Source organism: Leeuwenhoekiella nanhaiensis (genome assembly GCF_002744755.1).
GTDB classification, from domain to species: domain Bacteria; phylum Bacteroidota; class Bacteroidia; order Flavobacteriales; family Flavobacteriaceae; genus Leeuwenhoekiella; species Leeuwenhoekiella nanhaiensis.
In genome coordinates this window covers 1-57,671 of record NZ_KZ319291.1, presented here as the reverse complement: position 1 = coordinate 57,671, position 57,671 = coordinate 1, and the positions used below count along the sequence as shown (strand labels likewise).

Below are 57,671 nucleotides of genomic sequence, written 5' to 3'. Positions count from 1 at the left end.
GGAAACCAGCCAGACGCTGCTGAAATAAATGATGCTAAGCGAAATCAGTTGCGTAATCACAAAGGTTTTCACCATTCGTTTAGCAATGATCTCATAAGCGATTACCAGACTCGCCACACGCACCAAATCGCCTGCCAGTTGCCAGATAAAAATGGACTGCATCTCGAGAAATGATGCATCATAAATCAGTCTGATGATAAAACCTTTCAGCAAAAAGATTACAAGAAGCCCCAAAGCAAAAAAAGGCAAAATACTCCTGTAAAAGTCGGTCGTGACTTTGCGCAGGTTTGTTTGTGTTCCGGAAGTTGCAAGTTTGGGTAAAACATACAAGGTAAGGATACTCGTGGCAAACATCAGGTAATAATCAGAGAGCCGCAGCATCGCGTCCCAGTATCCCGCATTTTCGATTCCGTCTGTCTCGATGATGTATTGCCGTATCGCGATATACACCCAGGGCGCGGCAACCGCCGAAAACAAACTCATAAACGCATAAGAACCCAATTTCTTAAGAAGGGAAGCGTCTATTTTTAGAAGGAATAGCTCTTTCGCCTTCGCGAAATACTTCCTTAGAAAAACCAGTGTAATACCCAAAGCAAGCACGCCACTTAAAAGGAGAGCTAGCATCGCCCCAAAAAGCGAGAACCAGACAATTAAAAGCGCTGACAACAAAACGCCTGAAGCATTGATACTCATGTTTATAAAAATCACCTTACGGAAATCTCCCAGCCCGTTGAGGATGTTGAGCAACAGCGTTTGTAGGGTAAAGAGAGGTAATACGATTCCTGCAAGACGTATGATTAACGTGTAATCTGCCGTATTTTCAAAAATTAAAGTATTGAGATCCGGAGCAGCAATCACCACGATTAAACCTAAACCTAACGAAACTAAAAAAGGGAGTTTCAGTACGGTGGCGACGAGTTTATGAAGTGCTTCGGGTTGTTTTTTATACGTGGCGGTATATTTTATCACCCCATTGCTAACGCCCAACTGTCCTAGGCTTTGCAACGAACTCATAAAATTACGCAGATCGCCCAGCAAGGCCATCCCTGACGCACCCAGGTACACCGCAATGAGTTTAGACGTGATGAGACCGCAAACCACCCGTACCGCAATACCCACACTATTGAGCGAACCCACTTGTAATAGGATATTTTGGGCGAAAAGTTTGCGAACAAACCTAAGCATGATACGCGTTTAGAACGGTGATCACCCGGTTTACTTCTGCTTCAGTAAGCGCGGGGTTAAGCGGAATACTCACACAGCTTTTTGCAATTGCTTCGGTAACCGGAAAACTCAAATGATTAAACGATTTAAGCGCTTCCTGTTTATAAGGAGGCACTTCGTAATGAATGGCAGAACCTATTCCGTTTTGGTTTAGATACGCTAAAAAATGAGGGCGGTTGTTGACCAAAACCACAAAAACATAAAACACGTGACCTGATGAAAAGTCAAAAAAAGGCAACCTGATTTCGGGATTTTGAATCTCTTTGAGATACCGGGACGCAATCTGGCGGCGCCTGTTATTCTGCGCATCGAGATCGTTTAGTTTTTCATTTAAGAAACAGGCCTGCAGCGGATCAAGCCGCGAATTGAAACCAAGACTTGTGTAATGCTGAGCATCCTTACGGCCGTAATTACGTAAACTTTGAATGGTTTTCGCCAGTCGCTCATCTGAAGTAGTAACCGCCCCGGCATCACCCAGAGCTCCGAGATTTTTAGTGGGATAAAAGCTGAAAGCTGCGGCATCGCCAAAACTACCTGCTCTTTTACCGTTCACTACTGCCCCGTGTGCCTGACTGGCATCTTCAATAAGCAGTAATTGCTGTTTTTTGGCATAAGCCGAAAGGGCTTCTATGGGTCCTAACTGTCCGTACAGATGTGTTACCACAAGTGCCTTTACTGAAGTATCCGGCTCTCCAATTTTATCAAGATCTATATTGAAGAATTGGGTTTCGGCTTCCACAAAAACAGGCTTTAACCCGGCCTGAATGACCGCAAGCACCGTGGCGATATAACTGTTCGCGGCAAGCAGGACTCCGTCTCCCGAAGCCAGCTTACCTTTCACTTTATAAGCCTCAAAAATGAGCCGAAGCGCATCAAAACCGTTACCCGTACCCACACAAAAATCGGTACCGCAATACCGCGCAAAAGCAGTTTCAAAATCACTTACTGCCTCACCCAAAATATAGGTTCCGCTACCTAAAAAATCTTCAAACCGCTTTTTAAAACGCTGCTCGTAAGGTGCATTGATCTGCTTTAAATCTAAAAACGGAATGTTCATAAATCGAGCTTTAACGTGTGTTGCAAATAGACCTGAGCGCCCAGTTCTTCCTTCTGTTTGATGAGACCGAAATTGTAATCTTCATCACGGCCGCCCTGCACGGTCCCCATATCAAAAAAACGATATCCCGCATCTTTATAATCCTGAATCAGGTTCACAAACAGAAAATCCATCGCACGCAGTTTTTCACCTTCGGGCGTGGTGGCGCCGTACTGGGATTTTACCACGTCTTCCGTTAGAAACAAGGTAATCCCGGCAAGCAGGGTTTCGCCCTGATAACAATTGATCTGCTTGATGTTGTAGGGAAACTGCTTTTTAAGCAGCTCTATTTCGGCCAGGCTGTGAACGGGTTCGGTATCAAATTTTGTAGCCAACCGTGGTTTTAAAACAGTATTCCAAAATCCGGCAAAATCGCCTTCCACATAACGCAAACCCCGCTCTGAGGCCTGGCGCGCACGCCGTTCTTTAGTATTATGAATAAAATAAGGCCGGTTATAATCAATCCCAAAATTCAACTGACTCTTAACCACCTGCGCACCGGCTTCCAGCAATAGATGCTCGAGTTCATAAGCCGGTTGCTGCATATAAAACTGCGGAATCAATTTGATTTGAAACTGTTGAAATCCTTCCGTTTTCAAGTATTGCAGTAAAGCCTCGAAAACCTGTTTTACTTCCCCGAAAGCGATACCTTTTTCCAGAATTAGTGCACCATAAGTAAGCCCCTGATGACTGAAAAGCGTAGCTCCTTCGAGATTTGCCGGTAGCACCGCAATCACTTTTTCATCCTTAAAAAAAAGAAGGCTGTGATCTTCAAAACGCTTGCCGTGATAGGCAATAAAATCACGCGAAAATAAAAAGCTGGTGTTTTTAACCCCTTTGTTTTTAGAGCCCATCAATGAGGCTACAAAGCGATCCCAGCGGGATTTGTAATCGGGAGTATATTTAGTTACGCTTATCAAGTTTTAGACTTTGGTATGGGCAAAGTACAAAATTTAATGCGAGAAGTTTATTTCAAAAAAAACACCTCCCGAAGGAGGTGTTGGTGACCTGTATAACACCCTAAAATCATACAGATCGTAATTTTTCGTAAACCAATCAACTCACCGCATTTCTTCAGTAAAACGGTTATGTAAATGGAGTGTTTAACTGTATAGACTACAATTAATCAAAAAGGTTGCGTGAAATTTCTATTTTTTTGAAAAAAATTGAAATAACCAATAAGGGCAATTGTAAGGCGCGCTCTAGGAGATTAAAACTTTTAGCTAACTTTATAAAAAAATGACATGGGAACGCAGGAACTTAAAAAACGTATTAAGTCTTATGTAGAAAGAGGCGATGACAAAGTACTCGCAATCGTACATGGGGTTTTCGAAAATTATTATCAGGATGAAATTGTGGCTTATTTTCCCGATGGAAGCCCAATGTCTCGAAAAGAGTACAATCTGCAGCTTGAAAATGCAGAAGATCAATTGAGACGCGGAGAATTTACTTCTATTGAAGATGTAGAAAATCAAATCCCCGATTAATAATGTCCCTCCAAGTTGTTTGGCTTAGACAGGCCATTGACTCCCTAAAACACATTTTAGATTACCGTTATAAAGATATTCCGTCCGCGAGAGCGATTGTAAAACGAGACATCTTAAATGCCTCCAGGGCAATCACATTTCCTGAACAGTATCAGCAAGATGAAATCAATGCAGATTATAGAAAGATACTAGTTCGGGATTATAAGCTGCTATACAAAGAGAAAGATGGCGTGATTTACATCAGCAATATCATCTGCACTAAGGCTTCACGCCAATAAAAAAGCACCTCCTCACGGAAGTGCTTTTTACAATAAACAAAATCTCAGACGGTTAAACCGACTTGTTACGCTTACGTTCGTTTTCGGTTAATAATACCTTACGCAGACGTAAATGGTTTGGAGTAACCTCAACATATTCATCTTTTTGTATGTATTCTAAAGCCTCTTCTAAAGAGAATTTAATGGCCGGTACAATTTTGGCCTTATCATCTGCTCCGGAAGAACGTACGTTTGATAATTTTTTAGTCTTGGTAATATTAACGGTCATATCATCCTGACGGCTGTTTTCACCAATTACCTGACCTTCGTAGATATCCTCACCCGGATCAACGAAGAACTTACCACGATCCTGCAGTTTATCAATAGAATATGGGATAGCGGTACCTTTTTCCATAGAAACCAGCGAACCGTTGTTACGACCCGGAATGTCTCCCTTGAGCGGCTGATATTCTTTAAAACGGTGAGCCATAATCGCTTCACCGGCAGTTGCAGTAAGCAACTGGTTACGAAGACCGATAATCCCTCGTGAAGGAATTAAAAACTGGCAAACCATACGATCGCCCTTGGCTTCCATACTCAACATCTCCCCTTTACGGATAGACACCATTTCTACAGCCTTACCTGAAACTTCCTCCGGCAGGTCAATAGTCAATTCTTCAATAGGTTCGCATTTAACACCGTCAATTTCTTTGATGATTACCTGCGGCTGACCAATTTGCAGTTCGTACCCTTCACGACGCATCGTCTCGATCAATACCGAAAGGTGCAATACCCCACGGCCATATACCATAAACTTATCGGCACTATTGGTTTCTTCTACGCGAAGTGCCAGGTTTTTCTCTAGTTCTTTAAATAAACGGTCTTTGATGTGACGTGAAGTCACAAACTTTCCGTCTTTACCAAAGAATGGCGAATCGTTAATCGTAAACAACATACTCATCGTAGGCTCATCGATCGCGATGGTCTTCAGTCCTTCCGGATTCTCAAAATCGGCAACAGTGTCCCCAATTTCAAAACCTTCAATACCTACAAGAGCACAAATATCACCTGCCTGAACTTCAGCTACTTTCTTGCGCCCAAGTCCTTCAAAGGTGTGTAATTCTTTAATTTTTGCTTTTTTGATGCTTCCGTCACGCTTAACCAGCGATACGTTCATTCCTTCCTTCAAAGTACCGCGTTGTAAACGCCCAATAGCGATACGACCGGTAAATGAAGAGAAATCGAGAGAAGTAATCAGCATTTGTGTGCTACCTTCTTCAATTTTAGGAGAAGGAATATGATCCATCACCATATCGAGAAGGGGCTCAATATTTTCGGTCTCATTTTCCCAGTGGTCACTCATCCAGTTGTTCTTAGCCGAACCGTAAACCGTAGGGAAATCTAGCTGCCATTCTTCGGCACCCAACTCAAACATCAGGTCAAAAACCTTCTCGTGAACTTCTTCAGGAGTACAGTTTTCTTTGTCTACTTTATTAATAACCACGCACGGTTTAAGACCCAGGTCAATTGCCTTTTGCAGTACGAAACGCGTTTGTGGCATAGGCCCCTCAAAGGCATCAACCAGCAACAACACCCCGTCAGCCATATTGAGTACCCGCTCAACCTCCCCACCAAAATCGGCGTGACCCGGAGTATCAATAATGTTAATTTTGGTGTCTTTATAGATAACCGAAACGTTCTTAGAAGTAATAGTAATACCGCGTTCACGCTCCAGATCGTTGTTATCCAGAATCAAATCACCGGTGTTTTCGTTTTCACGAAACAACTGGCAGTGGTACATAATCTTGTCTACCAGGGTGGTTTTACCGTGGTCAACGTGCGCGATAATCGCAATGTTTTTAATATTCATAAGTAGCCCTTATTTTAGGGCGCAAAGATACGGTTAATTCACGGACTTTTAAGCACTTATTTCAATTATAATTTGGGCGGCTTGCTGCTTGTATAAAATCATGTAAAAAATTGAAAATCAGTCACAAGCAGCAACCGGGCTATACGCTCTATCTTTTTTGTTAGCAGCTTCACCTAATGCGCCAAATGGCGCAGGAAGTCTGTAGTAACAAAAAAGGATGCCGCTGCTATCCCTACCGCAAGCGGTTGCAGGTTATAGTTTTAAAGTTCAAGGGTTTCTTGTTTTCTGTTTTCTGTTTTCTGTTTTCTGTTGGTTAAAAGTTATTCGTTAATTGGAATTTATTTTACTTCGGTTTCTGTTTATTCCCACTTTGTAGTTTGTACCTGATAGTTGTCATCAACAATAGGTTCTCGACTGCGCTCGAACCGACAAACCGTTTTACTTTCTACTTTCTATTCTCCCTTTTTTACTTCTCACTTTTTCCTATGGAATCGTGGAATCGTTTAAGAAAAAACCATAAAAAATTACCTTTTTACAATCCTTGAATTCTCAACCTTAAATTTTAAATTCTGCCAACTGCCTACTGAGACTGCCAACTTAATAACCTCTTACCACTTACCTAGAAAACGCTGCACTCAAGACTCTGAATTCATCACTTTGTACTTCTCACTTCGTATTTCGTATTTTCTATACACTATATTTACCCCTTTAAACTAGAACAGCATGAAACTTTCCAATATTCCCCAGATTAAACATACAGATACCAATAACTTTTTCCTGCTTGCCGGGCCCTGTGCCATTGAAGGCGAGGAAATGGCGATGCGCATTGCCGAAAAAGTGGTAGGTATAACTGATAAATTGGGTATTCCCTACGTGTTTAAGGGAAGTTTTAAAAAGGCTAACCGCAGCCGCTTCGATAGTTTTACGGGTATTGGTGATGAAAAAGCGCTAAAGATTCTACGTAAGGTTTCAGAGACTTTTAAAGTCCCAACGGTGACTGACATTCACGTGAACGAAGACGCGGCAATGGCTGCCGAATATGTAGATGTATTGCAAATTCCGGCTTTTCTGGTACGTCAAACCGATCTGGTTGTCGCTGCTGCCGAAACCAGTAAAGTCGTGAACCTCAAAAAAGGGCAGTTTATGAGTCCGGAGGCGATGAAACACGCCGTTACTAAAGTGACCGACACCGGCAACGAAAACGTCTGGATCACCGATCGCGGAACGATGTTTGGCTATCAGGATCTTATCGTAGATTTTAGAGGCATCCCCACCATGAAGCAATACGCGCCAACGGTACTTGATGTCACGCATTCCTTACAACAGCCCAATCAAAGCAGCGGGGTAACCGGCGGCCGACCTGAACTTATAGGCACTATGGCAAAGGCCGGCATCGCGGCGGGTGTTGACGGCTTGTTTATCGAGACCCATTTCGACCCCGCAAATGCCAAAAGCGACGGAGCTAATATGCTTGACCTAAGCTTACTGGAAGGTTTACTTACCAAACTGGTAGCGATACGTAAGGTGGTTGCAGGGTAAAATTTAACAGACTAAGAATAGTTCAAATTAAAGGATTACCAAGACTCTTGTTTTAGCAATCCTTTAATTTTTAATGGCATATTTTGCTGCCTTCACACTCTGCTCTGCTCGTTCCGGCTTGTTTTAGTTTTCTTCCTAAGTAACGAAAACAGCTATGTGAAGAATTCTTATTATTTTTAGTCACAATCAAAAAACATTTAGAATGAACTATTTACGCATCTCCGCACTAGCCTTAACCACTTTGGCTGTACTTTCCTGTACAGACGAACCTGAGAAAACCCCATTAACAATTGGAAACCTCGAACTTTCTGAAGCTAAACCGATGCCAGGCGACAGTTTGAGCCTTTGGTATACACCTGAAAAAACGGAAGATTCTCTAGATATAGAAGCATTTTACGCCTACACCGTAAATACTAAAAGTTATCCTCAGGATATTGATCTGGTAAAAGACGGAGAACGTTATAAGGGTAGTATTGCAATTCCCGATTCGGCGCAGGGTCTTGTTTTTAATTTTAAAAATGGAAAGGACTACGACTCCAATGAAGATCAGGGATATACGCTAAGCCTATATAATGAGGCAGGTGTTCCCGTTGCCGGTTCTGAAGCCGGGATTGCTTTTTACAAACTCGCTCAGGGCAGCTATTACGGTATGAAAACAACGCCAGACTCTACTTTGGCTGCCATCAACCGCGCTCTTGAAAAGAATCCCGAGCTTAAAAATGATTGGTTCACGATACAGATGCAGGTAATGAATCAGGCAGATGCTAAAGCTGCAGGAGTGAAATTGGATGAAGAACTCGCCGCATACTCCCAAAAGCAGGAGCTTACAAAAGAAGAGTATCAAAAACTGATTACGATATATCAGATCAAAAGGGATCAGTCCAAAACCGATTCGATTCAGGCGATTTTCATGGAAAAATATCCCAAGAGTCAAATCGCTCAAAACGCTTATGTTTCTAAAATGCGTGGAGCTAAAAATCCTGAAGAAAAGCTTGCATTACTTGAAGAATTCAATGAAAAGGTAGGAACAGACGGTACTCAGAAAAATTTTCTATACCGCAGTTTAGCTGAATCATACCTCAATGCCGGGGATACCGAAAATTTCAAAAAATATATGGAGATGGCCGGTGACGATTCGTCTAAAGCCTCAACCCTGAATAATATTGCTTGGGGCTACGCCGAAAGCGGGGAAAACCTTGATCTGGCGGAAGAATTATCTAAAAAATCTCTTGCTATTATTGAGGCCGAAAAATCAAACAAGCCGGAGTATTATACAGCCCGCCAGTATGCGAATAATATGAAATCTACCCGGGCTATGTACTCAGACACCTATGCCCTGATTCTTTTTAAACAAGGTAAAGTACAGGAAGCCATCGCGGTTCAGGAAGATGCCGTTGCAGACCCCACCTCGCCAGACGTTTACGAGCGCTACATTCAATTTCTGGCAGCAGATGAGCAATATCAAAAGATTGTTGAAAAAGCCGCTGAGCTGGTTAAAGACGGTAAAGCTACCACCAAGACCAAAGAATATCTGGCTACTGCTTACGCCAATACAGAACAGGAAGAAAGCTTTGAAAGCTACCTAAGTTCTTTGGAGCAGGTCGCTCATGACAAGGCTTTGGCAGAGCTGAAAAAAGAAATGCTTGATGAAGAAGCGCCACAATTTAGTCTTAAAAACCTGGAAGGTGAAGAAATCGCTCTTGCCGATTTAAAAGGAAAAACGGTAGTTCTTGATTTCTGGGCAACCTGGTGCGGACCGTGTAAAGTTTCCTTCCCCGGAATGCAAAAAGCGGTTACCAAATACGCTGATAACGAAAACGTAGAATTCCTCTTTATAGACACCTGGGAAAGCACCAGCGGTGAAGCCCGTGAAAAAGGAGTAAGTGATTTCATCAAGCAAAACAACTACACTTTTAACGTGCTGATGGACACTCCTGAAGAAGAAGGCAGTCGCAAATACGACGTGGTTTCTGCTTATGAAGTAGACGGTATTCCTACCAAGTTTGTGGTAGGTCCTGACGGAAAAATCAAATTTAAAGCCGTGGGCTTTGATGGCAATACAGACGGTCTGGTTGAAGAACTCGATATGATGATCGCACTGGCTGCAGGGCAGTAGTTCGTAGACTTTAGAAAACTAAAAAATCCGTGTTTGAATATCAGACACGGATTTTTTTATAACTGAATCACTTCTTAATCAAGCATCCAGTGCAGCAAAGCTTCCTGATCAACAATAGACCAACTGTGCGGATTTCTGCTTCCGTCTGCCCTATATCCCTTACCCTCAGTCGTAATAAGTTCTACGTTTTCGTAGCCTTTAGCGGTCAAAAACTCAGATAGCCGCTCCAAATGAAAAGCATTCATTTGCTCGTAGTCAACTCCCATATTTTCCTTCCACCAAGTTTTATCGGGCTCTGTATAAAAACGAATTTTGGTATTTTCTAAAGCTTTCAAATTCTGAAAGTTTTCAGTTTCATAGACAAAAGCGCTATACGTTTCATAAGGAGCGATATCCTCATCAGGATTTCCCAATTGCGCATTAAAAAACTGAAGCATAAAGGCGCTCTCTCCGGCCGCAGCGGGTGAAAAATTACGCGCTACATTTTCTTTGGCAATACGATAAAGCGCCGCCAGATCTACTGGAGCATCCACAGCGAAAACGCCGGCCGGTTTAAATCCATAGGATGTATTTTCCGTCAGATAATTACTTATTACTAACGACAAAGCTCCGCCGCTAGACAAACCGCCGATATAAACCGCATCGTCAGGCAGGTTGTTTGAGGCGATTAGATTCTGAAGCACCTGTGCCAATTGCGCCTTTTCTTCCTCCTGTAAAAAAATCTTACGATTATAGTTTAGATAGGCCACTGCTACATTTTTAGACAAGGCTAAATCGGTTATGGGGTACTCGTTTTCAATACCCGCAGCGTTTTCTCCAAACCCACCAAACAAGATTAAAACGGCATCCGTTTGTTGAGGTTTATACAGTGTATAATCTGCAGTAGTTTGGGGCTCGGCTTCCTGGGCTCTACTTAAGGTTATCCCTAAAACCAGACACAGAATCAATAGACTTTTAAAATGCTTTTTCATTATTCGTTTATATATGATTACTCGTTTTTATCCGGAGATTTCAAGCTCCGTTTATAGGCCTCTAAATCCCATTCCATATCAAAATTAGAAAGGTAAGACTCCATAGAGTCAAGCCCTATTGAAGCTCTTCGCTCATCTACGTGATCAGGGTCAATCATCGGAGCGACAAAAGCTTCACCGGTTTCTGTGCGCCCCACCTGACTGCCGTAAATTTGAGGCCTGTCGTTCCGTATCTCAATGCGATCCTGTAAAAGAGCTAAAAAATGAGGCGGAGTGTTTCCTTCTGAAACTGCCTTTTGCAGTAAAGGAAGGTAGTTTTCCTGTATTTCAAGATCAGAATGCTGAATAACCAAAAACAAGGTCATATTACCTTCGTCGCCAAGCACATCAGAGCCTAGCCAACCGTGTTCATCCAGGATGCGTTTTACTTTGATCAAATTAATAGAGTCTACCCGGTCTACTTTTTTCCATTGAGCTTTTACTTCTTCTGACTGCCAACCGTGTTGATCCCCTAGTGCCCCAAGTGTTTTCCGTACGCTTTGATCACTTTGATGAACACTGTCTAAGACAGCTACCAGTGGTTTATCCCAGTATTGCTCTACCTCTTCCCTATTTTGCTTTACCCGTGTAAGAATATCATCCCAGCGGGTATCATTATGTAAACTAGTAAGATCTGTATCCTGAGAAATATGACTGTAGTTCGTATATCCCTCAGGTCGAGAAATGATAAATAAGTGCTTAAAAGCCTTATCGGCTTCATCTGCCAGCGCCCAGGAACAGGCTGCATTATAACGATCAGAAGTCTGGGTGTCATCCCCGGTTAGATTAAAAGCCTTTTCATAGGTTTTACCAGACTCCGAATATTTTTGCGACTGGTAAAGCCTGTTTGCTTCAAGAATTAAATCATCATAAGCTGCAGCCTCCTGAGCATAGGAAGCAAAAAAGCACAAAAAAACCGCTGCAATCTGTAGTGTAACTATTTTCATATTCCGAATTAGATAAGTGAATCTGGTACCATTCAATTCGGGAAGTTAGGACTTTTAAGCGCTAAAGGCTTACGGTATTCCTCATTTATAAGAAGAGATGCTTAATTCTTTATAAGAACTTTAAGTTGCTTTAGGAATTCAATCAATACCTCAGCATCAATATCTTCCAGTTTATGATATCTCAGGGACCGTAGCCGTTTCCGATTTTCACCTGCTATTAAATGCTTGTCGGGATCATTCAGGTCTGTTCCATAAACAAAGCTCAAATCCACAAAACGCTTCCTAAAATTCAAAAAACAGAACATTTTTCCATTCAGATAATAGAAGGGCAAATGCCACTTATACAGCAACTCCGCTTCGGGAGCTGTATGCTCAATAATCACCTGTAGCTCCAATAGAATACGTTTAAAAGGCTCGGGTTGAGAAAGAATATAAGTTTCTGCGGGATTCATTATAACCAGAATTAGTCTGCCAGGCTTAACATGATTAGAAAACCAGATATTGAAGCTTTAAATATATGCTAATGCAGCCGTTTTACTTTAGTTTCTATAAAAATCCAACTAATTTGCCTGCTGTTCTAACCTAAACCCTTCTTTTGATGCTGAAAAACTACCTCTATGCACTTGTATATTCCGCGATTTTTGGCACGCAATGGGCTTACGCTCAGCAAGAAGAAAAGCCGAAATTAGAACTGGGTGGTGCTTTGCGCTTTAACTACGTGTATTCCTCCTGGAAAGAAGAACAAAAAACCAAAGGCGGCGAGTTTGGCTACGATATGTTTCGCATCAATGCCCGAGCTTCTTTTAAAAACGTCTTTTTAAATGCCGAATACCGCCTGTACTCGGAAGCTTTTGGTGGCGGATTTCTAAAACAAGGCTGGGTGGGTTACCGTTTTAGTGAAAAAGATGAATTGCACGCCGGCCTGGTTTATGTTCCTTTTGGAATAAAGCAATACAATTCAAATAACTGGTTTTTCAACATTACTTATTATGCCGGTCTTGAGGATGACCACGATATGGGAATTAAATACCTGCATACCGGGGATCGCTGGGAATATGCCATAGCTTTTTTTAAAAATGCCGAAGAGCTCAATTTTGGAGGAGATGTTGAAAACAGCAGCAGCCGGTATTCCTATGATGTGGTGGGCCGCAATAAGGAAACCAATCAGTTTAATGTAAAACTGCTACGTAAACTGGGAAATACCGGTAATAATCAGTTGGGATTTTCGGCACAATACGGCCAGTTGTACAATATAGACACAGACCGTAACGGAGATCATTATGCCCTGGCCCTGCATCACGAGTTAGACTGGCGAGACTGGAATTTTAAAACCGAAATAATCACTGTTGCTCACAATCCTGTAAATGCAGCAGGTCAATCTAACGCGATTATACAAATGGGAGCATACGGCACGCCTTATGAAGTCGCCGCCCGCTTCAATATGTATACTTTCGCAGCCTCTAAAGTGGTGAATGTAAACTGGGGACCAGTGTCACAGCTGAAATTCTATAATGATTTTGGATATATGCAGAAAAAAGAACGCGGGTTTACCGACTCCTTTCAAAATGTTACCGGTATATTGTTGACCGCCGGACAGGTGTATACCTATGTTGATTATGCTGCGGGGTATAATCATTCCTGGCTGGGCGGGAATTTTGTAGACGATTTTTCAACAGGTAATCCTGATGCTAAATGGGAAGCCCGCTTTAATATTAATATTGGATATTATTTTTAAAAGATAACTATGGCTAAAAAAATTACGCGAAGCGACGAGAAAAAATCAATCTTTGGCCTTGAGGTCAACGGTCCGGTGTTTTTTACCTCTTCAATTATCATTATCATCAGTATCGCACTTACGCTCACCTTTAAGAAAAAAGCGGAAAAAATCTTTAGTGATATTCAACACGCCGTTGCTGAGAATGCTGACTGGTTTTTCATTCTTACCATTAACCTTTTTCTGCTGTTTTTAATTTATCTGGCAGTGGGGAAATTTGGTACTATGCGTATAGGCGGCCCTAAAGCAAAACCTGAATTTAAAACACTTTCCTGGTTTGCTATGCTTTTTAGTGCGGGTATGGGTATAGGCTTGCTGTTTTTTGGAGTAGCCGAACCTATAAATCACCTTACCAATCCGCCTACAGCAGAACCTAATACTATTGCCGCGGCACAGGAGGCTATGAACTTTACCTTTTTGCACTGGGGCTTTCACGCCTGGGGCGTTTATGCACTGGTAGGTTTGGCACTCTCCTATTTCACCTATTCCAGAGGTTTACCGCTCACCATACGATCAATATTTTATCCGTTTTTAGGCGAAAGAATCCATGGGAGAATAGGCGATGCTATTGATATTTTTGCGGTTTTGGCGACGCTTTTTGGCCTGGCTACCTCACTGGGTTTTGGCGTACAGCAGATCGCAAGTGGTCTGAACCACGTTTTTGGTCTTCCTGACGGAACCCTCACTCAGGTACTTCTCATTGCAGGGATTACGCTGGTAGCAACTACCTCAGTCGTTTTAGGAGTAGATAAAGGGGTACGTATTTTAAGTGAATGGAATATGCGCGTGGCAGTTTTATTATTGTTGCTTGCCTTGATTTTAGGTCCTACTCTATTTATATTCCGCTCGTTTATAGAAAACACCGGAAGCTACTTTTCAAACTTTTTAAGTATTGCTACCTGGAGTGAAACCTTTGACGGCACATCCTGGCAAAACGACTGGACGGTCTTTTACTGGGGCTGGTGGATAGGCTGGTCGCCATTTGTGGGGATGTTTATTGCCCGCATTTCAAAGGGAAGAACCATCAGAGAATTCATTCTAGGGGTATTACTCGTGCCTTCACTGGTAACCTTTTTCTGGATGTCTGCTTTTGGAAGTGTAGCCATACAACAGGCTTTAGGAGGTGACGGGAGCATCGTTGCCGCAGTAAACGATGATATTGCGACCGCCCTATTCGTATTTTTTGAAGATTACCCGCTTTCTATGGTTATCAATGTGGTAGCTGTCATTCTGATCGCAGGCTTTTTTATTACCTCTTCAGATTCAGGCTCCCTGGTGGTTGACAGTTTAACCTCCGGTGGAAAAATTGAAGCTCCTGTGGGACAACGTATTTTTTGGGCTGTAACTGAAGGTACAGTTGCCGCAGTACTGCTTATAGGTGGAGGACTCGAAGCCTTACAAACGGCTACCATAGTTACCGGGCTGCCCTTTGCCATAATCCTCATTATTATGTGTTATTCCCTCTATAATGGTCTGAGGGAAGATTTCCAAAAAATGCAAAAGAAAAAATCGCAGAAACAACGGGATGATTATGAAGATGTCGTAAAAGAAATTGTAGAACGCCGAAACAAAAAAGCCTGATTATGGAGTCAATAAAAAACATCATGGTTGCTTTAGACCTGTCTTCTATGGACAACCACCTGATCGAATACAGTTCGTTTCTTGCTGATAAATTGAATGTTGAACAGGTATATTTCATTCATAACATCAAGAAATACGAAATTTCTGAGCTCTTTGATGAAGAGTTAAAAAAGTTAAATCTTGATCAGATTATAGGTGACGAACTCAACGAAAAAGTAGAAAGCCGCTATACCGCATCGGCCCCTTGGGAGGTGCTTATTTCTGAGGATTCAAACACCGAGTCGCTTATACATTATACCGCAAACAAATATCAAATTGATCTGGTTCTTTTAGGGAATAAGTCGCCTAAAAAAGGAACCGGGGTTGTACCTTCAAAGTTGTTGCGCCTGCTTAAATGCAGCATTCTTTCAATACCCAAAACAGCCCAAAAGCAATTGGAAAAGATTTGGGTAGGAACCGATTTTTCTGCGCATTCGCGAAAATCCTTTGCATTGGCAGAGATGCTGAAAAACAAATTGCAGGTTCAGCTCAATGCCGTACACGTTTATCACGTTCCAATTCAGTTTTCACCTTACGTTACCCGTGAAGACGCCGCGCAAAAGATTGAAAAGCACCTGCAACAAAAGGCGATCAAGTTTGTCAAAAAATTGAATACTAACAACCCGGATGAGCTTCACCTGATTTACGCCAAAGAAAGCAGCGTTATTGAAAAGTTTACCCTGGAGATCGAAAAGCAAAAGCCCGATCTGATAATTTTATCTGACAAGGGTAGTAACAATATTTCGTCCTTGCTCATCGGCAGTCTCACTGAAGAACTTTTTGAAGAGCACCTGAGCAGACCCTTACTGGTTGTAAAGTAGAATTAAGCGACACTAGTTAGAAGGTGAAATTGGGACGGGTTTCCCCATTTCACCTTTTTTGTTTGTAACTGTTGCGTTTAAATTGTTGCCAAAGAAAGCAGATTAGGTCAGTTGATGTTTGAGTTTTAGAATCGCTTCCTGGCTCGCACCTCCTCACCTTTTGTGTGTAATTGGAATATTTCGTATTTCGTATTTCGTATTTCGTATTTCGTATTTCGTATTTCGTATTTCGTATTTCGTATTTCTAAATTGTATTTTTCATTTCACGTAACTTTAGACACCAATTAATACCAAAACCTTGAAGTCAGAACAAGCCAACCATATTGACAGCACCGCAGCCGGTAAACTCATCGCAAGGCGGAAAAAGCAATTGGATGCAAACGATCTGATTTCAAAAATTTGTAATGGCAACACCACAGCACTTAGCCGGGCCATTACACTGGTAGAAAGCACCGCAAGTACGCATCAGGAATTAGCACAGCAGATTTTGGAAGGCTGCCTCCCGCACGCCAACAAGTCGGTGCGCATTGGGATCACAGGAGTTCCGGGCGTAGGCAAAAGCACCTTTATTGAAGCCCTGGGCAATCACGTCATCAAAGCCGGAAAAAAACTCGCCGTACTGGCAATAGACCCTAGCAGCTCGGTCTCTCACGGCAGTATTCTGGGTGATAAAACGCGTATGGAGCAGCTCTCCACAAATCCACAAGCTTTTATAAGACCTTCGGCAGCCGGCGATTCTTTGGGTGGCGTAGCCCGAAAGACCCGCGAAGCTATTATGCTCTGTGAAGCCGCGGGCTATGACGTTATTTTTATAGAAACGGTGGGTGTGGGTCAGAGCGAAACCGCGGTACATGCGATGACCGATTTCTTTTTATTGCTGAAACTGGCCGGTGCCGGCGACGAACTGCAGGGCATAAAGCGCGGCATTATGGAAATGGCAGACTGCATTGTCATCAATAAAGCCGATGGCGAAAACATCAATGCCGCCAAACACGCCAAAAATGCTTTTGCCAAAGCCATGCACCTCTACCCTCCCAAAGCCAGCGGCTGGCAACCTAAAACCAAACTCTGCAGCGCGCTTAACAAAGAAGGTATTGACGAAATCTGGGAGCTTATTGAAAGCTATTTTGAACAGGTCAAAACCTCCGGATATTTTGAAGAAAACCGAAAAAACCAAAACACCTACTGGCTAAAAAGCAGCATCGAAAACGCGCTGAAAGATCGGTTTTATAATAGCGCCGAGATTCAGGAAGCCTTACAAAAACAACTTATTGCCATAAATTCGGGCGAAACCACGCCATTTCTGGCAGCACAGTTCTTGCTGGATTTAAATACTACAAAGGACTAAAGTTCTACTCCTCAAAAGCCGCAATCCCCGATGGTTTTACTGCCTTGATCAAACCTTCAGGCGTATAGTTTAAACTGTCTACACACAGTTCACGCAGCAAATCTTCTGAGTTAGGTGAATTGGCCGAATGCCTGTGGTATAAAATATAATCCTGTCCGTTTTTAGTGAACACCGTATGATGTCCGGGACTGTAGGTGATCGAGTCGGTTTCGGTAGAAAGGATAGGACTGTTGGAAGCTTCGGTAAAAGGCCCGTAGGGGTTGTCTCCGGTAGCATAACGCACCTTGTAGGTGTCTTCGATCACCTTTCCGTCTGAATACATCAAATAATAGGTACTGTCGCGCTTAATCATAATAGGCGCTTCAAAATAATTAGCCGGAGTTACATCTTTGATTTCGCCATCAAACGTGATCATATCCTCTTTCAGCTTTACCACAAAACAATGCCCGTTTACCCAGTTCAAACCCGAACCCCAGTACAAATAGGCCTGCCCGTCGTCATCAATAAAAGCTTCCGCATCTATCATATGATATTCCGGAAACAAATCACCTTTGATTAAAGGCGAATTATCTTCTTTTGCATTTTTCCAAGGGCCCAGCGGACTTTCGGCTACACCGGCCCAGACTTCGCTACCCACCGAAACATACATATAATACTTTCCGTTTTGAGCTTTGATAACCGAAGGTGCCCAAACCATTGACCCGTTAGAAGTTGGGCTGGTACAGGCTTCTTTAGTAGGCCAGTTGATGCTTTTCAATTCCCAGTTCTTAAAATCGGATGACTCTAAAACTGCAAGATCTTCTTTCCCCCAGGGATCTTTAGTCGCATAAATATAGAATTTACCATCTGCCTCTACGATTGAAGGATCTGCGTAAAAACCGTCAGTAATGGGATTGGTAATTAATTGGGTGTGGGTAGAATCTGCAACGGTTGCTGTTTCGTCAGTAGACTTATTCGTGTTTTTACAACTAAATGCGGTCACGGCTAAAAGAACCGTCAGGTATGAAAATCTCATTGATGTTATTTTAAAAATTCTAAAATACTTCAAATATGTACTACAAAAAAATTTAGGAGTTCAATTTTTTGTAGCGCTTCTCGTTTCTTTTGTATTTCAGAAATGCAATGACAATCCCCAGAATAAGTCCCAGAAGCCCGAATTGTATTAAATCATCAGGACCAAACATAGCGGTAGTCACATAACTCACCGCAACTTTATAGGTAATTGCAAAAAGTACGATCTGAATTACAATTCCCAGACCGTATTGAAATTTAGCGGTACGCTTCTGTTCCCAGCTTTTCAGGAACTTCCGGTCTTTCTCACTCAATCGCATAAAGGCTTATTTTGAAACGAAATGCATTTAGAGTACAAACTCCTTGCGATACCATTCTATTTGTTCCTTGAGGCCTTGCTCAAGCGTCGTTGAAGGATTGTAATTGAGCAGGCGGCGTGCCTTGTCAATATTGGCTTTGGTAAACATCTGGTCGCCCCCGCGTTTGGGTACGCTGATTTTTCGGATTTTAGTATCGAGTAGTTTTTCTACAATCGCGATGCCCTCTCCTGTGGTATGTTCCTGCTCTGTCCCCAGATTGATGACTTCGCCATTTATGGTTTCTTCCTTGCCAATCACGCTTACCACTCCGTCAATAATATCTTCAACAAAAGTAAAACTGCGTACGTGGTCTTCACTGCCTTCAAACAAGGGAAATTCCTGATGGAAAAACCCGCAACCTATCAACTTGGTGTATAATTTTTCCGGGCGTTCCCGGGGTCCGTAAACCGAAAACAGACGTAACGAGCAGGTTTTCATCTTTTTCTCCCGGGTTTTGGAAAGCACCAATTGCTCTGCAGCCAGTTTGGTCACCCCGTAAAACGATGCCGGCTCAGGTGCCTCATCTTCGGTCAGGGTGGCGTGGAGACCATAAATAGACGAAGTCGAAATATTGGTAAACAGCTTCAGGTTTTTGCAGGTTAGCGCAAAATCAATCAGGTTTTTAGTCGCGACCAGGTTGTTGAGCAAATAATCTTCAAAACTCGACGAAGACGCGATACCCGGCTGTGCCGCAAAGTGAAAAATATAATCAAAATCGGTATCCAAAATTTTAAAATCTTTCGGTTCCCTAAGGTCAACAATCTTAACCGGAATACCGGCGTCTTCCAGATATTTGGCGTTTCGGTCTTTAAGATCAGGACTGTAATAGGGCGAAAAATTATCAATCCCCACGACATCAAAATCCATTTCCTTAAGACGTTCGGCGCAATGCGAACCTATAAAACCGGCAGCTCCGGTAACTAATACTTTCATCTAATCAATCTATTTCGGTAGAAGTGCGCGGTTAACATGTCAATTCAGACATCTGCACTGCCTACAACTAAACTACTCTTCGTTTTTAAAAATTTTGGCATAGCCAAAACGATGCAGGGCCACCAGCGCTAGCGCAATCAGGATCCCGATCACAAAACCGGTAAGTACATCACCGGGATAATGCACGCCTACGTAAATGCGGCTGTAGCCCACCAATAAGGCCCAGACTAACAACAGCGGAAACACCCATTTGAAGCGGGACTTTAACAGCAAACCTACAAAAACAGCCAGCGCCATCGAACTCGCCGCGTGAGCCGAAAAATATCCGTAACTCCCGCAGCGTACCGCGATAAAGCGGGCCTGCTCCATAATACCTTCCTGACGGCATGGGCGCAACCGCTCAAAACCGTGCTTAAATACATTGGCCAGCTGATCTGTAGCTGTTATCAGCAGCGCTACAAAAACCAGCGTATATAAAGTGCCTTTCAGCCCAAAACGCTTAAAAATCAAAAACAGCAAAACCGCATACAGCGGGATGCTGCTCCACTTATCGGTAAGTACAAGCCAAAAAGGATCCCAGGTCTCCGAGCCCAAATTATTGAGCCAGAGATACAGGTCATAATCCAGTTGCTTCAGCTCGTTCATCTATTCTTCTTCGTAACGGGCAACTTCCCGGTCGTAAAAATCAGTTGCTGCCTGAATGAGATTTTCGGCTTCCGAAGCTAATTCGTCTTCATCGTTTTTATCAAAATCCTCCAGCCATTCTACCTCATCGTTCTTGAGATCGATGATAAAACGCGGAAAATCGGTATGAATAACAAAAATAGAATCGGGATAATCAGTATTATCGCCCAGTATAAATTTAGGAAGTTCCATAAGTTTCAATTAAACATCCGGCTGTTTGCCTGTTTCGAAAACCTTCCGGATCAAAAAGTGCCACAAAGGTAAGTTTACTTTACAGATTATGCGACTTCGGCAGATTGAAGTTTTATACCTTATCTTCGTTGCCCTAGAAAACGCAGGAAAATTATGCAGCCCACAACCATACTTTTACTCATTGCAGGTTATTTTATCACTCTTGTTTTGGTTTCCTATTTTACCGGAAAGGGTGGCTCTAACGAAGACTTTTTTAAGGCCAGTAAGCAATCACCCTGGTATCTGGTGGCCTTTGGGATGATTGGCGCTTCACTTTCGGGGGTAACCTTTATATCGGTACCCGGCTGGGTTGAAGCCTCGCAGTTTAGCTATTTTCAAGTAGTTTTGGGGTATACGGTAGGCTACGCGGTAATCGGGTTGGTTCTGCTTCCGCTGTATTACCGCCTCAATCTGACTTCCATTTACTCCTATCTCGAGGGGCGTTTTGGCCCTGCCTCGTACAAAACCGGAGCTTCCTTTTTCATTCTAAGCCGGGTCGTAGGCGCCAGTTTCCGCCTGTATCTGGTGGCCAATGTGTTGCAGCTGCTGGTTTTTGACAGTATGGGCGTACCGTTTTGGGTAACCGTAACCATCACCATTTTACTCATCTGGCTCTACACCTTTAAAAGCGGAATTAAAACCATCGTTTGGACAGACACCCTGCAAACCCTCTTTATGCTGATTGCGCTGGGTGTGGCTATCTATTTTGTCTCTGCCGATTTAGGCCTGGATGCCGGCTCTATTTTTAGTTTTATAGCCGATAGCAATCTGTCGCAAATGTTCTTTTTTGACGACTGGAAAAGTGCCGACTTCTTCTTCAAACAGTTCATCAGCGGTGCGTTTATCGCTATCGTTATGACGGGACTCGATCAGGATATGATGCAAAAAAACCTTACCTGTCGCAGCCTTGAAGATGCCCAGAAGAATATGTTTTGGTTTACAATCGTACTAACCGTTGTAAACTTCATCTTCCTGGCACTGGGGGTTTTGCTTACGGTGTATGCTGAAAACAATGGGATTGAAGCTTCTAAAGACGACCTGTTTCCGTTTATTGCCACCAAAGCCGGAATGGGCTTCGGCATCGCGATTTGCTTTATCCTGGGACTTATCGCCGCAGCCTATTCCAGTGCAGACAGTGCTTTAACTGCGCTGACCACTTCATTCAGTATCGACATTTTGGAGATCGAAAAGAAATACGAAAAAGCCAAACAAATCGCGATGCGTAAAAAGATACACATCCTCTTTTCGATAGTGCTGGTTCTGGTGATTATAGGCTTTAAATACCTGATTGCCGATGAAAGTGTGATCGCAAAACTCTTTGTTTTTGCGGGCTACACCTATGGGCCTTTACTGGGACTTTATGCTTTTGGATTGTTTACCAAATGGCAGGTAAAAGATGCCCTCGTACCCGTAATCGCAATTCTCACGCCCATAACAGGCTATGTACTGAGTCTGCTCTCACTGAAGTATCTCAATTTTGAATTCGGCTTCTTTATTCTGATCCTGAATGGTCTGCTTACCTTTTTAGGTTTAGTAGCTATTCGTACCCAAAAGCACTAAAGTACAGGCATAGTCGGGTTCAATGCCCGCAGCCTGAAGTTTTTTCGCAAAAAAAGGATTCTCCGTACCGGGATTAAAAATCACCCGTTCGGGTTTTAAGTTTTCAATATAATCGTAGTACTCTTCCTGTCGGGTAGCGTTTAGATACAGCGTCACTGTATGTACATCTTCATAGGCAGGTTTTCCGGTATCAATAGAAACTCCGGCAACTTTACCTTCACGCAAACCCAGTGCTACCACAGGTTGCTCATTTTGCACGAGACGATTAATAGCCATATGTGAATAGCGGGAAGGATTAAGCGAGGCGCCTAAAACCAGGGTTTTCTTTTTCATAAGGGGTGTTCTTTAGCAGTTTTTCAGGATTTCAAGTTAGGTGTAAATACACGCACAGAAGCCTTATACCATCATAAAAACGCGTTAAATGATTCCGGTAGCTGTAACAATGCCAGAGTTGGTCAGTCTATAAAATAGAAGTCGACTTCCAAGTTTGAATTGTTTATAAATTAGTTTTGATGGTTAGTGTTAATTTCTAGCGTTCAAGCTTGAAAACCCGGGATTTAGCGGTCCCGGGTTTTTATTTTTAAAACAATAGGCTTAGTTACTCAGCGCTGCTTTTTTCAAAACCCTGTAAACCATTAAATTTCAGAGACCTATGGGGTTGAAAATTTAGATTACCAAAATAAATGTAGTTTTTACTGTAACAAAAATCTAACACGAACGTCTTTTAATAAACCGCTAATCACGGGGTACTTTGTTTCAGCTATTATGCAATACAAAGTATTATGTTTTAACATCAATCAAAAATCAAACAGTTATGAAATCTAACCACAGGCTGCTTAGCCTACTATTTGTATTATTCAGTTTTGCGGCATTTGCCCAACCCAAAGCCCCCGAAGTCGTAACCGGCTCGGTTTCCGGCGTGGTGATGGATACGCAACTCAACCAGCCCATCCCCTACGCCACCGTAGTTATTATGACCAGCACCGGCGAAACCCTTACCGGTGGTATCACCAATGACGACGGTGTTTTTGAAATCAAAAAAATTCCGGAAGGCGCCTATACCTTGAAAGTTCAGTTTATAGGTTATGAGCCGGTCACCCGCGACCTGGTGGTAGACCGCGATCACCGCGAGACCGATTACGGGAAAATCAATATGGACGCTGTAGCCGCCGAACTGGATGCGGTTAATGTGGTTGCCGAGCGCACTACCATTGAGCAGAAAATTGACCGAAAGGTCATCAATATTGGTAAAGACCTGACCACGGCGGGCGCGACTGCTGCAGATATCATGAACAACATCCCTTCGGTGAGTCTTGATCAGCAATCAGGAGCGCTTACCCTGCGCGGTAACAGCAACGTGCAGGTGATGGTAGACGGCAAATTGTCTAACATCGCGCCAGACCAGTTGCTCAAACAACTTCCGTCTAACTCCATCAAAAAAATTGAACTGATTACCAATCCTTCGGCCAAGTACAACCCCGATGGAATGAGCGGAATCATCAACATCGTACTGCACAAAAACGCGAATGTGGGCTTTAACGGCGACGTGAGCGCCGGCCTTTCGTATGAGAAAAACGCCCAGTTTAACAGCGGTTTAAACCTTAACTACCGCAACGGAAAATTTAATCTGTATTCCAATTACAGCAATACCATCGCCAAGAATGCCAATTACGGGACTATTTTTCGCGAAGGCGATAACTCAACCCAGTTTTTTGATATGCTTAACGACCGCAAATCACACCTGCTTAAGGTGGGTCTTGATGTGTATTTGAATGAGAAAAACACCATTAGTGTCTTTACCTCACAAAACAGCTTTAAAGGCGAGCCCGGTGGGAATATTGACATTGTGTATGCCGATGATATGAGCCGTAATCTGATGCAGGATTTTGGCGCAGATATGGACAATTACTCGCAGCAGTACAATTTTGACTACAAGCTTGACTTTGAAAAAGAAGGCCACAACATCGAGTTTGAAGCCGATTACAACACCTTTGACGCAGAAGAAGACACCTTTTTTGACTTTACGGGAACCACTCCGCTTTCTGATTACGAAGATTTTGTAGATACCAAACGCAACCGCACCACGCTAAATCTGGATTATGTGAATCCGTTAAGCGAAAGCGAAAAACTTGAACTAGGTGCGCAGGCGATTTTGTTTAATACCGATATTGGCTACAGCAGCACCGGCCAGTCTTTTAATGCCGAAGGAAACCTCGTGCCTACTCCAAGTACGCATTTTGACTACAACCGAAACATTTATTCAGCTTATGTGACCTACGGTAAGAATTACGAAAAATGGTCGTACCAGGCGGGTTTACGTGCTGAGCAGGTAAATGTGGAAGCCGATACCAATAGCGTTCGTGCCTTTACCAATGATTATTTTGAAGTCTATCCCTCAGCCTACGTGACTTTTAATCCTTCGGAAAAAAACCAGTATCAGCTAAGCTACAGCCGCCGTATTGACCGCCCCGGTGTAGGGCAGGTAAATCCTATTCGTGAGTGGAGTTCGCCTCTAGTTACCGAATACGGAAACGTGAATCTGCTGCCGCAGTTTACCAATTCGCTGGAGGCCAACTACACCCGAAGCTTTGAAAAAGGAAGCTTTACTGCCGGTGTCTTCTACCGCATCATTGAAGACCAGATCAACCAGGCGGTTTATGTTGACCGTTTTAATCTGGACCGTATGGTGCTTACCCAGGACAACTTTGACTCGACCACCGCTTACGGTTTTGAACTGAGCAGCAACTTTAAAGCTTTTGACTGGTGGAGCATCAACGCGAGTTATGACCTGTTTAACCAGACTCAGACGGGAATCACCGAAATGCTGGACCCCAATATTGAAAACCCTACGGCAGCAGATATCATTCAGACTTCTGAAGAGGTCGAAAACACGGTGTATAACGCCCGGGTGATCAACAATTTTAACGCGACCAAGCAGCTTACGTTTACCGCTTTTGCGATGTTCCGCGGGCCGCAGGCAGGGATTCAGTTTAGAAATAAATCCATGTTTATGACCAATATTGGCGCGCGCTACTCCATCTGGGAAGGCAAGGGAACTATTAGTTTAAACTACAACGACATTTTCAATACGATGAAAGCCCGCTTTACCGGTAGCAGTCCGTATTTGATTCAGGGACAGTTTAACTGGGAAAGCAACACCATTTACGCCGGTTTCAACTACCGTTTTGGGGATAGCAAGTACCGCGCGAAGCGTCGTAAGCAACGTGATGATAATGAGGCATCTGGAGGCGGAATGTTTTAACACAAAACCTAACAGATTTTTAATGTAAAGTTTACATTTAATAAATAATTTTTCTTAAATTTGTTTTAACGATTTACATAATCGATTTTAAAGATTGTCTTTTTCTACGGTTTGTTTATTTGAATTAGCCTTTTTTTAAACATCTCTCAAAAAACAATCAACATAAAAGGCCGAAGTTTTCACTTCGGCCTTTTTTCATTTTAGTCATGTTACTATCCTTAAATCTTTTCGCTCAAAATCCCGGCATCAATGCCTGAATGTGAAGTGTGATAGGTCACGGTTCCGTTTTTTACCAGGAGCAATTGCGGACTTTCGTGCTGCACGTTAAAACGGTCGGCGATCGCATTGCTAATCTCGCGGTATTGTTTCAAATCCAGAAAATACGGTTCGAGCTGTTTTTTATCGTAATCGTAATTCTTTTCAAATCCCCGCAAAGCCATACGGCTGATCCCGCAGGTGGTACTGTGTTTAAAAATCACCACGGGAACTGCCTTTGAAATTTCCACAATCTCATCGAGCTGGTTCATACGCTCTAAGGGAATCCACTTCATCTCTTTTATTTCTTCTTTGGCCACATCGCGTGCACTTTTAAACTTGTCAAAAAATCCCATTTCCGTTCTTTTTAAAATTCATTTAACGCCTGCTGTGTTCAGGACGGCGTAAATTTAAGGAAAGATTGCGGGCTATTCTACTAAGGGAATCCCAAGGTTAACCTGACGAAAAGACAGTTTAATAGCGTGGTTTAACTGCCGAAAAGTCGGTTATTTTTACTGGTATAGTAGTTGCCAAAGCATACTCAAACAACTGAAATCAATCCCGAACAGGGAAAAACAGAAATACGATGAACTTTAATAATTTCACTATAAAATCACAGGAAGCCATACAGCAGGCCCAGGCGCTTGCTCAGGGGTATGGCCATCAGCAAATAGAGAATGAGCATATTTTTAAAGCCATTCTTGAGGTTGATGAGAACGTTACGCCTTTTCTATTACAGAAACTGGATGTGAATGTCAATCTGCTGAAGCAGATTTTAGAAAGCACGCTTACCAGCTTTCCCAAGGTAAGCGGCGGCGATATTATGTTGTCTCGCGAAGCCGGTAAAACGGTGACCGAAGCCGGTAACATCGCCAAAAAGATGAATGATGAGTATGTTTCATTAGAGCATCTCTTTTTAGCCATCTTTAAATCGAGCAGCAAGATCGCGCAGATTTTAAAAGATCAAGGCGTTACCGAGAAACACCTGAAAGCGGCTATTGAAGAATTGCGTAAAGGCGACCGCGTGACTTCACAAAGTGCTGAAGAAACCTATAATTCGCTTAGCAAATACGCCAAAAATCTGAATCAGCTGGCCCGCGATGGCAAGCTTGATCCGGTGATAGGTCGTGATGAGGAGATTCGCCGCATTTTGCAGATTTTATCGCGACGTACCAAAAATAACCCGATTCTTGTGGGTGAACCCGGTACCGGTAAAACCGCGATTGCCGAAGGTCTCGCACACCGTATTATAGACGGCGACGTGCCCGAAAACCTTCAGGAAAAGCAAATCTGGGCGCTTGATATGGGCGCGTTGATTGCAGGTGCCAAGTACAAAGGGGAGTTTGAAGAGCGCCTTAAAGCGGTGATCAAGGAAGTAACCACAGCAGCCGGCGATATCGTTCTCTTTATAGACGAGATTCACACCCTTGTGGGTGCCGGTGGCGGTCAGGGCGCGATGGATGCCGCAAACATCCTCAAGCCTGCACTAGCCCGCGGGGAGTTACGCGCCATTGGTGCCACTACGCTAGATGAATATCAAAAGTACTTTGAGCAGGATAAGGCTTTGGAGCGACGTTTCCAGAAAGTGAGCGTTTTTGAGCCGGATACCGAATCTGCGATTTCCATCTTACGCGGGATCAAAGAAAAGTATGAGACCCATCACAAGGTGCGTATTAAAGACAACGCGATCATCGCTGCTGTAGAGCTTTCGCAGCGCTACATCACCAACCGCTTTTTACCCGACAAGGCGATTGACCTGATGGACGAGGCGGCTTCTAAAATGCGTATGGAAATCAACTCCAAGCCCGAAGAACTCGACGTGCTTGATCGTAAGATTATGCAATTGGAGATTGAGATTGAAGCCATTAAGCGCGAAAAAGACGAGACTAAACTCAAGTCTTTGCACGCTGATTTGGCCAATTTGAAAGAAGAGCGCAACGAGATCAACGCCAAGTGGAAGAGCGAAAAAGAAGTGGTTGACAACATTCAGAATGCCAAGCAGGATATCGAAAACTTTAAGCTCGAAGCCGAGCGTGCCGAACGCGAAGGCAATTACGGTCTGGTAGCTGAGTTGCGCTATGGAAAGATCAAACAGGCTCAGGAAGAGCTTGAAAAATTGCAGCAGCAACTAGCCAATCAGGGCGATAACAGCCTGATTAAAGAAGAAGTGACCAGCGAAGACATCGCCGAAGTGGTAGCCAAGTGGACGGGTATCCCCGTAACCAAAATGCTGCAAAGCGAGCGCGAGAAATTGCTGCACCTAGAGACCGACCTGCACAAACGTGTGGTAGGCCAGCAGGAAGCCATTATCGCGGTGAGTGATGCGGTACGCCGCAGCCGCGCCGGCTTGCAGGATCAGAAACGGCCTATTGGTTCGTTCCTGTTCTTAGGTACAACCGGGGTGGGTAAAACCGAACTCGCTAAAGCTCTGGCCGAATACCTGTTTGACGACGAAAACAACATCACCCGTATTGATATGAGTGAGTATCAGGAGCGTCACAGCGTGAGCCGTCTTGTAGGTGCGCCTCCGGGATATGTGGGTTACGACGAGGGCGGTCAGCTTACCGAAGCCGTACGCCGCAAGCCTTACAGCGTTATTTTGCTTGATGAGATTGAAAAAGCACATCCGGACACCTTTAATATCCTGTTACAGGTGCTTGATGAAGGCCGACTTACAGATAACAAAGGCCGCTTGGCTGACTTTAAGAATACCATCATCATTATGACCTCAAATATGGGCAGTCATATCATACAGGAGAAATTTGAAACCATCAAAGATCCTGAGACCGCGATGGAAGGCGCAAAAACCGAAGTACTGGGTATGCTGAAACAAACCATACGGCCCGAATTCATCAACCGTATAGACGATATTGTGATGTTTGCCCCGCTTACGCGAAAAGATATCGAGAAGGTCGTAAGCCTGCAGCTTAAAGGCGTGACCCGTATGCTGGCCAAACAGGGCATTACGCTTGATGCCACAACCGATGCCATCGCGTACCTGGCAGACCGCGGTTTTCAGCCTGAGTTTGGCGCACGGCCGGTAAAACGTACCATTCAAAAAGAAGTGCTTAACCAGCTTTCTAAAGAAATTTTGAGCGGTAAAGTGACCACAGACAGCATCATCTTACTCGATGCCTTTGATGACGAACTCGTGTTTCGCAATCAAAACGATCTGGTGAGCAACGACTGAAGAGCATTGTACCTATAAACTGAAAGCGGCACCTTAATAGGTGTCGCTTTTTTATTAACAATTACGTTGATAAGTTTCTCCTGAAAACCTTGATTCAGTGAATTTTGAGATATTAAAATGGCTAGTTTTATGAAAGTAAAAATTTTGGAAAACCGTTTAAGAGATGAGATATCCGCAATTTTTTTTGATGTTAATACTAGTTGTGCGTAATAATGAATGAAATCTAAAGAAGAAAAAGAATACGAAGAAAGAGTCAAGAGGAGAGTTCTGATTCTTAGAGATAAGCTCAAAGAGGGCAAAATTCATATTGCAGAACATTTAAGAGAAAAAGTTGAGGCAAGCTTGCTAAAAGCTAGGTTTGATAAAAACGGAGAACCAGATTTAGATACGATTGATGGATTTGTTCGCTCTATGGCGCTTATGGCGGAAAATATGGACCATCGAGAAAAGATGAAAAGCGCCATTTCATTACGCCAAATTCAAGAAGGCTATTTCAATAGGATTGAGGGTAACTTTAATCATTTCTATCAAATGATGATAGAAGCAAATGCTAGTCCGCATCAACTTGCTCAAGTAATTGCTTATGGGAAACACGACATAGATTACTTGAATGAACCAATTGAATCTTTACTTAAAGACCTTGAAGAATTTTGGGAACTGACAGCCGAATCAGGCTACATACATTTAGAAGACGACAATGATTCAATTAAAGCAGTTTTTGGAGGAGATTTATTTCCTGCAAATAATGAGAATATTGCCTCAAAATGTGGAATCTATACAGATACAATAATACTTCCTTGTCCTTTTATTAGGTCAAGGCATATGTTTAAAATATGGGATAAAAATCAAAGAGTTTATTTCCTATTAAAACACGCTTTAAACATTCTACAATACAAAGAACTTGCACTCGCAGAATTTGAAAACCCAATTGTAGCAATTCTTCCGGACAAAGAAATGATGGATGAATTTGCTTTCGAAGAAATTCAAAAACTTGGAGAAAAAGATGCTTTATATCACGCAAAAAAGATTTTTGGTAGAGAGTTCCAAAGTATTGATGAGCTTCTTGAATTTGGCAAAGAATTAGATACTGTAGAAAAAGTTTCCAAAGAAATCAAAGACCCAAAACGTGTTCTCTTTGACACTGAATTTAAAGAACCCCTTGAAATTCAGATAAAAAATCAAACTGAAGGAGAATCAATGAGAGCAATGCAGACAAACAATCCTGGAATCATAGTTTCTATGATGGGTTTGGGTAGAATGAGTGTTTGCAACGAATTACTTGCAAAAGCAACAAAAGTTGGAGGTTTCCCACTTATTGACGCACCGACTTCTTGGGAATATTTCAAATGGAAACTGGAATATGACTCTGAAAGAACTTATCCTGATAAGGATTATCAAAAAATGCACATTGTAAAAGGTTTAAACGGTCTGGACAATACAAAACTTCAATGGATTGGTAAAATACCACCAACTGGATTAATAGAATTAAGAAAAGCTGGGGCAATTAATGAAATTCGAGAAATTCTATCGAAAGGAATAGACGAATTGGTTATGGCTAATGAACTTGATTTTACGAGTACATCACACAAAGTTTTTAATAACTTGAATTTCGCTTTTAATCAACATCAAGAAAACATAAAAAAACTCGTCAGCAAAAAATGGAAAATCGCTGGAAAAGACTTTGGCTCGTGGTTGGTAATGGGTTCAGTTGAAATAGCTTCTGCTTGCTTAGGTACACCATTATATGGACTTTCAACAGTCGCCTTGAATCAAATAATGGACGCACCAAAAATTAAGGATTTACCTAAAACCGTGGAAAAAATGAAGGAAACGGACAGAGAAAGACAGAATTTGAAAAAGTCACCTCTGGGACTGATGTTTATCTATAAAAAATAAATTACTACGCACAATCGAGTAGGCGGCCGTGAGCGTTAAGCCCCGGTTGCCGCACGATTATATCATTTTATAGTAAGCTAAAATAACCTCTGCGCGATACAATCGCGCAGGAGCAACGAAAAAAACTAATCTCACGTTAACACGCTGCCTGTCCCAATGAATATAGGGAATTGTATCGCGTGGTAAACAGTTAGAATAACCTTCAAGTAATTACTAATTTATAGGGCTAAGATCATTAAATGGAAAGTCAACCTGAAATACATCTTGCAGATTTAAACCAGCTACATTCTGAAAAGTTCGTGCTGGAAGTTTATTTCGTTCAAGCTCTTATTTTTTCGTGTCAAAAAAGAGTTCTAAAAATAACACAGCAATCTAGTGGTCAACGATTTATCAATAAAAATTTATTTATTGTAAACATTGGTCCAGCGTTTTTCTCTTACCATTCGGACAGTGAATTATCACTATTTACGCATTGCCTGTCTGAAAAAAGACAATCTATTGCACTGAATAGTTTCATTGAGTTGACAATTGGAGATAAAATTGCCAATCCAAAATGGGTTAAACAAAAAATCAAAAATAAAACGACTGGGATATCTATTCCTTACAACAAAGACTTAAAGGCAACTCCTTCGTATTCTAAATACTTTAATTTTATTCCGCTTTATAAAACAGATACGGTTCTAAAAGACCGAAATGCCAGGTTAGAAGATATTTTTATCACAGCTGAGCTAAAAAACGAGATTGAATTATTTGATAGCATTTATGAACAAGTAAAGATTTATATCACCGACAAGAGGAATAATTCAAATAGATGGCATTGGGGTAAAGCAAATGCTTCCGGCGCAACGTAGTTAGCTTTCATCAGTTACCGCACGATTATATTATACATAAGAAGCTTGAATAAACTCAGCGCGATACAATCGCGCAGGAGCGGCAGGTGATGTATCCTTTTCAATATTCTGATGCAGAATTGGTGTATATTTACATCAAACTTGATATTATGGCACGTCAAAGTATTTCCTTTACAAAACCCAATGATGACTGGTTAAAAGAACAGGTTGACTCACAGGAATACACCAGTAAAAGTGAATTGATCAATGACCTTGTTAGGCAAGCCCGCAAACAGCAAGCTGAGATAGACTGGATACGAACAAAACTCGATGAAGCCGAACGCAGTGGTTTTACAACCGACAGTAAACAAGATATATTAGCTCAGGCTAAGTCTTCTGATTAAGATGAATTACAGGCTTAGTAATACGGCTAAAGAAGATTTAATTCGCATTTACAGATACGGCGTTTATAAATTCGGCAGTACACAGGCTGAACAGTATTATAACCGCTTCTTTGAATATTTTGATCGCATTAGTGAAAATCCATATGCTTTTGAAGCGGTAGATCGTATTAAAAAAGGATACAGACGTTGTGTTTGCGGAGTAGATACCATATACTATAGAATCAATACTGATACTGTTGAGATCATGACCATTATAGGTCGGCAGGATATGAAGAATATACTTTGAAAGAACTTTTAAATAACTAAGACTGTGATTTAATAACTAGTTTGAGTATGTTTACGCACATACAATCACATATTTCCGAATATCAATTATGGAAAAAACAATGCTTAAAACCTACCTATCTATTTTAATTTTAATTATAGTATGCTGTTCCGGTTGCGAAAATAAGACTACCGTCAACTTCCAAATTAAAAACGACACCACTTTTCAGATTGATTCCTTAAGTATTGAACCCAATCAAAATCCGGATAAAGTAACTGGTCTTAAACCCAATCAAAATCTGGATTACCAAATCGATATGAGCCATGTCCCAAAAACAGATGGGTCATACTTCCTTTCATTCAGGATCAATGATGAGCAACATCTCAAAAGATTTGGATATTACATCAATGGATGGCCCATTTCAGACCTTTATGAACTTACTATTAAGGCCGATACCATTCTAATTAAGGAAATACCTTAGTAGGGATTCTGCCACTAATTTTTAAGTTCAAAAAAATTTAGATCACTAATAATCGGGAAAAATGAACAGGTTTACCGGTTATCATCCCTCGCCCCGATACTTTGGGTCGTAATCAATCATCCACTCGATCCCATATTTATCCCGAAACATTCCAAAATGAGAACCCCAGAAGCTTTCAGCAAAAGGAACTTCTACCTCGCCTGCTTCAGACAGACCCTTAAATAACTTTTCGGCCTCCTCAAGAGTTTCGGCACTAATCGAAATTTTACTTCGGTTTTCCCGATGATTTAAAGGCCCCAGTCCGGGATGAATATCACTGGCCATCAGGATATCACTTTTACCTATGGGTAATGCGATGTGCATGATGCGGTTGCCATCTGCATCATCTATGGGAAAATCAGGATTTGCAGGCACGTCTTTAAAGCGCATCAGCATGGCAAAGTCTCCTCCAAAAATAGATTTATAAAATACAAAGGCTTCCTCGGCATTGCCGTCAAAATGAATGTATGGGTTGATTGATGCCATTTCAGTTCTTGCTTTTGGTTAATTAAATATCAAGGCTTTACGCTATTCTAAAGATAACAAGCTTTTACAACAGATTTTTAATTTCCTGAAAGAGAATCTTACAACCATTCAAAAAACAATTCTGGAGTCAGCATAGCCCCTATATCAGGTCTGTCCCTAAAATAAATGTGTGTTGAACACTTTACCCCTCTAGTTTACCCCAAATACCCCCTGAATAAAAGCCGCCATTTTAAGAAACTTGTATACCAAACAAACTAAAAGCTCAACCATTGCTTTTTTACGATATCGATTTCGCTAACAACTATAACCTATGAAACAACATTACCTTTTCCTATTAGTCATAATTACGCTTAGTCTGACCAACCTTCGTGCTCAGGTCCCTGCATTCCCGGTGCAGAGCAGTCTCAATGAAAATCTGCGTACACAAGCAGTATTTGACAGCTCCAAAGATACCGTGAAGCTCCACACGCAAAATGCTTCTCATTTCAGTCTTGAATTTCCGGCACAGATTGACGCGGCGACAGGCAGAGGCCTTGATGTATTTTACAAAAACAAATTGGGAAGGGGTTTTAGAACCAGTCTTTCTAAAACTGAATTAAACCTAACGACAGACCTGAATGCTCCACAAAATCTCAGCCTTTCGGTAGATAATGCTCAGAAGCAAACTTATCGTTATATAGTAGACGGTGATGACCTTCACATTTATCTGGACGGATATTATTTAACTTCTCAAAAATTAGAGCAGATTTCGGGTTCTGATAGTGCAAACCCTGTGACTTACGGCCCTGATAATCTTTTGGGTGCCTGGGCCGGAACACCCGGTAACAACTCGGGCAAACCCACAGACTACGGATGGAGCAACAATCAAATCACTTCGATTTTCAATACCGCAAACGCCGGCTCTGGTGTAAGGTATATGGATTTATCTTCGGGACATGTTCTGGACAGCGACGGTTCAACCTTTAACGGACGCCTGATGTATATCCGCTGGGATGGTAATGATTACAGTACCTCAACCTACAGCTATCCCATAGATCTTAAGGTAGGAGCTTCTTACGAGTTTTCATGGTTATATGAGCTTGTCGCTAATACGTCCCCCGGTGCCAAATTGCAGGTAGCTATCTCTTCAGACCAGGCAGGAACAAACCGACTCTTCTCAGAAAGCTATACTACTGCTGCTAATTTTAGACTTAGAGAGGGTAAGCTCGCCTTTACTGCACCCGCTAGTGGCAAACACTATCTGACCATTACCGGCGACTGGGGGCTGTACGGTATTGGGCAACTCCAACTCAAGTCAAGCGACCTGATTAACAAATGGGATGGTCTGGCCATTGATCAGAAAGGCAGTCCTGACCAATATGGCTGGGCAAGTACCGATGCCGGTGTAAACTGGGCTACAGCAAACAGCACAGCTGGAGTTCGCTATCTTGATGTTACATCAGGGCACCTTCTCGAAGAAGACGACGGTAATTTTGAAGGGCGTATTTTAGCCCTCAACTGGGAAAATGTTTCCGGTACGCGCAAGTTTTCCTTTCCTATAGACTTGCAGGCTGATCAAACCTATGAATTTTCAGCTCTTGCGGAAGGCCTCAACGGAACCACAAGCGATTTGACCTGGAGTATTGCCGGCAATCCAGACGGGAGCTCTGTTTTAAAAACAACCTCCTTTCCGGTTTCAGACCGCCTAAAAACCCAGGCGCTTACCTTTACACCTTCGGCAGACGGTACCTTTTTTCTAATTGTTGAGGCAGCGTCAGGAAGCTTTGGACTTGCCAATCTTTCAGTATTGAAAAAAGAAACTGAAGAGCTCATCATCGGAAGAAATCATAATGAAGGGACACTCAATGCAACTTTAGATTACATCAGCTTTGAGGCAGACACCTTCGCTCCCACTCCGGTCTCTGCTCCTTCAACGGTAGAGCAAACAATCACTAGTCAAAACCTAAGCTCCATAAGTTATGCTAAAACCAACTTAAATCTCACAGGTAATACCCGGTTGCACCTCAGTAACCCGGTAAATCCCCTCATCAATGCGCGGCTTAATATCAGTGATGATGCTGTTGTGTATTTTGACAAGCTTCGCCCTTCGGAAGTTATAGCTTCGGTTTTACAATTTATACGTGTAGACGGGGCCAACGCTGTTGAAGGTACAAATGTTTCGGTAAGCGCATCAGGTGCAGGCAGCCGGTTGACAACGTATGCTTCAGATTACAGTCCGCTTACCGTCTACACCGAAGAAAATTATGGCGGACAGTCTCAAACCTTCGTGACTGTGACTCCACATAACAATCTGGGCGATCTGGATAATAAAATTAAGTCTCTCAAGCTGAAGAAAGGCTTTATGGCTACTCTGGCTTCTAATGCAAACGGTACAGGCTACAGCCGGGTTTTTATTGCGGAAGACGAAGATCTCGAAATTCCGGTTTTACAACCGTACTTGTATGGGACCGTTTCTTTTATACGCACAATGAAATGGCACGAAGTAAGCAAAAAAGGTCTTGCCGGTGGAGGTGATGCCGAACAGGCCGCACTTGATATCACCTGGTATTACAACTGGAATACGGGCTTAAACAGCTCTCCAAATATTGAATACGTTCCTATTCGTCAAACACGCTGGTGGCCAGACCTGGGGCCGGCGAATACTAAAGAAGGCTATACGCATCTTCTGGGTTATAACGAACCGGATCGTCCCGATCAGGCTAATTTAGATGTACAGGGAGCAATTGACGGCTGGCCGGGATTACTTCAGTCTGGTCTCAGACTGGGTTCTCCCGCAACCTCAGATCCTTTTAATCCCTGGCTGGGTGATTTTATGCAACAGGCCGAAGCCCGAAATTACCGGGTAGATTATATGGCCATACACTGCTATTGGTACAAATCTCCGAGCCAGTGGGCAAGCGATCTACAAAACATCTACAACCGATATAAAAGACCCTTATGGATTACCGAATGGAATATAGGAGCAAACTGGACAGGTAATAATTTTCCGGATGGCCCTCAGGTTTTGACTGACGCCAACGCCCAAAAACACAAAAATGACCTCATCGCAATTCTAGATCTGCTTGACAATACCGATTATGTAGAACGCTATTCCATTTACAATTGGGTAGAAGATGCACGGGCTATGTTTGTGACCATTGACGACGCTTTCAGATCACGAAATCCAAATCACACAAATTACGAATGGTTAAAAACCGCTCCTGTTGTGGCCAGCTGGGAAGGCGATAGCGGTACCATCAAAGTGGTATTAACCCCTGCCGGACAATACTATGCAGCTAATGCTTCAGAAAAAGCCTTTAAAACGGCATATGAATACACAACCACCTGGAAACCCCTTGCTCCGGTTTTAGAATATGAGGTTGCAGATGATTACAAGTCCATTGATTTGAAATGGACCGGCAACAATTTTGATTTGATTTCTAAATACGTTGTAGAACGTAAATTAGAAGGAGAATCAAACTTTTCGGCATTTTTTGAGACCGAAGATTTTACTGTGCTTACTAAAGAAGACGGTATACAGGAGAAGGCAGATTACCGCATACGCGCTATTGGTAAAGATGGTACGGCATCACCCTGGTCAAATGTCGTTCAATTTGTAAAAGAAGAATTACCACAAGCTCCAACAGGCTTTACCGGTGAAGCACTATCTCCGTTTCGCATTGCTTTAAACTGGGAAGCTCCTGCAAATGCAAGTTCGTATGTTTTACAGCGTGCAGCCATCGCAAACGGAACCTATACGGATATTGCCAGCAATTTTTCAGAACTGACGTTTATTGATGAAAATCTTACTGCCTCAACCACCTATTACTATCGTGTAGCAGCTTTAAATACTGCAGGTACAGGTACTTTTACAGAAACACTGGCCGTTACAACACCGGCAGTAAGCATTCCTGATGCTGTAAACGGTGTTCGTATAGGCGCAGCAGATGCCCAGGTCAGTCTATTTTGGGATGCCCGTTACGATGAAAGTTATTACATCAAACGTGCCGATGCGGCTGATGGTAATTTTGAAACCCTAGCCACGGTTACCGGCACACCGTATGTGGATCAAAATCTCACGAATGGCACATCCTATTTTTTTAAAATAGTTCCGTTTACTGCTGCCGGTGAACAGGAAAACAACGAGATCTTTGAAGCTAAACCGCAAGACGGCAGACACCTCTATTTCAATTTTGAGGGTGAAGGCGATAAAGTTCTTGATGTCTGGAATATGAAAGACGCCCTGGCGATGACCACTTTTACCCGTGAAACCGGTGCTAAGCAAAATGCCATACATCTTACAGGCGGCGGTTACATTCAGTTACCTGAAGGGGTTGTAAGTGCACTGACTGATTTTACGGTATCCACCTGGATAAAGCTGGATCAGCTTTCAAACTGGAATCGTGTTTTCGATTTTGGTACGGGCACAGACAACTGGATGGCGCTTGAGGCCGCTAACGGAAGTGGAAAATTTCAGTACGAAATTGAACATGACGGCACCCGAAACCGGGTGAGTACCGATCTCACGCTCTCCCTAAATGAATGGATGCACGTGGCAATTGTACAGGCCGGAAATACCGCGACCCTGTACGTCAACGGAAATGCTGCTGGAAGTGCTGAAGTAACCTTAAAACCTGCTGATCTTGGGAATACAACAGCAAATTATCTGGGGAAATCACAATACCCGGACCCGCTGTCCCAAATAAGCTATGACGAGTTTAAAATTTTCAATTACGGATTACCTAAAGAAGAAATTGAAAAACTGGCCGACACAGAGCGACTGGGAACTGAGAAAAATTCCTCATCAGATAAAGGTATTCAGCTTTTTAGTGCTAACAGTACACTTTACTGCAATTATTCAGGTGACGCAAGCGCTTCTTACCGTTTGTATACCATAACAGGGCAATTGCTGGGTAATGGCAATCTGGCAAATGGCGTGACAAATACATTGGGGCAATTCAGCTCAGGGATTTATATTGTGCAGGTTGCTACAAACACAAAAACCGAATCTATAAAAGTTATTGTAGATTAAGAACGGCATCTCAACACCTTTCTAATTTCCTTAAAACAACAAGCGACCCTTTCGGGTCGCTTGCTTTTTAATTCCGGTAAAAATTGCTGATTAACCCAATACCTTCTCCTGCTGATCGAGGATCATATAGGGCTGGCGGTAATAGCGTTTTCCGGTTGCTTTGTACATCGCGTTGGCAAAGGCACCGGCTACCGGTGGTAAACCGGGCTCACCAAGACCGGTGGGTGCAATACCGTTTTCTACAAAAAAGACTTCGATCTCTGCCGGTGCCTCGTTGTTTTTGATGAGTCGGTAGCGGTTAAAGTTTTGCTGCATGGCTTTACCTTTTTCAAAAGTAAGCTGGCTGTACAGCGCGTGACCTAGACCGTCTACGATTCCGCCTTCAATCTGGTTGAGCGCACCTTCTTTATTGACCACGATTCCGCAGTCAACAGCGGCCCAAACCTTTTTGATCACGGGATTGCCATCTTCATCTTTAACCAAATCAATTACCTGAGCCACGTAGGAGTTGTGGCAGTAATACGCCGAAACACCACGGTAAACACCGTCGAGTTCTGCTCCCCAATTGCTTTTTTCTTTTACCAGTTTGAGCACGCCGGCGTAACGCTCGGGATCGTAATCGTTGCGCTCCCCTACCGGATTGCTGATCGCCTTATCAAAAAGCTCCAGTCTGAAATCTATAGGATCTTTACCTGCTGCTTCAGCAACCTCGTCCAAAAAGGATTGCTCGGCTCCCGCGGTAAAATTAGACCGCGGCGCACGCCAGGCTCCGGTGGAAATCGCAGTTTCCACTCCAAAATTTTCTGCTTTATAATTACTTACGGTTCCTGCAGGATAGCGGTTTTCAAAAATAGGGCTCTCAGGGATTCCCGAGCCGCGTACTTCAAAACCTATCAAATTCTTATCAGCATCAAGCGCTGCACGGTACTTCAACATATACGAAGGGCGATAGGTTCCCTGAGTCATATCGTCTTCGCGGCTGTAAACCAGTTTTACCGGTTTGCCTATTTTCTGCGAAATCGCTGCCGCTTCAAGTCCGAAATTTCCATACAAACGGCGGCCAAAACCACCACCCATACGTGTCATATCGACAGTGATATTTTCTTCCGGAATATTCAACAGTGCCGAAGCTGATTTACGCAAAGATTCCGGAGTTTGAATAGGCCCAACCAGCTCAGCTTTATCTGCCTGTACATCGGCAAAAAAGTTCATCGGCTCCATCGTATTATGAGCTAAAAACGAACCGTAATAACTGGCCTCAACAATTTTATCTGCTTTTGCAAAAGCATCATCAGGATCGCCATCCTTACGCTTCACTTCTCCATTTCCGCTGCTGAAGACTTGTTCCATCTTCTCCTGGTGAGTGGCAGTATCTTCAAGCTCCTCAACAGTCTCCCAGCTTACCTCAACGGCTTTTTTAGCCTGCATCACCTGCCAGGTGCTGTCACCTACCACGACTACGAGCTCATTAAACGCATTGACATCAGACCACTGGGGTTTCTCCAGCGTGGTATTGATGGTAAATACATCGTGAATTCCCGGCATCGCCTTGGCAGCCGTGGCATCAAAAGATTTAAGCTTCTGACCGAAAGCCGGCGGATGTATCGGCATTGCGATAAGCGCATCATCACGCATATAGTCAAGACCAAAAAGCGGCTTACCTGTCGCAATGCCCATACCATCTACATTTTTAACCGCAGTCCCTATCAGTTTAAAGTCGGCAGGATCTTTTAGTTTTACTTCTTCCGGTACCGGAATCATCACAGCATCCTGAATGAGATCGGGATAGGCCACAAACTGATTGGTAGGCAGGTGTTTTACCTGACCGTCTTCCGTGATTAAATCTTCAATAGGGATATCCCATTTTTTAGCCGCTGCGGCTAAAAACAGATGTCTTGCCGAAGCTCCTGCCATACGCAGACCATCCCAGCTGCGGCGTATAGACTGACTACCACCGGCAATTTGGCCCTGATATTTATCGGTATTTAAAGGCGCTTGCTCTACGTGTACCTGATCCCAGGCGACATCAAGCTCTTCGGCCACAATAAGCGGCATCGAGGTTTTTACGTTCTGACCAATTTCCGGATTTGGTGAAAAAATAGTCACCGTCCCGTCTGTATTGACGCGTATGTATGCGTTGAGATCAAAAGCTTCTTCTGCAGGATTTGTATCCTGAGCCATACCGCGCAGCCAACTGAACTGCAACATCAGGCCGGCACCTCCCGCCGCCGAAACCTTTAGAAATGATCTGCGATTGTATTTGGTTTTAATAAATGCCATAGTCCTTATTGTTTTTGTGCTGCCAGAGCGATTGCTTTGTTTATTCGTGTGTACGTACCGCAGCGGCAGAGGTTTCCGCTCATAGCGGTCTTGATCTCATCCTCGTTGGGATTGGGATTGCTTTTCAGCAAAGCCGCGGCGCTCATAATCTGTCCCGCCTGGCAGTAGCCACACTGGGGCACATCGACCTCCAGCCAGGCCTGTTGCACAGGATGGTCTGCATTTTCAGATAGACCTTCAATCGTGGTGAGTTGCATAGAGCCGCCCGCAACCGCACTTACAGGAAGCGAACACGAGCGTACCGCGCTTCCGTTTACGTGGATGGTACAGGCTCCGCACTGGCCAATTCCGCAGCCGTATTTGGTTCCTACCAGTTTTAAGTGATCGCGCAGCACCCAGAGAATGGGCGTGTCTGCAGCAACATCAACCTGATGTTCCTGATTGTTAATTGTTAAGGTGTACTGTGGCATAATACGCTGTTTTTACTAGGGTTTAAGGTTAACACCAGAATACCATAACTTTCCGAAGAAGAAGGTTTGCACGAATTCTTAAGCCGAAAAGGCCAGGAATTGAGGTGGTTTTCATAGCGCTGCCCTAAGATACGTAATCCTGTGACGTTTTTAAAGCAGAAAATTTTAAAGACTTAATTTTGCGCCGATTAGCGCGAAAGAACATGCAGGAGTCCGTCGAGAATTTCGTCCTCATCATCCAGCAGGTGATCGCGTATTTTGAGATCGGGGATCACGCCTTCTTCGGCATCACTCCCATTTACCCGAAGGCTTTTCCCTTTTGAAAGCTGAACCACAATACCCGTCTGAGGCAGTTTAACATAAAACACGGAAGCATATAAGGAAGGATAGTCGCCGGTCTCCTCGCCTACCAAAGTTGCCCAACCGTAGTCCTGAAGCTGACTGGCAGTAACGGCTGCCTGAGAATGCGATTGGCGGTTGATCAGCGCATAGACGGTGCCCGTAAAACGTTGTTCTTCGGGTTTGGGCTCGTAAGGCTCAAAGGCATAATCGTAAATTTCACCATCAGCGTGCGTGAGGGCTTCCTTCCAAAACGCAGCGGTGGTGTCGCGCTCGCTGCGTACGTGTTCTTTCAGGGCTTTACTGGTTTTAAGACTGAAGGCCGAATTCCACCGAAAAGGCCGGTCTGCAATATAACTGAGCAGGTAATCGCTCTGGCTGTCATTTCCGCCGGAATTGTTGCGCAAATCAAGAATCAGGGTGTCGGTTTTGGTGTTGCGTATTTCGGTAAAGGCTGAATCAACAAAGGCTTTAAATTGTTCCTCATCCCCGCTGAAGCTTCCCAATTTCATATAGGCTTTGTTTTGTATAAAGCGGAAATCCTGAACGCCGTCGAGTGTTTCATTGCGCAGGCTTTCATAACCGGATATGCCTGCCACCGCGGGCACTTCAACTAAGACCGACTTCCCATCCTGAAGCGCTTCGACCTGAAAAGAAGGGACAGCGCCAAACACCTGCCAGTAAATTCTGGGAAAGGAGAAGAGTTCAATCTTCGCGTTTTTAAGATACTCCCGCTCACCGGCCACATAGGGATGCAGTTTCGCCAATACTTCAGGCATAGGCATCCCATTTATGCTGAGAATTTCAGTGCCGGGTCGGAGTGCTTCAGTTGCAGACCAGTTTTTACGCACAAAGGTTTTATCGTCCTCAAAAGTAAGTTCTAGCGGAAAAACCGTTCCACCACCGCTTACATATTCGATATACGACTGCGCAGGAAACGGAATGGAGGTATGACCCATTTTGACCACATCGACCATCCGCTGAAACAGGTTGGTCGTTTTCAAAAAATTCAGGGAATCGGTTTTAATTTCAGGTCTTAAACCATCGTAAACCGAATCAAATTCGGCTTTTGCAGTATAGGCGTACGCATTGTAATTGGCATTTATGAGCAAGTCTTTGAGCTCCTCTAAATCTTCGGCGACCTGTTGCTTTGAAAAGCGGGATTGTGCGTTTGCCGAAATCAGAAACGAAGACACTAAAATGAAAAATAGAAGTTTACGCATAGCTGAACCTTGGATGTATTCGGCTAAAAATAGCATTTATTAGCGAATAGAATCGCCTTTAAAAATCTGAAACTCCAGCAGGCTTGATGTTGAAAATGATTCCAGATTGGCATTGGGCTCCTTTTTAAGATGCCGGTCAAAAAAGGTGGTGACCAGATCGCTTACGATGTGGATGCCTTTTTCGGCATCAATACTACCCGTACCTGCCAAAGCTTTAACAGGAACCATAAACGGAATGTCCATAAAATTGGGATGCCCGGAATTCAGCAATTTGGCCTGGTAAAAATAGTCGGTGCTTTTCTTGTGATAGATGTGTGCGTTCAGGTCTTCGTGCTCCGCAGGCCAGTCTGCCGAAACGTACAAAAACGGCTTTTGAAACAGAGTATCTATTTTGGTCCCCCATTGAATGCCGTCGAGATTGGCTCCAGCCTTAATGCGGGTATCTGACAGGTTAAGCCTGCCCGCCGCTCCCCCACCCACGGAATGCCCAAAAGCACCTATCTGATTGAGATTCATCCTGTCTTTTAGAAATCCGCTCCTATTCCATTGCGGTAAACGATCTAAAACCTCCTGCATATCCTGCACCCAGCGCTCCTGGATATCGCCTTCAAAATAGTCCTGCACGGCATCGCGTACAATCTTTTGGCGCTGCTCAAAGGAGATCGAATCGTGAAAAGCCTGCTGAATGGGTGTAATGGTTTCCATCTGATTTGCGGCAATTTGCTGCTGCCAGGCATAATCAAAATAGACCTCGCTCCCATCCGGAAAGGTAGTCCCCAGGCTTTCATAGGTGTGATTCATATTGATGACGATATAGCCCTGGCTGGCGATTTCACTCAGTAAAGCATAATACCCGGTGGCCTTGGAGCCGTAGCCGTGCGAAAAAATCAAAACCGGGAAGCGTCCTTCGGCAAATGGAGCTTCTGGATGCACGTAGGTTTTGACATAATCCAGATAATTGAGCGCCGAAGCAGGCAGACCGTATTTTAACGCAAAAGCATCGCGACCGGCACCCGGGACATAGGTTTCAGTTGGCGTATCATCTGCCATCGCAGGATACCAGACTTTGAGCATGAGTTGGCGTTTATCTTCCTTATTTTCCGTGATCGGTTCCGGTCTGTTAGTTTCCAGATGTATATTTTTTGAGCCTACGGCGAAAGGTCCACGGGGCTCAGGCAATTTAAAAACCGGCAAAACCAGTGGTAAAACCCAGGCCGGGACAAGCAGTAACAGATATCCCAAACCTCTGAATACGCTAAGGGCTGAAAATTGAAACGGATTTTCAGCATTTGCAAACCGTATGCGTAAGGCTAAAATCACGGCAAGCAGATAGGCCGGAAGCAATTGCCAGCGATAGCCTTCAACGACCAACTGGAGGATTATCAGAACAGCGAGTCCGCCTATTAAATAATAAGAACTGAATTTACGGGCGAAGAATTTCCAGCAAAACGGTAAAATGGTGAGCGATACCAGCAGCAAAATTTCAAATAGACGCATAGAACTTTTTTAAAGGTTTTAATACTTTACAAAAGTATCAGGTAGACCTTAGCGATGCCATGTAGAATCCCCTGCTAATGCGGTTGTTTGTCGCGGGCAAAGGTGTTTTGGCGGATTCAGGTTTCAGGTTTCAGATTAGTTTCCATTTAAAATTGAAATTAATTCGAAAATCTAACAAGTCTTTGACAATAAGATTGTTATAATTAATCAAATAAATGTATTAAGAACATTTGCCTTATATTTAAATCATTGTAATGCCATTTTTGACTGCAAACCATTCAACCCATATTCTATTATGACCTTCACTAAAAACTCCCTTTCAAACCCTAAAAGTCTATTGAACATCGTATTACTACTTGGCTTTAGCCTTTTGGTTTCTAATGCTTCAACAGCTCAAAGCCTTTTGATTAAAGGTCAAACCACCGGTTTATCAGACAGCACAAAGGTGAGCATCAAAAATATGGACGACAACAGCCCCGTGCTTACGGCTTATACCTCTGAAAATACGTTTTCGTTTCAAGTGAACCCGGCAGAAGAAGCTGACAAATATTTGCTAAGGATAAGCGGAATGGAAAGCAACTGGTACAGGTTCTTCTTTGTCGAAGACACCGATATTACGATCGATGCTCGGGACCAAAAATATCTGGAAAATGTTCCTATCACAGGAGGTGAAATGCAGGGCCAGCAAACTGATTTTATGGCCTGGATCGCTCCAAAAAAACATCTGCACGACAGCTATAAAGCTGAATATAGCGAAACCAAAGATCCGAATTTAAAGCAAAAATACGGATCGCTTTATTGGGAGCTCAGAACGGAAGACAAAGTGGGATTCATTAAAGAGCATCCCGATTCCAAATATGCGGCTTACCTCATAGAAGAATTAAGTATGAACCTGTCTAATAAGGAAGCCCAAGATTTATATGATGGGCTCTCTCCCGTGGTGAAAAACTCAAAGTATGGAAAACGTGTTGCCCGATACCTCAACCTTTCTCAGGATATGATACCTGGAGCTATGGCCAAAAATTTTGAGCTTAACAATCTGAAAGGAGAATTAGTAGAGTTTGACTCGTTCAAAGGTAACTATGTTTATCTCGATTTTTGGGCTTCATGGTGTGGTCCCTGTAGAAAACAACATCCCGGATTGCTCGAACTTTATGAGCGTTACAATCAAAAAGGCTTCGAAATTGTAAGTATTTCACTAGACTTTGATGAAACTAAATGGCGTAAAGCGGTTGAACAGGACAAACTGATATGGACCAATCTGGTTGAGCCAGAAGGAACTCAAGGTGACGTATCTCTAATGTACAAAGTACAAGCAATACCCACAAGTTATCTTATAGACCCAGAAGGGAAAATAGTGGCGAGTTATTTTAATGGGAGGCATGATCTGGATGAACGTCTAGCCACCTATTTTCCAGAAAATTAAATTTTTTTTCCAATTAGTAAGAATTTAAACCTGTATAACTAAAACCCTTGAAAAATTTGAGCTATTAAGCTATTTCATACCTCTGTTTCTGATTTTTATGAATATAAAAAAACTTATTACAATTAGCAGTAGTAGCCCCAACCCAAACCAAACATACGAAGTGGAAGTTACCGAGGATACATCACCACTTATAACAAATCCCGCCCAATAATACGGATGCTTTAACGCTTCATCTGTAGTGCTTTTCAGGTAATCCTGTTTAGCCAATTGCAAGGCTATATCTTTGGCTTTGCCCTCCTTCAGGTAATCATAAAAAGCGGTCATAATTTGCGCGGTCTCCCTATCTGGAACCTGCCATAAACTCACCAGAGTACTCGATACGCCGGCATAATTAAACGCACGCGAAAGACTCATCACCCCATCTCCTTTTTCATACTTACCACTACCTGTATTACAGGCGCTGAGCACGGCCAGACCTGCATTGAGTTCTAAACCGTATATCTCGAGTACACTGAGTTCAGCATCTGCACCGGGTTCAGTATCCGCAAAAAGCAGGCTGTTATTCATTGGATTAATCTCGTCAAGCCTGCCGTGTGTAGCCAGGTGCAAAATGCTGTAATCGCCCTGCTGCTCTTTGAAATGGGTTTTGGTAGCCGCATTACCGGTAACTGCCCTGCCCTGCATCTTTTCAGCAATACGGTTTACTTCTTCAAAGTTGGCCTGTAGCGAAGCATTAGCATATTCCGGTGCAAATCCCAGCCACCTGGTACCCTTTTTAGTTTTTAGCTTAACCTGCTCATCGAGCAGTTGTAACGAACCGGCATAACGCACTGGGCCCGATTCTATCAGCATTTTACCGTTTGACTTTAAGATTTCAAACGGAATACTGCTTAGCACATCATCAGTAATAATGGTAAGTCTTGTAAAAGCAGCCGGCAATTGAGGAAGAAGCATCGCAGAAATAGCATCAATATCTTCCTTGTACCATGCCCTTTCTTTCAGGCTGACATATAAGCGCTCAACCCTACTTTTAAGTCCTTCGGCACCGGTCATTTTTTGCAAACTCACCTGATCTTTACTGAGCTGCAAAAGGTATACGGTGTCATCAGCAAGAAAATAGTCAAGAACCACCTCACCGGATTCTAATAAATTCTTTTGATAATACGCGGAAGTTTCTGATAAAGACAAGGTACTGGCCTGATAGTACTGGGGATAATTTTCTTTTAATTGTGCGTTTAAAGCCTCTTCCTGCCTTTGCAGCGCCAACTGTTGATCTATCAAAGCGGCTCTGGTATCAGCTACCACAGCTGCATTTAGTTCTTCGTTAATCGCCTCAATGGCAGACTTAATAGTATCCTGTTGTACCAAAAGTCGCTCGTCTACCCCGTAGGTTTTTGCCAGGGTAGAAGCCTTTAGACCGTCAAGAAGTGCTGAGCCTTTGTTGATTTCCATAAACCGAAGGGCTCTGGTATAATTCTCTGACGTGGGGTGCTCTTTTAAATTTTCATAAATCAAATCAAGAGCAACAGGAATCTGGTCTGAAACCTGATCGCCGTAGAAAATTTTGGAAGCATCATAGGTGAGGGAAGATTTTTGCCGAACCAGTTTTTCGATATAGGTGTCCAGCTGACTCATAGCTTCTTCCAAGTAAGTCTTCTCTTTTGTGGCTTCGTATTGCTTTTGCATTAGGCTAAGCGATAACATCAGGTTTTCAATATGTGAACTTTCTACTCCTGAAAGTTTAGACAAGCCCTTTGCGCGCTCCTGAAGCAATTGCCCGGCTTCGTCGTAGTCTCCGTTGGCCATAAGAGCTCTTATTTTATAAAACCGATTGGCATAAAAGATCACCGAAGTCGTATCCTTGTTTTCAACCAGAAGGCTTTTCTCCTCATCGATATAGGGCCCTGCTTTGCTTATTTGGTCACTGCCGCTATAAAACCCAATCAATTCGGTGAGGGCTGCCGTATTGGTATAAATGCGGTCTGTACCCCGGGCCATATCGAGGGCCTTTTTAAAGTATACCTCAGCAGTATCCAGATTACCGGCACTCGCTTCCAGTTGTGCCAGGTCACCCGTAAAGGCAGCGCTTAATGAAGAAGCTTCACCATAGGCCTTAAGTGTGTTTTGTAAAGCAGGTTTGAGCAGGGCACGGGCCTCATCAAACTTACCCTGAGTGGCGTAAATACGGGATAGCGATGAAGCTACCAATCCGCTGAGATAGACATCATCGGTTTTAATTACATCTTCGGCAAGGGATTTAGCCTTGAGACCAGCGATCTGCGCTTTTTTAAACTGGGAAGTGTAGTAATAGCAATCGGCAAGCAATGCATAGCGTGAAATGAGATACGGTGTGTTTCCGTTAGCGATCTCGTAATGTTTAGCAGATTCTATAAGGTATGGAAGTGCTTCCTCATATCTGGAATTGGAATAGCTGAGGGCTCCCATATTCCAGGCGATACTGCTTATCACATTACTGTCCTGCACGTCTTCATCAAGCGCCAGATCGTAACATTGCTTAAAATGCCCAATTGCCTTCTTGCGATTACCCATTTGATAATAAATACCGCCCAGCATACGATGCAATTGCACCGGCTCGTAACGGTTTTCTTCCGTAATAAGTTGCAATGCACGATTTCCGTAGGTTTCAGCCAGTGAATACTGTCGTTGATTGTAAAGTGCTTCGGTTATTTGAGCGAAATATTCCGCTTTTAGATCCCCTCCCTCCCGTTCTGCCACGAGCGAATCTGTAGTAAGACGCTTGTGAAGATTCAAAGGGTTTTTAAAATCTTCTGCTTTCAGGGTATAGGCATTTTTAAAAGCCTGAAAGAGCGGCTGGCTTTTAATTTTTGGAGCTATCTGAGCCGTATCAAATTGAACGGCCCGATCGGCAAAAGCTCCCGTCGCCAGGTTCATAATACGGGCAGGTAAATAATCTGTTTCCATCTCAGATGCCGTCCGGAGGTATTGAACCAGAAGGCTGTCTGCCCTGGGTCTGAGTAAAGATTTGGCTTCAGTGCTGTACAACCTATAGGTATCGTAAGCACGCGAGTAGAGCGAATCGCTTTGGGCGGTCAGCTTTAGGGAGAGCAGAACCAGCGCAAGGAGTATGGCTGATTTTTTCATATTTTTAACAAAACTTTAAAAATAGAAAAATACCTTTCTTACTCAAATAGAAGAAGTTAAGTTTTATGGAAAAATGTGATTTTAGCCGTAAGACTTCTTGAGATCATCTGCCAAAACCTAATCATAGTGCTACACGACGACTTTAAAACTGCACTTTATACCTCTTCTTTCTAAAAGTATTTCTCCCTTTTGATTCGTACGGTAACTTAGAGTCACAAAACCTTAAGCCATTCGGTTATACCTGAAAGTCGAAAAATCCATCCAGTTGCTTAACATTCATTTATCATCTGCAGAACCCTTATTGGCCTAACTTTGACGCCTATGAAAAAGACTATAAACCCGGTTTTACTGGCGACAGGCCTCCTGCTTTTCATCGGCCTTTCTGCTTCTGCACAGGAATCCCCGGAAGATTCCCGCAAAAAAGGCTTCATCACCCGATACATCAATAAAATTTTTAATGACACCGTTTCGCAGGAAAAATCGCAATTCCTCATTTATCCGGTTATGGGCGTTCGTCCTGAAACGGGTTTAGAATTTGGTGTTGTGCCTTTAATGGTTTTTTATGCCAATGAAGACACCAATAACAGGCTTAGCGAAATCAACGCCTATGCCTTTTTTACGTTTAATGGCCAATACGGCCTGCGCATCAACCACGCGATTTACTCAGATCAGGACAAATGGTTTTTTCTGGGAGATCTTGATTTTGAACAGTTCCCTTTGAAATATTATGGTATTGGCAATGACGTTCCCGAAGACAACATCGCTATCGTAGATGCGACGCAGATTCAGATTAAAGAGCGGGTATTACGCAAGGTTCTTGACAATTTTTATATAGGTCTGGAAACCGATTTTCGCAGCCTTACCAATGTGAGCTTTGAGTCTCCCGAAGACAGTGATGAACCCCTGGATATCGAGTTACCTTTTGGCGCTAACGGCTCAACCAATTTTGGTATGGGTATCGGTTTTGTTTATGATGAGCGCCATAATGTGCTTAACGAACGTGATGCCTTTTTTAGTGAATTTGCCTATCTCAATTACAATCCGTTTTGGCAAAGTGATGTCAAATACCAACTCATCACTTCAGACAGCCGCTTTTTTACTCCGGTTGGTAAAAACGATGTATTGGCCGCACAGCTCATCGGGCAGTTTAACTTTGGAGGTGATGTGCCCTTTAACCAGTTGTCCTATCTGGGCGGTGAAAGCATTATGCGGGGGTATTTTGACGGAAGGTTTAGAGACCGCAATCAAATCGCGGCTCAGGTAGAATACCGTTTTTTACCGCTAAAGTTGGGCTTTAGTGACCGTATAGGAGCAACAGTATTTACCGGCGTGGGCGAAGTTTTTGACGGCTGGGATGAAATACGAATGAATAACTTAAAATGGTCGGCCGGAGCAGGGGCCCGCTTTCTGCTTTTTAAGCAAAAAGACATCTTTATACGCTTTGATTATGCCTTTACACGAGACGGAAGCAATTTCTATCTGAGTATTGGAGAGGCGTTTTAGTGGTTTAAAACCAATTTAATTCGCATTTTTAAATGCACCCGTATTCTTAAAATAAACACCCTATTAAACTTTAATTTTTCACGACTTTCTTAGAGTAAGTCCTTTGGTCAAAGATAAATTTTAAAAAATAAATCCCTGGTCCAAACTCTCTCAAATCTAAAGTTTCAACCTGATTGGTGTCTTTTAGTATCTTTCCACTAATATCTAGTAATTCTATGCGTTCTGGCAGTTCTGTAGGATAATTTACTTTTATATAATCGTTGGTTGGGTTAGGATAAAAACTGAACAAGTCTGAGTTATTATCATCTATTTTTAGACTACCCTTACACGCAGCACTCACTTCTTCTTTTGTGTTACAACCTTCCTTGTTATACTCAACACCGGCACGGCCTTCCTCTAAAAGTTGACATACAATATTAATATTACAGACGCTCAGATTAGGATTATTATAGATGCTAATCGAACTACCTACTTCTTCAATATTATCTAATGACCCGATGTTATTTAGATCTTCATTATTTCCTAAATAAATTCGTTTTCCTATTTTCCTCAAGTTTTCAAAAGCGTCAATTTTCTGAAATCCGGTATTTATATTAATATTTAATTCTTCACCAATATCGGTAAGGCTATTAAAACCGGAAAAATGGGTAACATCACAAGACGTCATATCAAAATTAATATCAATACGTTTTAAATTTTGAAAACCAGTAAGATTTTCAATGGATGTGTCATTAAAACTCACCCATTCCATTGAATTAACATTGCTAAAACCGCTTAAATCACTTATAGTCGAATTATATATGAAAAATTGTCCCATATGATCAACCAAAGAATTAAAACCTCTTATTGAACAAACTCCAGAATTACTAGATAAACTAAAATATCCCAGTGTTTTTAAATTATTAAATTCATCAAGGTTAGTAATTGAATTATTTTTAAAATGAATTCCATATTCGATTAACTCTATAGCAGAAAATCCGTTAACATTTTGGAGTTTAGGGTTATCGTAGATTTGCATTCCGCCTTTAACTTCTTTAAGTCCATTGAAACCTGAAATCGAAATCAAATTTGGATTATTCTCAATTCTAAATTTCCACACTTCATAACCTTCATCTATTTTTTGAAGAGTATTGAATCCTGAAATAGTTTCCAGTTGATATCCACTTCTGATTTGAAAATCAGAGACACCACTTTTTAAAGCGTTGAATCCATTTAAACTTTTCAAGGAATGTACAAAAAGGAAAAAATCACCATTAAGGTTTTCTAAACTTTCAAATTTACTTATGACTTCTAGCTTAAGGCTATACATAATTCTGAAACTACCCTCGACATTCTGTAATTTTTCAAAGCCAATTAGAGAGATAAGCTCTTCGTTCTTATAAAGGTTGAATGAACCACCTATAATTTCTAAGGCTCGAAAACCATCAATCGTTTTCAATGAACGGTTCTCATCAATTGAAAAGGCTCCTCCTATCTCCTTTAATTTATTAAACCCAATAATTCCAGTGCTGCTGCTATAACAACTAAATGTACCTGAAATACGTAACAAGTTTTCAAACCCCCGTATTTCCTGAGAGCGGCTTTGAATAAATCTCAAATCTCCACCTATTGATTTTAAAAAGTTGAAGCTATCATAGGATTTTAAATTATGATTTCTGTAAAGTCCTAAATTTCCTAGTATTTCCTCAAGAATATCAAAACCACCTGCTATTTCTAGTTTTTCATTGTCCTCAATTTCAAAGTCTCCTCCTACAATTTTTAAATTACTCATTCCTGAGAGGTTTAAAAGATTTGAGTTATTCTCTATAGTTATAGACTTACCAATCCCTCCTAAATTTTCAAATCCTGAAATTTCAATAGAATTATTTCCAGTAAATAAAACGTTGCCCGAAACCACTCTCAACATATTGGGGCCCTTTATATATTTGTCTCGATTACTTCCAAAATTTAGATCCCCTCCAATAGAATCCAATGAGCTGAGATTACTAAGTAAGGATAAATCATCATTACTGCGAATACTAAAATTTCTTCCAATTTGGCTAAGAGATGATAATATTGCTGAATCTGGCAGACTATTGTAAGAGAAATCAAAATTACCTTTAATAAATTTAAGACTTTGAAGACCTGCCAAACCAGGATGATTTGTGTTTGATAAACTAAAATCTCCATTAATTTCTTTCAGATTATTCAACCCATTAAAATCTACCAAACTGTCTAACCTTGATAGATTTAGGGAAGAATTTATGATTTCAATATTGGATAGTCCATTTACATTCTTGATCGTTCCAATATTATCACTTACAGAAAGCGATACATTTAATTCAGTACAATTAGGATAAGTTACTTTAAAAGCATCTATCTGCTCTTGAGTCGTAAGTTGCACGGCTTGGGTTGGACATTGACCGTAAGTTTTTAAAACTAGAACCAATAAAAAAACAAAGCTAAAAATCTTCATATGAGAATAGTGGATTAATGAATATTGATCCCGAGAAAAATAAGCTGTAAAAGCATTTCAACATTCAAGACTTCAAAATACGGCTAAATATAGTATTTAGATATTTAGCCGTATTGAGGAAATCCTTAAAACAATCAATAATTCTATTTAATAAAAAATTACAATTATAAATAATACTTAGTCTATTTCATCCAAAATCCCATTACCACCACTAATTTTGAATAGTTAACCTTTCCAATTTTTGTAACTTCGGCTTTCCTCCTACGCGACTAAAACCGGGCACATGAAAATCCTCCATACCGCCGACTGGCATATCGGCAAAAAGCTACATAAACACTACCTCCACGAAGACTTTGAGCGCTTTATAACCTGGTTGCTTAACTGCATACAGGAGCATGAGGTTGAAGTGGTTTTGATTTCGGGTGACGTGTTTGACCTGGCCAATCCTTCGGCCGAAGCCCGCCGCCAGTACTATTTGGCACTCAAAAAGCTGAGCAACCTCAACTGCAAAATCATGATCACCGGCGGCAATCACGATTCGCCCTCTATGCTGGATGCTCCTCGTGAAATTCTCGAAGCACTTAACGTACACATCATCGGCGGGATGCCTCAGGACCCCGCTCATTGCCTCATCCCTATCCGCAATAAAGCAGGTGAAGTTGAACTGGTCGTGGTAGCGATTCCGTTTTTGCGGGATAGTGATCTGCGCGCTGCCGAAGAAGGGGTGAGCTATGACAACCGTATAGAAGCCATCCGCAAAGGAATCGAAGCCGTGTTTGCGCAGGCAGCCGCGCTTTGTAAACAGCAATTCCCGGGTCTTCCCGTGATCGCGATGGGGCACTTGTATGCCGCCGGAATCGAGTCCTCCGAAAGTGAGCGCGACATTCAAATAGGCAATCAGGCGGCTTTTCAGGCGAGTCAGTTTGGTGACTATTTCAGTTATGTGGCCTTAGGTCATATTCACAAACCGCAGCGCATCAACGCGGCAATTCCCGCTTTTTACAGCGGCTCGCCTCTACCGCTTTCATTTAGTGAGCGGAAAGATGAAAAACGCGTACTAATATTGGATACTGAAGCGGGATTTGAGCCGCAAAGCATCGCTGTTCCTGCTTTTCGTAAGCTGATAAAAGTGAGTGGCACTTTAGACCAAATCAAAGCCAAATTGAGCCTGCTTTCCGCCGAAGGCGAACTCACCAATCTGATTGAAGTCGAATTGCTCGAAGAAGATTTTGATGCGAGGCTCATCAATGAACTAGACGATCTGGTGACGCAGTTTGAAAAGCCCGGTATGGAGATCGTTAAGCATCGTGCGAGCTTTAAAAACCAACTTCGCGAAACCGGAAAACTCTTTGATGCGCACCAAAAGCTTGAAGATTTAAAACCCCGGGAAGTTTTTGCCAAAATGTTGGAACAGCACACTTACGATGCTGAAATCAAAGCTCAGGTGACCCGAGCCTTTCAGGAAGTTTTAGAACAAATTACCAACGCAGACCCGGCCTAAAATGAAGCTATTAAAAATTGATTTTCAAAATATCAATTCCCTGCGTGGGGAACATCATATCGATTTTACCCAGGAACCCTTTCTGCAAAACAGTCTGTTTGCGATCACGGGACCTACCGGAAGCGGCAAAACCACGATTCTCGATGTGATCTCGCTGGCGCTTTTCAATCAGGTGCCGCGTCTGGGTAAAATGAGTACTAACGAAATCCTGAAAAAAGGCGCGATCCTTACCCGGAATCAGAGCGAAGCTTTCGCCAAAGTAACCTACCGTTGCAAAGCCGGTATTTTTGCTTCTACCTGGTCGATCTCTACCGCCCGCACCGGGAATTTACGCGACTACCATATGGAGCTGGAAGATCTGGAGAGCGGTGCACTTTTAGACCTGAAAAAATCAGATGTGCCTGCGAAGAATGAAGAACTCATCGGGCTGAGCTACGATCAGTTTATCAAAAGTGTGGTACTGGCTCAGGGCGAGTTTGCCAAGTTTCTTCAGGTGCCCAAAAAAGAACGCGGGGCTTTGCTCGAGAAAATAACGGGAACCGAAATCTACCGCCGTATCGGGCAGGAAGTGTTTCTGAAAAACAAAGAACGTGCAGCTGCTATTGACGCTAAAAAAGGAAAAATTGAAACCTATAAAGAGCAATTATTAGAAGAAGAAGTCTATAAACTAAAGCAAACCGAAGGCGAAAAACTGCAGCAGGAACGCGAAGCGATTAAGTCGAAACTGGAACGTCTGGCTAAGGAAATCGACCTGAAAACCAAACTCCGGCAGGAAGAGGCCGAACTGGCTAAAACCGAAAACGAACTCCGCGAACTAAAAGTCCGTCAGCAGGAATTTGATGCCGAAAAAGGACTCAAACTCAAGCGGCATCAGGAGATTCAGGTATATGGCGACGACCTCAACACCTGGCAAAGTCTTACCGAAAAAGTTAAAGACAAGCAAAGTGAAATCACGACAGCAAGCGAGGAGATCAAAACTGCTGAAGCAGAACGCAACCGACTTAAACATGAAATCAGTGAAGTGTTTAAGCTGGATGTTTCACCCGAGCATTTTTCCAAAAAGCTGGACGCTTATAAAACGGATTTACGCAAGTTGATAGCGAAGCGCAATACCATCGCCACCAGTTTTACCAATACCAAAACCCATCTCAAAAGTCTGGCATCGCCACTTCATTTTGACAGCGATCCTTCCGATTCTACTGCATTTGAGGCTGAAGTACAGCGTAAACTAACCAGTAAACAGAAAACCTATGAGGAGCTTGAAGTTCGTTTTGATCTCAAGAATCAGGCGGTAAGCGATAAAAAGGAAAAACTTCAACAACAACTGAAGCAATTGCGCCAGGCTGAAAAAAGCGCCACTGCAATAGAGCATCTCAAGAGCGTCTTGCAGGAACGGCAAAACGAAGCCACACAAATCACAGCGCAACAAAAAGGTTTACCGGAACAGCTGCATGCGTTAAAGTCTCAGATCGAACTTAAAGAAGCTCAGCTCGAAGCCAAACAAAGCAAATTGGAGATCGAGAATCTGCAAAAGCAACTCAGTGATTACCGCCGTGAATTAAACGATAATGAGCCCTGCCCCCTCTGTGGTGCGCTGCATCACCCGTATGCAGAAGATCTTCCGTTAGCAGAAAACGGACTCAAAACGGCAATTGACACGCTAAAGCAGGAACTTAACGAGTTATCCAAAAAACGTACGGCTACCGAAACCTCGCTAAGCCAACTGGAAAAGCAGGAAAAACTCATTCAGGAGCGCATCAACGTGGGGACTGCCCAGCTTAAAACCGAGCAGGAAAACTTTGACAAAGAATTTAAAGACCTTTTAAAAGAAGTTTCCGCAGGCAGTTTTAGAGAGCTTGAAAACAGTCTGGAAGAACAGGAACGCGAGCTTAATCAGGCTGAAAACCTGGAAAATGAACTCAAGCTGTTGAACACCTTAAAGAGTCAGGCTGAAGACCTGAGTACGCTATTAAAACAGGGAAAACAGGTTTCTCATGAAATCGAAAAACGCTTTACGGGGAAAATTTCAGAATTCGAGCATACCATCAACAGCATCGAAACCGACTGGAACCGCAATGAACAAAATCTGCAACAGCAACAGCAGCTTTTAAAAACAGCTGAAACCACCGCAAAACAAGTGCAGGAGCAGCTGAGCAGATTGAGCGAAAAGCTGACTGCTGCACTGCAGCAAAAGGGCTACGACTCTATCGAACTGGCTTTACAACAGCGCTTACCGTTAGGAGAAGCTCAGGCTTTGGCTACCGAGCATCAAAATTTACAAAATGCCCTGCTTCGGCTTAATACCTTACATTCCAAACTTAAAGAAGCTATTGCCAGCTTAAAAGAAACCGCCGGTGAAATACCTCTCGAGGAACTGAAACAACAGCAGCTCAAGCAGAATGAAGCCCTGACAAAAAATGAAACCGGATTTAATGAGGTTTCGCGATTGCTAAAAAATCAAAAACAAAACCTCGAAGCCATCGAGCAACTGCTGCAGGAAATAAACACCAGTATTGAAGAATCGAGACACTGGTACATTCTTAACGAATTAATTGGCGATTCTAAAGGAGACAAATTCAACAATTTTGCGCAGGATCTTACCTTGCAGCAATTACTGCTTTTGGCCAATAAACGCCTGATACAACTTACAGACCGCTACCGCATTGATCAGCCGGGTGATGAAGAGGATGACAGTCTGGTAGCCATTGATGAGCATATGGGCGGGCAACGCCGTTCTATTAAAACGCTTAGTGGCGGCGAGACCTTCATTTTGAGTCTGGCGCTGGCATTGGCCTTGTCTGATTTGGCTTCGCGAAATATTGAAATCAACAGCCTCTTTATTGATGAAGGTTTTGGTACACTCGACCCGGAAACCCTGGATCAAACCCTTGATACTCTTGAAGTGCTGCAAGCAGAATCGTCCAAGATGATTGGCGTCATCAGCCACGTAGACAGTCTGAAAGAGCGTATCGCCACCCAAATTCAGCTTACGCAAAACGGACAGGGATATAGCACCTTAAAGGTGGTTTAGATATTTAATTTTATATTGCTTGGATAATAATCTTACTATGCAGAATTATCTTTTCGCCATTTTATGTTTATTCTTTTTTATTCAATGTGACTCAGGTTCTGAGAATACTATAGATAACTCTCCGGAAACTGTTAAGCTTCTAAAAACCTACGAGAAGTCAGGAGAAAGTAACTATAAGATTGAGTTGTTTTATAATGAAGATCAAACATTAGATTACGCCATATCTACATCCAATGAATTTGAAGATTTTATCAGGGAATATATTTATGAAAGCGGTCTACTGATTCGCTCAGAAAAAAGGGATATAAATGCTGTCTATGACGACTATTTTGAGGAATATATTTACGAAAATGGAGTACTGGTGACGCGTAAAGACATTTACAATGAAAACTTTTTAGATGAAACCTTTCAATTTACGATTCTAAATAATCGTATTCAAAATATTGCGTATTACGCACAGGATGACCCGGACTTACGAAGTATTTATGTTTACAGCTATGACGCCGCCGGAAATGTAGTTTTACAAGAAACGATTGTTGATTCAAATACCGAATCTGAAATTCAGTATACATACGATGATAAGATAAATCCCTTTAGACATCTTAAACCTCATTTTTTATTGTGGGAAGATTTTCCTTCGAGAGTAAATAATGTTTTATCTTCTAAAAGAATAAATTTATCAGACAACCGGGTTATCTGGGAAGAAAACTACACGTATACCTACGATTCAGACGGTTATCCCATAACTCAGGACGATGGCGTCAGTATAATAACGTTTACCTACTATGACACTATCCTATTAACTGTGTAAGTTAAA

General features: G+C 42.7%; 43 protein-coding genes (1 of these 43 running past the window's edge). 22 read left to right on the top strand and 21 right to left on the bottom strand.

The annotated features are described in order from the left end of the window. The 3 genes in view from CJ305_RS10905 to CJ305_RS10895 are tightly spaced (each overlapping or abutting the next) and all read right to left on the bottom strand, a layout consistent with a single transcriptional unit that may run on beyond the window. Positions 1-1,185, bottom strand: the 5' portion of a protein-coding gene (locus CJ305_RS10905; RefSeq protein ID WP_099646311.1) for an O-antigen translocase. The gene continues 111 nt to the left of window position 1, outside the view; the window shows 1,185 of its 1,296 coding nt (coding positions 1-1,185); its start codon is at positions 1,183-1,185; its stop codon lies beyond the left edge, outside the window. Next, a complete protein-coding gene (locus tag CJ305_RS10900; protein ID WP_099646310.1) occupies positions 1,178-2,281 on the bottom strand; it encodes a DegT/DnrJ/EryC1/StrS family aminotransferase in 1,104 nt (367 codons plus the stop codon). Before CJ305_RS10900 ends, CJ305_RS10905 begins: the two co-directional genes overlap by 8 nt. Further along, a complete protein-coding gene (locus CJ305_RS10895) occupies positions 2,278-3,240 on the bottom strand; it encodes a GNAT family N-acetyltransferase (protein ID WP_099646309.1) in 963 nt (320 codons plus the stop codon). Before CJ305_RS10895 ends, CJ305_RS10900 begins: the two co-directional genes overlap by 4 nt. A 324-nt stretch (positions 3,241-3,564) precedes the next feature. On the opposite strand from CJ305_RS10895, the gene CJ305_RS10890 reads away from it, so the two are divergent. Both CJ305_RS10890 and CJ305_RS10885 read left to right on the top strand, forming a co-directional pair. Beyond that, complete coding sequence (locus CJ305_RS10890) at positions 3,565-3,807, top strand: hypothetical protein (protein WP_099646308.1); 243 nt, start codon at positions 3,565-3,567, stop codon at positions 3,805-3,807. 2 nt (positions 3,808-3,809) lie between these two features. Further along, complete coding sequence (locus tag CJ305_RS10885; RefSeq protein WP_099646307.1) at positions 3,810-4,085, top strand: type II toxin-antitoxin system RelE/ParE family toxin; 276 nt, start codon at positions 3,810-3,812, stop codon at positions 4,083-4,085. A 52-nt stretch (positions 4,086-4,137) separates the two neighbouring features. Here the strand turns inward: CJ305_RS10885 and typA are convergent, their stop codons facing one another. Next, complete coding sequence (gene typA / locus CJ305_RS10880) at positions 4,138-5,934, bottom strand: translational GTPase TypA (RefSeq protein WP_099646306.1); 1,797 nt, start codon at positions 5,932-5,934, stop codon at positions 4,138-4,140. Between the two features lie 723 nt (positions 5,935-6,657). Between typA and kdsA the strand changes: the two genes are divergently transcribed. Further along, positions 6,658-7,473: a 3-deoxy-8-phosphooctulonate synthase gene (kdsA, locus tag CJ305_RS10875; RefSeq protein ID WP_099646305.1), complete on the top strand. Its 816-nt coding sequence runs from the start codon at positions 6,658-6,660 to the stop codon at positions 7,471-7,473. Between the two features lie 202 nt (positions 7,474-7,675). After that, entirely contained in the window at positions 7,676-9,589 is a 1,914-nt protein-coding gene (locus CJ305_RS10870; RefSeq protein ID WP_099646304.1) for a TlpA disulfide reductase family protein, read from the top strand. 74 nt (positions 9,590-9,663) lie between these two features. Here CJ305_RS10870 and CJ305_RS10865 read toward each other — a convergent pair whose 3' ends face one another. The 3 genes from CJ305_RS10865 to CJ305_RS10855 form a co-directional block, all read right to left on the bottom strand. After that, positions 9,664-10,560: a hypothetical protein gene (locus CJ305_RS10865; RefSeq protein ID WP_099646303.1), complete on the bottom strand. Its 897-nt coding sequence runs from the start codon at positions 10,558-10,560 to the stop codon at positions 9,664-9,666. Between the two features lie 17 nt (positions 10,561-10,577). Then, on the bottom strand, positions 10,578-11,546 hold the full coding sequence (locus CJ305_RS10860) for a DUF6624 domain-containing protein (protein WP_099646302.1): 969 nt from the start codon (positions 11,544-11,546) through the stop codon (positions 10,578-10,580). Between the two features lie 101 nt (positions 11,547-11,647). Beyond that, positions 11,648-11,998: a DUF1801 domain-containing protein gene (locus CJ305_RS10855; protein ID WP_099646301.1), complete on the bottom strand. Its 351-nt coding sequence runs from the start codon at positions 11,996-11,998 to the stop codon at positions 11,648-11,650. Between the two features lie 146 nt (positions 11,999-12,144). Between CJ305_RS10855 and CJ305_RS10850 the strand changes: the two genes are divergently transcribed. The 4 genes from CJ305_RS10850 (at position 12,145) to meaB (ending at position 17,109) form a co-directional block, all read left to right on the top strand. Next, positions 12,145-13,281 carry a hypothetical protein gene (locus tag CJ305_RS10850; protein WP_189319431.1) on the top strand — a complete coding sequence of 379 codons (1,137 nt, stop codon included), beginning with the start codon at positions 12,145-12,147 and terminating at the stop codon, positions 13,279-13,281. A gap of 9 nt (positions 13,282-13,290) precedes the next feature. Beyond that, on the top strand, positions 13,291-14,901 hold the full coding sequence (locus CJ305_RS10845; protein ID WP_099646300.1) for a BCCT family transporter: 1,611 nt from the start codon (positions 13,291-13,293) through the stop codon (positions 14,899-14,901). Positions 14,902-14,903: 2 nt separating this feature from the next. Then, positions 14,904-15,761, top strand: coding sequence for a universal stress protein (locus CJ305_RS10840; RefSeq protein WP_099646299.1), 858 nt, complete (start codon positions 14,904-14,906; stop codon positions 15,759-15,761). A 298-nt stretch (positions 15,762-16,059) separates the two neighbouring features. Further along, on the top strand, positions 16,060-17,109 hold the full coding sequence (gene meaB / locus CJ305_RS10835; protein WP_099646298.1) for a methylmalonyl Co-A mutase-associated GTPase MeaB: 1,050 nt from the start codon (positions 16,060-16,062) through the stop codon (positions 17,107-17,109). 4 nt (positions 17,110-17,113) lie between these two features. Here meaB and CJ305_RS10830 read toward each other — a convergent pair whose 3' ends face one another. The 5 genes from CJ305_RS10830 to CJ305_RS10810 all read right to left on the bottom strand — a co-directional run bounded on the left by CJ305_RS10830 (position 17,114) and on the right by CJ305_RS10810 (position 20,288). Further along, a complete protein-coding gene (locus CJ305_RS10830; RefSeq protein WP_099646297.1) occupies positions 17,114-18,124 on the bottom strand; it encodes a family 43 glycosylhydrolase in 1,011 nt (336 codons plus the stop codon). Positions 18,125-18,176: 52 nt separating this feature from the next. After that, positions 18,177-18,440 carry a hypothetical protein gene (locus CJ305_RS10825; protein ID WP_099646296.1) on the bottom strand — a complete coding sequence of 88 codons (264 nt, stop codon included), beginning with the start codon at positions 18,438-18,440 and terminating at the stop codon, positions 18,177-18,179. Positions 18,441-18,467: 27 nt separating this feature from the next. Beyond that, positions 18,468-19,412, bottom strand: a complete 945-nt coding sequence (locus CJ305_RS10820) for an NAD-dependent epimerase/dehydratase family protein (protein WP_099646295.1) — start codon at positions 19,410-19,412, stop codon at positions 18,468-18,470. Positions 19,413-19,484: 72 nt separating this feature from the next. Continuing rightward, entirely contained in the window at positions 19,485-20,057 is a 573-nt protein-coding gene (locus CJ305_RS10815; protein WP_099646294.1) for a phosphatase PAP2 family protein, read from the bottom strand. Further along, positions 20,058-20,288 carry a hypothetical protein gene (locus CJ305_RS10810; protein WP_099646293.1) on the bottom strand — a complete coding sequence of 77 codons (231 nt, stop codon included), beginning with the start codon at positions 20,286-20,288 and terminating at the stop codon, positions 20,058-20,060. Between the two features lie 153 nt (positions 20,289-20,441). Here CJ305_RS10810 and CJ305_RS10805 point away from each other — a divergent pair, with 153 nt between their 5' ends. Continuing rightward, positions 20,442-21,887, top strand: coding sequence for a sodium:solute symporter (locus tag CJ305_RS10805; RefSeq protein ID WP_099646292.1), 1,446 nt, complete (start codon positions 20,442-20,444; stop codon positions 21,885-21,887). Here the strand turns inward: CJ305_RS10805 and CJ305_RS10800 are convergent. Further along, the gene (locus CJ305_RS10800) at positions 21,858-22,220 is read right to left on the bottom strand and encodes a CoA-binding protein (protein WP_099646291.1); all 363 of its coding nucleotides are present in this window, start codon (positions 22,218-22,220) and stop codon (positions 21,858-21,860) included. The genes CJ305_RS10805 and CJ305_RS10800 overlap by 30 nt on opposite strands. Before the next feature lie 481 nt (positions 22,221-22,701). Between CJ305_RS10800 and CJ305_RS10795 the strand changes: the two genes are divergently transcribed. Further along, the gene (locus CJ305_RS10795) at positions 22,702-25,149 is read left to right on the top strand and encodes a TonB-dependent receptor (protein WP_099646290.1); all 2,448 of its coding nucleotides are present in this window, start codon (positions 22,702-22,704) and stop codon (positions 25,147-25,149) included. A 218-nt stretch (positions 25,150-25,367) separates the two neighbouring features. Here CJ305_RS10795 and ytxJ read toward each other — a convergent pair whose 3' ends face one another. Continuing rightward, positions 25,368-25,760 carry a bacillithiol system redox-active protein YtxJ gene (gene ytxJ, locus CJ305_RS10790; protein ID WP_099646289.1) on the bottom strand — a complete coding sequence of 131 codons (393 nt, stop codon included), beginning with the start codon at positions 25,758-25,760 and terminating at the stop codon, positions 25,368-25,370. 230 nt (positions 25,761-25,990) lie between these two features. Between ytxJ and clpB the strand changes: the two genes are divergently transcribed. The 6 genes from clpB (at position 25,991) to CJ305_RS10760 (ending at position 32,470) form a co-directional block, all read left to right on the top strand. Further along, a complete protein-coding gene (gene clpB, locus CJ305_RS10785; RefSeq protein WP_099646288.1) occupies positions 25,991-28,594 on the top strand; it encodes an ATP-dependent chaperone ClpB in 2,604 nt (867 codons plus the stop codon). A 216-nt stretch (positions 28,595-28,810) separates the two neighbouring features. Further along, positions 28,811-30,490 carry a hypothetical protein gene (locus CJ305_RS10780; protein WP_099646287.1) on the top strand — a complete coding sequence of 560 codons (1,680 nt, stop codon included), beginning with the start codon at positions 28,811-28,813 and terminating at the stop codon, positions 30,488-30,490. 239 nt (positions 30,491-30,729) lie between these two features. Then, a complete protein-coding gene (locus tag CJ305_RS10775; RefSeq protein WP_099646286.1) occupies positions 30,730-31,341 on the top strand; it encodes a hypothetical protein in 612 nt (203 codons plus the stop codon). A gap of 149 nt (positions 31,342-31,490) precedes the next feature. Continuing rightward, positions 31,491-31,724 (top strand): ribbon-helix-helix domain-containing protein, encoded by a 234-nt coding sequence (locus CJ305_RS10770; protein WP_099646462.1) that lies wholly within the window; start codon positions 31,491-31,493, stop codon positions 31,722-31,724. 1 nt (position 31,725) lies between these two features. Further along, positions 31,726-32,010 (top strand): type II toxin-antitoxin system RelE/ParE family toxin, encoded by a 285-nt coding sequence (locus tag CJ305_RS10765; RefSeq protein ID WP_099646285.1) that lies wholly within the window; start codon positions 31,726-31,728, stop codon positions 32,008-32,010. Positions 32,011-32,098: 88 nt separating this feature from the next. Further along, entirely contained in the window at positions 32,099-32,470 is a 372-nt protein-coding gene (locus CJ305_RS10760; protein ID WP_143469375.1) for a hypothetical protein, read from the top strand. Between the two features lie 81 nt (positions 32,471-32,551). Here CJ305_RS10760 and CJ305_RS10755 read toward each other — a convergent pair whose 3' ends face one another. Next, on the bottom strand, positions 32,552-32,995 hold the full coding sequence (locus tag CJ305_RS10755) for a VOC family protein (RefSeq protein ID WP_099646283.1): 444 nt from the start codon (positions 32,993-32,995) through the stop codon (positions 32,552-32,554). Positions 32,996-33,305: 310 nt separating this feature from the next. Here CJ305_RS10755 and CJ305_RS10750 point away from each other — a divergent pair, with 310 nt between their 5' ends. Beyond that, positions 33,306-38,006: a glycosyl hydrolase gene (locus CJ305_RS10750; protein ID WP_099646282.1), complete on the top strand. Its 4,701-nt coding sequence runs from the start codon at positions 33,306-33,308 to the stop codon at positions 38,004-38,006. Between the two features lie 90 nt (positions 38,007-38,096). Here CJ305_RS10750 and CJ305_RS10745 read toward each other — a convergent pair whose 3' ends face one another. The 4 genes from CJ305_RS10745 to CJ305_RS10730 form a co-directional block, all read right to left on the bottom strand. Further along, positions 38,097-40,286, bottom strand: coding sequence for a molybdopterin cofactor-binding domain-containing protein (locus CJ305_RS10745; RefSeq protein WP_099646281.1), 2,190 nt, complete (start codon positions 40,284-40,286; stop codon positions 38,097-38,099). Between the two features lie 5 nt (positions 40,287-40,291). After that, entirely contained in the window at positions 40,292-40,756 is a 465-nt protein-coding gene (locus CJ305_RS10740; RefSeq protein WP_099646280.1) for a (2Fe-2S)-binding protein, read from the bottom strand. Between the two features lie 188 nt (positions 40,757-40,944). Further along, the gene (locus CJ305_RS10735; RefSeq protein ID WP_099646461.1) at positions 40,945-42,318 is read right to left on the bottom strand and encodes a S41 family peptidase; all 1,374 of its coding nucleotides are present in this window, start codon (positions 42,316-42,318) and stop codon (positions 40,945-40,947) included. A gap of 39 nt (positions 42,319-42,357) precedes the next feature. Further along, on the bottom strand, positions 42,358-43,815 hold the full coding sequence (locus tag CJ305_RS10730; protein ID WP_099646279.1) for an alpha/beta hydrolase family protein: 1,458 nt from the start codon (positions 43,813-43,815) through the stop codon (positions 42,358-42,360). 295 nt (positions 43,816-44,110) lie between these two features. Between CJ305_RS10730 and CJ305_RS10725 the strand changes: the two genes are divergently transcribed. Beyond that, complete coding sequence (locus CJ305_RS10725; RefSeq protein ID WP_099646278.1) at positions 44,111-45,241, top strand: TlpA family protein disulfide reductase; 1,131 nt, start codon at positions 44,111-44,113, stop codon at positions 45,239-45,241. A gap of 69 nt (positions 45,242-45,310) precedes the next feature. Here CJ305_RS10725 and CJ305_RS10720 read toward each other — a convergent pair whose 3' ends face one another. Further along, positions 45,311-48,364, bottom strand: a complete 3,054-nt coding sequence (locus tag CJ305_RS10720) for a CHAT domain-containing protein (RefSeq protein WP_099646277.1) — start codon at positions 48,362-48,364, stop codon at positions 45,311-45,313. Positions 48,365-48,685: 321 nt separating this feature from the next. Between CJ305_RS10720 and CJ305_RS10715 the strand changes: the two genes are divergently transcribed. After that, positions 48,686-49,867 carry a BamA/TamA family outer membrane protein gene (locus CJ305_RS10715; RefSeq protein ID WP_189319430.1) on the top strand — a complete coding sequence of 394 codons (1,182 nt, stop codon included), beginning with the start codon at positions 48,686-48,688 and terminating at the stop codon, positions 49,865-49,867. Between the two features lie 70 nt (positions 49,868-49,937). On the opposite strand, the gene CJ305_RS10710 is transcribed toward CJ305_RS10715, so the two are convergent. After that, a complete protein-coding gene (locus CJ305_RS10710) occupies positions 49,938-52,322 on the bottom strand; it encodes a T9SS type A sorting domain-containing protein (protein WP_099646276.1) in 2,385 nt (794 codons plus the stop codon). Positions 52,323-52,605: 283 nt separating this feature from the next. Between CJ305_RS10710 and CJ305_RS10705 the strand changes: the two genes are divergently transcribed. From CJ305_RS10705 to CJ305_RS10695, 3 genes are read left to right on the top strand one after another with little or no spacing between them, the layout of a single operon-like run. Then, a complete protein-coding gene (locus CJ305_RS10705) occupies positions 52,606-53,823 on the top strand; it encodes an exonuclease SbcCD subunit D C-terminal domain-containing protein (RefSeq protein ID WP_099646275.1) in 1,218 nt (405 codons plus the stop codon). A gap of 1 nt (position 53,824) precedes the next feature. Beyond that, the gene (locus CJ305_RS10700) at positions 53,825-56,854 is read left to right on the top strand and encodes an AAA family ATPase (protein ID WP_099646274.1); all 3,030 of its coding nucleotides are present in this window, start codon (positions 53,825-53,827) and stop codon (positions 56,852-56,854) included. A gap of 37 nt (positions 56,855-56,891) precedes the next feature. Continuing rightward, on the top strand, positions 56,892-57,665 hold the full coding sequence (locus CJ305_RS10695) for a hypothetical protein (RefSeq protein WP_143469374.1): 774 nt from the start codon (positions 56,892-56,894) through the stop codon (positions 57,663-57,665). The last annotated feature ends 6 nt before the right edge of the window (positions 57,666-57,671 follow it).

Bases quoted from the DNA above. Each gene is read 5' to 3' on its own strand.
- CJ305_RS10900 (WP_099646310.1), bottom strand. From the start codon at position 2,281: ATGAACATTCCGTTTTTAGATTTAAAGCAGATCAATGCACCTTACGAG.
- CJ305_RS10890 (WP_099646308.1), top strand. From the start codon at position 3,565: ATGGGAACGCAGGAACTTAAAAAACGTATTAAGTCTTATGTAGAAAGA.
- CJ305_RS10885 (WP_099646307.1), top strand. From the start codon at position 3,810: ATGTCCCTCCAAGTTGTTTGGCTTAGACAGGCCATTGACTCCCTAAAA.
- typA (WP_099646306.1), bottom strand. From the start codon at position 5,934: ATGAATATTAAAAACATTGCGATTATCGCGCACGTTGACCACGGTAAA.
- kdsA (WP_099646305.1), top strand. From the start codon at position 6,658: ATGAAACTTTCCAATATTCCCCAGATTAAACATACAGATACCAATAAC.
- CJ305_RS10870 (WP_099646304.1), top strand. From the start codon at position 7,676: ATGAACTATTTACGCATCTCCGCACTAGCCTTAACCACTTTGGCTGTA.
- CJ305_RS10865 (WP_099646303.1), bottom strand. From the start codon at position 10,560: ATGAAAAAGCATTTTAAAAGTCTATTGATTCTGTGTCTGGTTTTAGGG.
- CJ305_RS10860 (WP_099646302.1), bottom strand. From the start codon at position 11,546: ATGAAAATAGTTACACTACAGATTGCAGCGGTTTTTTTGTGCTTTTTT.
- CJ305_RS10855 (WP_099646301.1), bottom strand. From the start codon at position 11,998: ATGAATCCCGCAGAAACTTATATTCTTTCTCAACCCGAGCCTTTTAAA.
- CJ305_RS10850 (WP_189319431.1), top strand. From the start codon at position 12,145: ATGCTGAAAAACTACCTCTATGCACTTGTATATTCCGCGATTTTTGGC.
- CJ305_RS10845 (WP_099646300.1), top strand. From the start codon at position 13,291: ATGGCTAAAAAAATTACGCGAAGCGACGAGAAAAAATCAATCTTTGGC.
- CJ305_RS10840 (WP_099646299.1), top strand. From the start codon at position 14,904: ATGGAGTCAATAAAAAACATCATGGTTGCTTTAGACCTGTCTTCTATG.
- CJ305_RS10830 (WP_099646297.1), bottom strand. From the start codon at position 18,124: ATGAGATTTTCATACCTGACGGTTCTTTTAGCCGTGACCGCATTTAGT.
- CJ305_RS10825 (WP_099646296.1), bottom strand. From the start codon at position 18,440: ATGCGATTGAGTGAGAAAGACCGGAAGTTCCTGAAAAGCTGGGAACAG.
- CJ305_RS10820 (WP_099646295.1), bottom strand. From the start codon at position 19,412: ATGAAAGTATTAGTTACCGGAGCTGCCGGTTTTATAGGTTCGCATTGC.
- CJ305_RS10815 (WP_099646294.1), bottom strand. From the start codon at position 20,057: ATGAACGAGCTGAAGCAACTGGATTATGACCTGTATCTCTGGCTCAAT.
- CJ305_RS10810 (WP_099646293.1), bottom strand. From the start codon at position 20,288: ATGGAACTTCCTAAATTTATACTGGGCGATAATACTGATTATCCCGAT.
- CJ305_RS10805 (WP_099646292.1), top strand. From the start codon at position 20,442: ATGCAGCCCACAACCATACTTTTACTCATTGCAGGTTATTTTATCACT.
- CJ305_RS10800 (WP_099646291.1), bottom strand. From the start codon at position 22,220: ATGAAAAAGAAAACCCTGGTTTTAGGCGCCTCGCTTAATCCTTCCCGC.
- CJ305_RS10795 (WP_099646290.1), top strand. From the start codon at position 22,702: ATGAAATCTAACCACAGGCTGCTTAGCCTACTATTTGTATTATTCAGT.
- ytxJ (WP_099646289.1), bottom strand. From the start codon at position 25,760: ATGGGATTTTTTGACAAGTTTAAAAGTGCACGCGATGTGGCCAAAGAA.
- clpB (WP_099646288.1), top strand. From the start codon at position 25,991: ATGAACTTTAATAATTTCACTATAAAATCACAGGAAGCCATACAGCAG.
- CJ305_RS10780 (WP_099646287.1), top strand. From the start codon at position 28,811: ATGAAATCTAAAGAAGAAAAAGAATACGAAGAAAGAGTCAAGAGGAGA.
- CJ305_RS10775 (WP_099646286.1), top strand. From the start codon at position 30,730: ATGGAAAGTCAACCTGAAATACATCTTGCAGATTTAAACCAGCTACAT.
- CJ305_RS10770 (WP_099646462.1), top strand. From the start codon at position 31,491: ATGGCACGTCAAAGTATTTCCTTTACAAAACCCAATGATGACTGGTTA.
- CJ305_RS10765 (WP_099646285.1), top strand. From the start codon at position 31,726: ATGAATTACAGGCTTAGTAATACGGCTAAAGAAGATTTAATTCGCATT.
- CJ305_RS10760 (WP_143469375.1), top strand. From the start codon at position 32,099: ATGGAAAAAACAATGCTTAAAACCTACCTATCTATTTTAATTTTAATT.
- CJ305_RS10755 (WP_099646283.1), bottom strand. From the start codon at position 32,995: ATGGCATCAATCAACCCATACATTCATTTTGACGGCAATGCCGAGGAA.
- CJ305_RS10750 (WP_099646282.1), top strand. From the start codon at position 33,306: ATGAAACAACATTACCTTTTCCTATTAGTCATAATTACGCTTAGTCTG.
- CJ305_RS10745 (WP_099646281.1), bottom strand. From the start codon at position 40,286: ATGGCATTTATTAAAACCAAATACAATCGCAGATCATTTCTAAAGGTT.
- CJ305_RS10740 (WP_099646280.1), bottom strand. From the start codon at position 40,756: ATGCCACAGTACACCTTAACAATTAACAATCAGGAACATCAGGTTGAT.
- CJ305_RS10735 (WP_099646461.1), bottom strand. From the start codon at position 42,318: ATGCGTAAACTTCTATTTTTCATTTTAGTGTCTTCGTTTCTGATTTCG.
- CJ305_RS10730 (WP_099646279.1), bottom strand. From the start codon at position 43,815: ATGCGTCTATTTGAAATTTTGCTGCTGGTATCGCTCACCATTTTACCG.
- CJ305_RS10725 (WP_099646278.1), top strand. From the start codon at position 44,111: ATGACCTTCACTAAAAACTCCCTTTCAAACCCTAAAAGTCTATTGAAC.
- CJ305_RS10720 (WP_099646277.1), bottom strand. From the start codon at position 48,364: ATGAAAAAATCAGCCATACTCCTTGCGCTGGTTCTGCTCTCCCTAAAG.
- CJ305_RS10715 (WP_189319430.1), top strand. From the start codon at position 48,686: ATGAAAAAGACTATAAACCCGGTTTTACTGGCGACAGGCCTCCTGCTT.
- CJ305_RS10710 (WP_099646276.1), bottom strand. From the start codon at position 52,322: ATGAAGATTTTTAGCTTTGTTTTTTTATTGGTTCTAGTTTTAAAAACT.
- CJ305_RS10705 (WP_099646275.1), top strand. From the start codon at position 52,606: ATGAAAATCCTCCATACCGCCGACTGGCATATCGGCAAAAAGCTACAT.
- CJ305_RS10700 (WP_099646274.1), top strand. From the start codon at position 53,825: ATGAAGCTATTAAAAATTGATTTTCAAAATATCAATTCCCTGCGTGGG.
- CJ305_RS10695 (WP_143469374.1), top strand. From the start codon at position 56,892: ATGCAGAATTATCTTTTCGCCATTTTATGTTTATTCTTTTTTATTCAA.